The sequence below is a fragment of the Paenibacillus sp. FJAT-27812 genome (genome assembly GCF_001273905.1).
Classification (GTDB): Bacteria; Bacillota; Bacilli; order Paenibacillales; family Paenibacillaceae; genus Pristimantibacillus.
Genome location: NZ_LIGH01000001.1, coordinates 4,000,649 through 4,058,319, shown reverse-complemented (window position 1 = coordinate 4,058,319; position 57,671 = coordinate 4,000,649). Strand labels below are relative to the sequence as shown.

Annotated in this window: 55 protein-coding genes (2 of these 55 running past the window's edge); 6 read left to right on the top strand and 49 right to left on the bottom strand. The window is 49.6% G+C overall.

From position 1 onward, the window contains the following. On the bottom strand, positions 1 to 771 hold the 5' portion of the coding sequence (locus tag ADU23_RS17170; RefSeq protein ID WP_053374847.1) for a polysaccharide deacetylase family protein. 639 nt of this gene lie to the left of the window's left edge; only the first 771 of its 1,410 coding nucleotides appear in the window; it begins with the start codon at positions 769 to 771; the stop codon falls past the left edge of the window. Between the two features lie 167 nt (positions 772 to 938). On the opposite strand from ADU23_RS17170, the gene ytvI reads away from it, so the two are divergent. Continuing rightward, positions 939 to 2,090, top strand: coding sequence for a sporulation integral membrane protein YtvI (gene ytvI / locus ADU23_RS17165; RefSeq protein ID WP_053374846.1), 1,152 nt, complete (start codon positions 939 to 941; stop codon positions 2,088 to 2,090). Positions 2,091 to 2,136: 46 nt separating this feature from the next. Here ytvI and ADU23_RS33225 read toward each other — a convergent pair whose 3' ends face one another. The 16 genes from ADU23_RS33225 to cymR form a co-directional block, all read right to left on the bottom strand. After that, positions 2,137 to 2,292, bottom strand: coding sequence for a hypothetical protein (locus ADU23_RS33225; RefSeq protein ID WP_197286074.1), 156 nt, complete (start codon positions 2,290 to 2,292; stop codon positions 2,137 to 2,139). A 160-nt stretch (positions 2,293 to 2,452) separates the two neighbouring features. Continuing rightward, positions 2,453 to 4,531 (bottom strand): peptidoglycan D,D-transpeptidase FtsI family protein, encoded by a 2,079-nt coding sequence (locus tag ADU23_RS33620; protein ID WP_053374845.1) that lies wholly within the window; start codon positions 4,529 to 4,531, stop codon positions 2,453 to 2,455. 197 nt (positions 4,532 to 4,728) lie between these two features. Beyond that, positions 4,729 to 6,945, bottom strand: coding sequence for a methyl-accepting chemotaxis protein (locus ADU23_RS17155; protein WP_231637430.1), 2,217 nt, complete (start codon positions 6,943 to 6,945; stop codon positions 4,729 to 4,731). Positions 6,946 to 7,142: 197 nt separating this feature from the next. Beyond that, a complete protein-coding gene (locus ADU23_RS17150) occupies positions 7,143 to 8,405 on the bottom strand; it encodes a peptidase U32 family protein (protein WP_053374844.1) in 1,263 nt (420 codons plus the stop codon). Between the two features lie 135 nt (positions 8,406 to 8,540). Further along, entirely contained in the window at positions 8,541 to 9,473 is a 933-nt protein-coding gene (locus ADU23_RS17145) for a peptidase U32 family protein (RefSeq protein WP_053374843.1), read from the bottom strand. A 56-nt stretch (positions 9,474 to 9,529) separates the two neighbouring features. Further along, positions 9,530 to 10,645 carry an endolytic transglycosylase MltG gene (gene mltG, locus ADU23_RS17140; RefSeq protein ID WP_269433097.1) on the bottom strand — a complete coding sequence of 372 codons (1,116 nt, stop codon included), beginning with the start codon at positions 10,643 to 10,645 and terminating at the stop codon, positions 9,530 to 9,532. Positions 10,646 to 10,846: 201 nt separating this feature from the next. Further along, positions 10,847 to 11,158: a DUF1292 domain-containing protein gene (locus ADU23_RS17135; protein ID WP_053374842.1), complete on the bottom strand. Its 312-nt coding sequence runs from the start codon at positions 11,156 to 11,158 to the stop codon at positions 10,847 to 10,849. Then, on the bottom strand, positions 11,158 to 11,454 hold the full coding sequence (locus ADU23_RS17130) for a DUF1292 domain-containing protein (protein WP_053374841.1): 297 nt from the start codon (positions 11,452 to 11,454) through the stop codon (positions 11,158 to 11,160). Before ADU23_RS17130 ends, ADU23_RS17135 begins: the two co-directional genes overlap by 1 nt. An 8-nt stretch (positions 11,455 to 11,462) precedes the next feature. Next, entirely contained in the window at positions 11,463 to 11,879 is a 417-nt protein-coding gene (gene ruvX / locus ADU23_RS17125; protein WP_053374840.1) for a Holliday junction resolvase RuvX, read from the bottom strand. 26 nt (positions 11,880 to 11,905) lie between these two features. Then, positions 11,906 to 12,166: an IreB family regulatory phosphoprotein gene (locus tag ADU23_RS17120; RefSeq protein WP_053377682.1), complete on the bottom strand. Its 261-nt coding sequence runs from the start codon at positions 12,164 to 12,166 to the stop codon at positions 11,906 to 11,908. Positions 12,167 to 12,216: 50 nt separating this feature from the next. Continuing rightward, positions 12,217 to 14,850: an alanine--tRNA ligase gene (gene alaS, locus ADU23_RS17115; RefSeq protein ID WP_053374839.1), complete on the bottom strand. Its 2,634-nt coding sequence runs from the start codon at positions 14,848 to 14,850 to the stop codon at positions 12,217 to 12,219. A 355-nt stretch (positions 14,851 to 15,205) separates the two neighbouring features. Further along, positions 15,206 to 16,276, bottom strand: coding sequence for an AI-2E family transporter (locus ADU23_RS17110; RefSeq protein WP_053377681.1), 1,071 nt, complete (start codon positions 16,274 to 16,276; stop codon positions 15,206 to 15,208). 154 nt (positions 16,277 to 16,430) lie between these two features. Further along, positions 16,431 to 16,628, bottom strand: coding sequence for a hypothetical protein (locus ADU23_RS17105; RefSeq protein WP_053374838.1), 198 nt, complete (start codon positions 16,626 to 16,628; stop codon positions 16,431 to 16,433). 13 nt (positions 16,629 to 16,641) lie between these two features. After that, positions 16,642 to 17,178, bottom strand: a complete 537-nt coding sequence (locus ADU23_RS17100; RefSeq protein ID WP_053374837.1) for a PRC-barrel domain-containing protein — start codon at positions 17,176 to 17,178, stop codon at positions 16,642 to 16,644. Between the two features lie 17 nt (positions 17,179 to 17,195). After that, on the bottom strand, positions 17,196 to 18,350 hold the full coding sequence (locus ADU23_RS17095) for a cysteine desulfurase family protein (RefSeq protein WP_053374836.1): 1,155 nt from the start codon (positions 18,348 to 18,350) through the stop codon (positions 17,196 to 17,198). Positions 18,351 to 18,701: 351 nt separating this feature from the next. Beyond that, positions 18,702 to 19,121, bottom strand: a complete 420-nt coding sequence (gene cymR / locus ADU23_RS17090) for a cysteine metabolism transcriptional regulator CymR (protein WP_053374835.1) — start codon at positions 19,119 to 19,121, stop codon at positions 18,702 to 18,704. Positions 19,122 to 19,321: 200 nt separating this feature from the next. On the opposite strand from cymR, the gene mnmA reads away from it, so the two are divergent. Continuing rightward, positions 19,322 to 20,455, top strand: coding sequence for a tRNA 2-thiouridine(34) synthase MnmA (gene mnmA, locus ADU23_RS17085; protein WP_053374834.1), 1,134 nt, complete (start codon positions 19,322 to 19,324; stop codon positions 20,453 to 20,455). A gap of 69 nt (positions 20,456 to 20,524) precedes the next feature. Here mnmA and ADU23_RS17080 read toward each other — a convergent pair whose 3' ends face one another. Further along, positions 20,525 to 21,862: a hemolysin family protein gene (locus tag ADU23_RS17080; RefSeq protein ID WP_053374833.1), complete on the bottom strand. Its 1,338-nt coding sequence runs from the start codon at positions 21,860 to 21,862 to the stop codon at positions 20,525 to 20,527. 383 nt (positions 21,863 to 22,245) lie between these two features. Here ADU23_RS17080 and ADU23_RS17075 point away from each other — a divergent pair, with 383 nt between their 5' ends. After that, positions 22,246 to 22,821, top strand: a complete 576-nt coding sequence (locus ADU23_RS17075) for a copper resistance CopC family protein (protein ID WP_053374832.1) — start codon at positions 22,246 to 22,248, stop codon at positions 22,819 to 22,821. Continuing rightward, positions 22,821 to 23,906, top strand: coding sequence for a copper resistance D family protein (locus ADU23_RS17070; protein WP_053374831.1), 1,086 nt, complete (start codon positions 22,821 to 22,823; stop codon positions 23,904 to 23,906). Before ADU23_RS17075 ends, ADU23_RS17070 begins: the two co-directional genes overlap by 1 nt. A 140-nt stretch (positions 23,907 to 24,046) precedes the next feature. Here the strand turns inward: ADU23_RS17070 and ADU23_RS17065 are convergent, their stop codons facing one another. The 15 genes from ADU23_RS17065 to ADU23_RS17010 all read right to left on the bottom strand — a co-directional run bounded on the left by ADU23_RS17065 (position 24,047) and on the right by ADU23_RS17010 (position 40,011). After that, on the bottom strand, positions 24,047 to 25,357 hold the full coding sequence (locus ADU23_RS17065) for a replication-associated recombination protein A (protein ID WP_053374830.1): 1,311 nt from the start codon (positions 25,355 to 25,357) through the stop codon (positions 24,047 to 24,049). Positions 25,358 to 25,520: 163 nt separating this feature from the next. Then, on the bottom strand, positions 25,521 to 26,192 hold the full coding sequence (locus ADU23_RS17060; RefSeq protein ID WP_053374829.1) for a YdeI/OmpD-associated family protein: 672 nt from the start codon (positions 26,190 to 26,192) through the stop codon (positions 25,521 to 25,523). Continuing rightward, positions 26,189 to 26,944 (bottom strand): tRNA threonylcarbamoyladenosine dehydratase, encoded by a 756-nt coding sequence (locus ADU23_RS17055; RefSeq protein ID WP_053374828.1) that lies wholly within the window; start codon positions 26,942 to 26,944, stop codon positions 26,189 to 26,191. Before ADU23_RS17055 ends, ADU23_RS17060 begins: the two co-directional genes overlap by 4 nt. Positions 26,945 to 26,973: 29 nt before the next feature. After that, positions 26,974 to 28,797: an aspartate--tRNA ligase gene (gene aspS, locus ADU23_RS17050; RefSeq protein ID WP_053374827.1), complete on the bottom strand. Its 1,824-nt coding sequence runs from the start codon at positions 28,795 to 28,797 to the stop codon at positions 26,974 to 26,976. A gap of 45 nt (positions 28,798 to 28,842) precedes the next feature. Beyond that, the gene (hisS, locus tag ADU23_RS17045; RefSeq protein ID WP_053374826.1) at positions 28,843 to 30,090 is read right to left on the bottom strand and encodes a histidine--tRNA ligase; all 1,248 of its coding nucleotides are present in this window, start codon (positions 30,088 to 30,090) and stop codon (positions 28,843 to 28,845) included. A 142-nt stretch (positions 30,091 to 30,232) separates the two neighbouring features. After that, positions 30,233 to 30,427 (bottom strand): hypothetical protein, encoded by a 195-nt coding sequence (locus ADU23_RS32815; protein ID WP_141680357.1) that lies wholly within the window; start codon positions 30,425 to 30,427, stop codon positions 30,233 to 30,235. Positions 30,428 to 30,777: 350 nt separating this feature from the next. Continuing rightward, entirely contained in the window at positions 30,778 to 30,948 is a 171-nt protein-coding gene (locus tag ADU23_RS33220; RefSeq protein WP_176707764.1) for a hypothetical protein, read from the bottom strand. A 93-nt stretch (positions 30,949 to 31,041) separates the two neighbouring features. Next, positions 31,042 to 31,485 (bottom strand): D-aminoacyl-tRNA deacylase, encoded by a 444-nt coding sequence (gene dtd / locus ADU23_RS17040; RefSeq protein WP_053374825.1) that lies wholly within the window; start codon positions 31,483 to 31,485, stop codon positions 31,042 to 31,044. A 51-nt stretch (positions 31,486 to 31,536) separates the two neighbouring features. Beyond that, positions 31,537 to 33,717 carry a RelA/SpoT family protein gene (locus tag ADU23_RS17035; protein WP_053374824.1) on the bottom strand — a complete coding sequence of 727 codons (2,181 nt, stop codon included), beginning with the start codon at positions 33,715 to 33,717 and terminating at the stop codon, positions 31,537 to 31,539. Positions 33,718 to 33,907: 190 nt separating this feature from the next. Next, on the bottom strand, positions 33,908 to 34,435 hold the full coding sequence (locus ADU23_RS17030; protein ID WP_053374823.1) for an adenine phosphoribosyltransferase: 528 nt from the start codon (positions 34,433 to 34,435) through the stop codon (positions 33,908 to 33,910). Positions 34,436 to 34,484: 49 nt separating this feature from the next. Beyond that, the gene (gene recJ / locus ADU23_RS17025) at positions 34,485 to 36,497 is read right to left on the bottom strand and encodes a single-stranded-DNA-specific exonuclease RecJ (RefSeq protein ID WP_053374822.1); all 2,013 of its coding nucleotides are present in this window, start codon (positions 36,495 to 36,497) and stop codon (positions 34,485 to 34,487) included. Between the two features lie 32 nt (positions 36,498 to 36,529). Then, positions 36,530 to 37,447: a cation diffusion facilitator family transporter gene (locus tag ADU23_RS17020; RefSeq protein ID WP_053374821.1), complete on the bottom strand. Its 918-nt coding sequence runs from the start codon at positions 37,445 to 37,447 to the stop codon at positions 36,530 to 36,532. 104 nt (positions 37,448 to 37,551) lie between these two features. Then, the gene (gene secF / locus ADU23_RS32180; RefSeq protein WP_082311122.1) at positions 37,552 to 38,466 is read right to left on the bottom strand and encodes a protein translocase subunit SecF; all 915 of its coding nucleotides are present in this window, start codon (positions 38,464 to 38,466) and stop codon (positions 37,552 to 37,554) included. Next, a complete protein-coding gene (secD, locus tag ADU23_RS32175) occupies positions 38,456 to 39,688 on the bottom strand; it encodes a protein translocase subunit SecD (protein WP_082198301.1) in 1,233 nt (410 codons plus the stop codon). The genes secF and secD overlap by 11 nt, the downstream gene beginning before the upstream one ends. Before the next feature lie 83 nt (positions 39,689 to 39,771). After that, a complete protein-coding gene (locus ADU23_RS17010) occupies positions 39,772 to 40,011 on the bottom strand; it encodes a post-transcriptional regulator (protein ID WP_053374820.1) in 240 nt (79 codons plus the stop codon). A 206-nt stretch (positions 40,012 to 40,217) separates the two neighbouring features. Between ADU23_RS17010 and spoVB the strand changes: the two genes are divergently transcribed. Next, positions 40,218 to 41,786 (top strand): stage V sporulation protein B, encoded by a 1,569-nt coding sequence (gene spoVB, locus ADU23_RS17005; protein ID WP_053374819.1) that lies wholly within the window; start codon positions 40,218 to 40,220, stop codon positions 41,784 to 41,786. A 54-nt stretch (positions 41,787 to 41,840) separates the two neighbouring features. On the opposite strand, the gene ADU23_RS17000 is transcribed toward spoVB, so the two are convergent. Then, positions 41,841 to 42,620 carry a DUF421 domain-containing protein gene (locus ADU23_RS17000; RefSeq protein ID WP_053374818.1) on the bottom strand — a complete coding sequence of 260 codons (780 nt, stop codon included), beginning with the start codon at positions 42,618 to 42,620 and terminating at the stop codon, positions 41,841 to 41,843. A gap of 203 nt (positions 42,621 to 42,823) precedes the next feature. Here ADU23_RS17000 and ADU23_RS16995 point away from each other — a divergent pair, with 203 nt between their 5' ends. After that, positions 42,824 to 43,216, top strand: coding sequence for a TIGR04086 family membrane protein (locus tag ADU23_RS16995; RefSeq protein WP_053374817.1), 393 nt, complete (start codon positions 42,824 to 42,826; stop codon positions 43,214 to 43,216). 80 nt (positions 43,217 to 43,296) lie between these two features. Here ADU23_RS16995 and yajC read toward each other — a convergent pair whose 3' ends face one another. From yajC to obgE, 15 genes are all read right to left on the bottom strand, one after another. Then, on the bottom strand, positions 43,297 to 43,605 hold the full coding sequence (gene yajC, locus ADU23_RS16990) for a preprotein translocase subunit YajC (protein ID WP_053374816.1): 309 nt from the start codon (positions 43,603 to 43,605) through the stop codon (positions 43,297 to 43,299). A 14-nt stretch (positions 43,606 to 43,619) separates the two neighbouring features. After that, on the bottom strand, positions 43,620 to 44,753 hold the full coding sequence (gene tgt, locus ADU23_RS16985) for a tRNA guanosine(34) transglycosylase Tgt (protein ID WP_197286073.1): 1,134 nt from the start codon (positions 44,751 to 44,753) through the stop codon (positions 43,620 to 43,622). Positions 44,754 to 44,775: 22 nt separating this feature from the next. Continuing rightward, complete coding sequence (gene queA / locus ADU23_RS16980) at positions 44,776 to 45,822, bottom strand: tRNA preQ1(34) S-adenosylmethionine ribosyltransferase-isomerase QueA (protein ID WP_053374814.1); 1,047 nt, start codon at positions 45,820 to 45,822, stop codon at positions 44,776 to 44,778. A gap of 10 nt (positions 45,823 to 45,832) precedes the next feature. Then, entirely contained in the window at positions 45,833 to 47,953 is a 2,121-nt protein-coding gene (locus tag ADU23_RS16975) for a SpoIID/LytB domain-containing protein (RefSeq protein ID WP_053374813.1), read from the bottom strand. Further along, on the bottom strand, positions 47,931 to 48,410 hold the full coding sequence (locus ADU23_RS16970; protein WP_053374812.1) for a thiol-disulfide oxidoreductase DCC family protein: 480 nt from the start codon (positions 48,408 to 48,410) through the stop codon (positions 47,931 to 47,933). Before ADU23_RS16970 ends, ADU23_RS16975 begins: the two co-directional genes overlap by 23 nt. Before the next feature lie 6 nt (positions 48,411 to 48,416). Then, a complete protein-coding gene (ruvB, locus tag ADU23_RS16965; RefSeq protein WP_053374811.1) occupies positions 48,417 to 49,418 on the bottom strand; it encodes a Holliday junction branch migration DNA helicase RuvB in 1,002 nt (333 codons plus the stop codon). A gap of 19 nt (positions 49,419 to 49,437) precedes the next feature. Continuing rightward, complete coding sequence (gene ruvA, locus ADU23_RS16960) at positions 49,438 to 50,073, bottom strand: Holliday junction branch migration protein RuvA (protein ID WP_053374810.1); 636 nt, start codon at positions 50,071 to 50,073, stop codon at positions 49,438 to 49,440. After that, entirely contained in the window at positions 50,070 to 50,573 is a 504-nt protein-coding gene (gene ruvC, locus ADU23_RS16955) for a crossover junction endodeoxyribonuclease RuvC (RefSeq protein ID WP_053374809.1), read from the bottom strand. Before ruvC ends, ruvA begins: the two co-directional genes overlap by 4 nt. 235 nt (positions 50,574 to 50,808) lie before the next feature. Continuing rightward, a complete protein-coding gene (locus tag ADU23_RS16950) occupies positions 50,809 to 51,444 on the bottom strand; it encodes a BofC C-terminal domain-containing protein (protein WP_053374808.1) in 636 nt (211 codons plus the stop codon). Between the two features lie 157 nt (positions 51,445 to 51,601). After that, positions 51,602 to 53,593, bottom strand: a complete 1,992-nt coding sequence (locus ADU23_RS16945) for a LysM peptidoglycan-binding domain-containing protein (RefSeq protein ID WP_053374807.1) — start codon at positions 53,591 to 53,593, stop codon at positions 51,602 to 51,604. Positions 53,594 to 53,842: 249 nt separating this feature from the next. After that, positions 53,843 to 54,712: a prephenate dehydratase gene (pheA, locus tag ADU23_RS16940; protein WP_053374806.1), complete on the bottom strand. Its 870-nt coding sequence runs from the start codon at positions 54,710 to 54,712 to the stop codon at positions 53,843 to 53,845. A 2-nt stretch (positions 54,713 to 54,714) separates the two neighbouring features. Continuing rightward, positions 54,715 to 55,683, bottom strand: coding sequence for a homoserine kinase (gene thrB, locus ADU23_RS16935; RefSeq protein ID WP_053374805.1), 969 nt, complete (start codon positions 55,681 to 55,683; stop codon positions 54,715 to 54,717). Positions 55,684 to 55,688: 5 nt separating this feature from the next. Next, positions 55,689 to 56,975, bottom strand: a complete 1,287-nt coding sequence (locus tag ADU23_RS16930) for a homoserine dehydrogenase (protein WP_053374804.1) — start codon at positions 56,973 to 56,975, stop codon at positions 55,689 to 55,691. A gap of 24 nt (positions 56,976 to 56,999) precedes the next feature. Then, positions 57,000 to 57,437, bottom strand: a complete 438-nt coding sequence (locus tag ADU23_RS16925; protein WP_053374803.1) for an ACT domain-containing protein — start codon at positions 57,435 to 57,437, stop codon at positions 57,000 to 57,002. 125 nt (positions 57,438 to 57,562) lie between these two features. Next, positions 57,563 to 57,671, bottom strand: partial view of a GTPase ObgE gene (gene obgE, locus ADU23_RS16920; protein WP_053374802.1) — the final stretch only. Its footprint extends 1,217 nt past the window's final position; 109 of the gene's 1,326 nt are visible here — the last part of the coding sequence; its start codon lies off the right edge, out of view; the stop codon is at positions 57,563 to 57,565.

Genomic DNA, 57,671 nt, shown 5'->3' with positions numbered 1-57,671 from the left:
TTCCCACATCAGCCAAAGCGAGATGAGCGCTCTCTTCCAAATGGAGGGAGCACTTGTCGAACGCGAAACGTCGGACAGCTTCATCATTTCCTCAATGCCTACGAATCGGTAGCCGCGCTTCGTGCCTTCCTCTAAATAAGCTTCTAAGGCGATAAGCATATTTTTGGGCGCATCTTTATCTGCCCCAAACGTCATGCCGCAATCATGCAGAAGCATGACTTCACCCGGTCTAAGCTTCTTTAGCATCCGCTTCTTCAGCCGGTCAGGGCCAAGCCGAATGCGCCAGTCACCGAACATCGCCGACCATAAAATAATTTGTAAATAACCTAAGTTCGCATAATCAAATACGTTTACGATTCCCCAAGGCGGCCGATAATAAGCCGAACGCACACCCGTTGCATTCTCAATGATGTCAATCGTACGCTCGATTTGGCGTTTGACCGTTCTAGGACGCATCAACCAATTCGATTTATGAACATAATTATGAATGCCCAGTACATGGCCTTCATCACTCATCCGCCGCAGCAGCGCTTCTTGTCCCTCAGCATGCGAGCCAACGACAAAAAAGGTCGCTTTGGCATCGTAACGGGCGAGAAGATCGAGCAGCATCGGCGTATAAACCGGATCAGGCCCATCATCAAACGTCAGGGAAATTTCCTTTTCTACCCGGCCCTTCTTAAAAACACGAAAGCCAAATGTACGGCTAATAAGACCTGGAAGAAACGCATAGAAGGTTGCGACGTATAATCCCCATAACAGCAAATTTTCCATTTTGTTTTCCCCACCGTTATATGATTTAGTCGACGAATGGATAGCGGTACAAAACAACAACAGTAGCTTTAATTGTAGCATAACGCAATAAAAAATAGGCATCTTTTTAAAAACTATAGTACAATCTTTATGGAAATATGATTATGGAAAAAGAAGGAGTACCAACCATGCTGCCCTTTTACAAAAAGTACTGGCGAACCGCTTTCGACATCGCACTTATTGCTTTAACCGTGTATTTAATAATGTATTCCTTTAGCTACTTGTACCGCATCGCAACTCCTATATTTTTTTCATTTCTCATTTTTTTATGTATCGAGCCGCTGGCAAGGCGGTTGAACAAGCTGGGCATGAAAAAATCAATCGCATCAGGCATATCGATCTTGGTGTTTACCCTTGTCATATTGGGCGCTTTCTCAGGTGCCGCTTATTTGATAACGAAGCAAGGCCAGGAGCTGTATGCGAACTTTCCGAAATATCAAGAAATTCTCGCGGTCCAAATTGCGAACATAACGGAAGAGGCACAGAAACGTCTCGGCACGATGCCGGATGATCTAGATTTGGTGGAACGCTCCAAAGATTTAATCAATGGCGCTTCATCCACTTTTGCGAAATTCGGACAATCCATCTTTAAAAACCTAATCAACTACGTCTCCTCCATCTCCACCTTTGTTTTTAATTTTGTGGTCGGTATTATATTAGCTTATTTCTTAAGCATCGAAATTACGACATGGAAGCAGACTGCCGAGAACAAAACGCCTAACACGTTTAAGACCGCCTTTTTCTTCCTTCGCAACAACGTATTCAAGGGCATTGCGCTTTACATTAAAGCGCAGGCAAAAATGATCAGCATCACCTTTATCGTCATCTTGATCGCGCTTATTTGCCTCCGGGTAGAAAATGCGTTCGTCATAGCCGTCGTCTCTGCGATCTTCGACATTTTGCCGCTGCTTGGCGTTGGGACGATTTTTATACCATGGATTATTTATTTGATCATCGTAGGCAAAATTTCATTAGCGATCTGGTTATCCGCGCTATTTCTTGCAGTCGTGCTTACCCGTCAAATTCTTGAGCCAAAAATTACGGGCGACTCACTTGGCGTATCCGCCTTTACGATGCTTGCCTTCATGATCATTTCGTTATCGCTGTTCGGCGTTGCCGGCGTCATCCTGTCGCCAATTCTTATGATCCTAATCAAAGCGCTGTACGATCAAGGTTATTTCCACCGCTGGATTCACGCGCCGCTAGGCGAATTCGACACCCCCGTGACCGGGCCGTATGTGGATAGCTTGAAGCGTGATGAGGAGAAGGGGAAAGAGTAAGGCTGAGGAAAAGTAAGTGAAGGACAATGTGAGAAAAGCAGTAGGTTTAAAAGCCAAACCCCTTCAGCGCGAATGTTCGCTGAAGGGGCTTGGCTTTTTTTTGTTGCGATTGATTGCAGCGAACGACGGCGACTAACTGCTGGAGGTGCTGCATCAAAACTGCGCTGCGCTGTAGAAAATGCAGCAGAATCGGCTGATTCATCCCTTCTGAGATGGGATTGATTAATTTCTATTGCATAACTGCAATCGAATCAGCAAAAAGCGCTCCCGTGTCTGGTTCACGTTGTATAAACCGCAACCTAGCCGAAAAACCGATGTTAATGCGGCTCGACATAGCAAGGAAGCTAGGACGGCGTACCGAATTAGCTTCCTTCTTGGCTGGAAATACGGGCGGCGATATCCATGACGCCGCGAAAAAGCTTTGTCGCCTGGTGGGAGCTGCCAGGCGGTTTGTTCTCGACGAGCACGGCTATGGCGTAGCGAGGCTTTTTGACCGGGCCGTAGCCTGCAAACCACTGGTGGTTGCGGGCGATTCCGGCCCGCGTCGTTTCGGCGGTGCCTGATTTCCCGGCTACCGCCCACAGCCCTTGGCGGATCGACCGACCGGTTCCATGGTCGACGACCGCCTCCATGCCGCGCCGCAGCGCATGAGCAGTGGCCGGCTTGATCCGGCCGCTAATGGCTTGCGCACGCTGCGCGGGCAGCTTCACCATCCGCTGGCCGTTGGCATAGCGGATTTCACTGACCAGGCGCGGCTCCATCACGCGCCCATCATTAAGCAGCGTTACAATCAGATTTGCCGCCTGAAGCGGCGTCATCCGGACATCACGCTGCCCAATCCCGCTCTGCGCGAGCACGCCACCATCGACAGCTGCAAGCATCGCAGCTCGATCCAGCGCCTTCTGCGCCGCAGCCTGCTTCCCGCTTCGCTTCTCGCTCTTCTCTAAGTTACCGCTTTGCTCGCTTTTTACGTCATTTCCATCGTTGCCGTTTCCGCTTTGCTCGCTTTTCTTTCCGCTCCCCATGGCCACTCCATTCCCGCCACTACGTTCGTTCCCTTCACCCACACTCTTCAAACCCTCATGTAACTCCCCTGCACTTCCTACACCTCCCGCACTCCCCCCACTGCTCCCCACAGCCGCAAACAGCTGTCCGCCCTCTTCTTCCTCCAGCAGCCGCAGCGGGCCTCCGAACGGACCAAATGCATGGTCTCGATGCCAGCCTGCTTGCCTGCCCACTCCTAGGGCATCAGCCACTTGTTGGAGCTCAGACGCTTTAAGCCGCTCGGCAATGGTCGCGAAAGCGATATTGCATGATTGGGCTAAGCCTTCTTGGAGGGTCAGACGGCCGTGGCCGCCTTCCTTCCAGCAGGACAAGCCGTATTTGCCGTATTCGCCGCTGCAAGTAAACGTTTCATGCTGCGATGCCACGCCTGTCTCCAAAGCCGCTGCCTCCGTAATCAGTTTGAACACGGAGCCGGGAGCAACGGCCTTGAGCGCGTGATTAGACCACTCGGAGCCATCGGAGCTTTGGAACTGCCCTGGCTTTAGCTGCGGGCGCGACACCATGGCGACGATGTCCGCATTGTTCGCATCGAGCACCACGATTGCCCCTTCCTTCATCCCCTGTTTATCCACGTATTCCTCTATCTCATTTTGCAGCTTCAAATCGATAGTCGTCATCGCCTTCAGCGGATAATAAGGGTTGCCAGGCTGCGTAATCCGCATATCAAGCCCATGCATCGGAGCGTTTTGACCGTCTATGAAATAAGATACGGACGTCGCACCCACGCCATGCAGCAGCTTGTCCAGCGACTTCTCCAGCCCAGAGCCGCCAACCTGCTCCGCCAGCTTTCTTTTGCCGCTCGCGAGCTCATCCGCATGCTCAGCCTGCAGCCACTCTGGATGCTGGCTCGTAAAGCCAATCAGATGCTTGGCATCAAACTGCGGCAAATAGCGGTTGCGATAGGGAAGGACGCGGATTCCGTTCAGCTTAAGCTCTTTAATCCGTTTGGCTTGAGCTTCCGTTAGGCGCAGAGGATGCCGCTGCCCTTCAACCTCCCAAAATACAGGCTCTCGCACGGCATCCCATCTTTGCTGCAGCTGTTCCACATTTACGCCTAACAGCCCGCTAAGCTCCCTTACGTCCTTCATTTCCCCGCGTGTATCTTTCCTTACGGGAAATAAAGCGACAGCCGAATACGTTTCGCCTGTAATAGGCACGCCATGACGATCGTAAAAATCGCCTCGTCCCGTATCAAGCACCAAATTACGCTGACGCTGCAATACAGACAGCCTCTGCCAGCCTCCTCGACTAGCCTGCGGCGAAAGAACAGCCGCCGAAGAGCTTCCCGGCATGAGCTGCAGCCACGCAAGCCGCCCAATATAGATAAACATGATGAAGCTGATGATACATGCAGCTACCCCTATGCGTTTAAACATCTCGACTCACCACCACGATGCCAGATCTCCTTTTGCTTGCCGCCTCCGCTCAGCGGCTGCCGCTTGCCATATTCAATCATTATTTCCTTTATCCGCATCACTCCAAACATCCCTCTTTATTTCCGCATAAAAAAAAGAGCCGTTCAGCAATCAATGCCTGAACAGCTCTACTTCCATTCCATATTGCCGTAGCGCCTCTATTCAATCTTAAACTGGGCAAGCGAATCCTTCAGCTCGCGGGATACCGTATCCAGCTTCTCGGATAGGCGAACCATGCCGTCGCTGATGCTGAGCTGCTCCGTGCTGAGTGAAGCTACTTCCTCGGAAGTTGCGGACGACTCTTCCGCTACCGCGCTTACGTTCGTCATCGCTTCCGCGAGTACCGCTTGCGATTCATCCAACTGACCGATCGAATCGGTAACTAGCTCCAGCCTCTGCGTCAGCTGCCCCATTTGACCCGATACCGTCAAGAAAATTTGGTTAGCTTCTTTTACCGAGCCAATTTGCTCTTGGAACAACGGATAAGCGTCCGACAGAACATGTACAGTCTCGTCAATTTCGCCTCTGATTTTCTCGGTAATTTGTCCGACTACATCGATGGACTGACGGGATTGATCGGCAAGCTTGCGGATTTCATCGGCTACGACCATAAAGCCTTTGCCCGCAGCTCCTGCGCGAGCCGCCTCAATCGTTGCATTCAGCGACAAAATATTCGTTTGCTTCGTTAAGTTGTTGAGCACGTCCAAAATTTTAACGATTGAGCCCGTGCTTTCCTTCAACGCATCAACTTTCTCAACCATGGAACGCGTCATTTCTTCCGTCATGCCCGTTTTCTGGATAAGCACGCCCATATATGCCGTTCCTTGCTCGCTCGCCTTCTCTACCTCTTGTGCGGAGCGGACCATCTGCTCATTGGCATCTATTACCTTCTTCATTTGGACGTCAATGTGTCCGGTCAAATCCGTGCCTCTCTCGGCTTCCACCGCAAGGCTTGTAGCACCGCCCGCGATTTCCTCTGTAGCGACGGCAATTTCCTTAGCGGAAATAGCCGTTTTTCTGGAAGCGTCGCTAAGCTCGGTTGCTGTCAATAATACATCCTCAGCTGACCTTGTCGTTTGAACGGCCAATGCTGTAATTTGCGTCATCATTAGGTTGAAGCTCTTGCTCAGTTCACCGATTTCATCCTGGCGATTGTTCATCTCGGAGCGTACGGTCAGGTTGCCGCTTGCGCCCTCAGTCATCAAATTACGAAGCTTCACGAGTGGTTTCGCAATCGTCATAATGACGAGAATACCGATTGCTATTGCGATTAGCGCAGCGACGAATACAGTAATCCAAGTCATGTTTTGAATCGCTTTCGCATCCTTCACGAGCTCTTTAACCGGAACGGTACCTACTAGTTTCCAGTCCATCGCCTCAAAGGTTTTGTAAGCAGCGAGCACATCTTCTCCGTTGATTGTTTTCATTTTCACGGAGTCCTCTTGCGACTTGTCCCCTTCTTTCGGAAGAGTGATGCTGGCCATCTTGCCTATCATAGACTCATCAGGATTTGTAATATAGTTGCTGCCAGCATCTAAGATCGCAAGCTGGCTGTCTTTGCCAAGGCTAACATCTTTGAAACGATCCGCAATGGAGGAAACCGGTATTTCCATCAGCAATACATACGAGGCTTCGCTAGTCGTCGTATCTTTTATGAGACGGCTTAGTCCGATAGTCGGTACGCCGGATGCATTAGCCAGACCTTCCGGCTGTGGCGGAATCCAGCTCGCTTTTCCCGCATTTTTGAGAGTATCCATGTACCAAGCGGTTTTCATCAATCGCTCCGCGCTGTTGTTGGTTGCCGAACCAGCCGTTATAACATCCAGCTTCGGGTTTACCGGCAATAACATCATGGAAACGATCGTGCTGTTGCCCATTAAATAATTTTGCATTTTGTCGCCTAAATTGCGCGACGCCTCAAACTTTGCGTATTCTTCCTGACTCTCGGTCATTTTCCTAACAATGGCATGAAAGTCCTTATCGATCAAAATTTGCAGCGAAAGATCCTCGTATGTACGATAAATAACGTCCAGGTTATTAGCCACCTGCTTGATTGTTTCAAAGCTTGCATCCGAAACCTTGCTTTCAACTATCGACTTCGATTTGGAATATGCCATTAGACCTACAGTCATTACGCAAGCAATGATGCTGCAAAAAATAATTAAAAATAACTTTGTACCTACCGATTTAACCGGATTCGACAGTTTTGTACCCTTTATCGAGGTTGTTGCCGACTTCGCAGCTTGAGATATTGCCTTTATTCCTGATTGCGCTTTCAAATTTTTATCTGTTTTCGTGCCATTTGAATCGAGTGGTTCTGCTTTGTTCTTTTTCTTCATGAGCTTCTTCTCTTTCTGTTCTTCCGCATTTTTCATTAGGAAAGACACCGCCTTATAATTAAGAGTCTAAAATAGTAAAATAGTTCATTTGTTGCTAGCGAATCTTGCCGGAATATGTATTTACAATATATTATTTTATATCGACAGCATCTTGTCAATTTATAATAATAAACCAAAAAAAAGAATCTTATTTTTGTCGAAAAATAAGACTCTTCAAATGTTTGCTTTTTTTATTACTTTTTCCCAATCTTTTTTCTCATCATATCCATCGTCTTAACAGGCTTAAGGGTCCTTATTCGTATATGCTGCAACGGATGACGAGCCGCTTCAAGCGCGGTGCCATCGGCATCGGTAATTTCAGTTATCGTTTGTTTGAAGAAAGTACCCTGCGGACCAACGAACTCAATTTCCTGTCCCAGCTTAAAATGATTGCGCTGCTGTACAGTAGCAAATCCCGTCTTCGCGTCATAATCAAGCACTACGCCTGCAAAATCATAAGGAGCCGCTTTTTCCTCAGGCTCGTAAATATGATCCTCTGCTCCTGGTGTATCCAGGAAAAACCCTGTATTAAGCGGTCGATTCGCAGCTTTATTGATCTCTTCGACCCATTCCCGCTTCAGCTCAAAATGCTCCGGATCTGCAAAATAAGCATCAATCGCTTGCCGATACACGTTAACGACAGTTGCAACATAGTGAATGCTTTTCATTCTGCCTTCAATTTTGAAGCTGTCCACGCCAACCTCGATAAGCTCCGGCAAGTATTCGATCATGCATAGATCCTTTGAGCCCATCGTAAACTTATCTTCTTCTTCCGGATATAACGGCATATCGTCAACAAACAGATCATACTTCCAGCGGCATGACTGCGAGCAGCCGCCGCGGTTGGAGTCACGATCCGTAAAATGGTTCGACAGCACGCAGCGCCCAGAGAACGAGGAGCACATCGCCCCGTGGATGAACGCTTCGATTTCAATATCAACATGTTTTTTGATTTCGGCGATATCTTTAAAGCTTGTTTCACGCGCCAGCACGACGCGCGGCAAACCTTCATCCTTCCAAAATTGGACAGCCTGCCAATTCAGGGTCGATTGCTGCGTGCTTAGATGAACCTCCAGCTTCGGCGCTACGCGCTGCGCTGTCTCAATGATAGCAGGATCAGCAGCGATGATAGCCGATATGCCAGCTTCCTCTAACGCGCGCAAGTAGTCCTCAAGACCTTCTACGTCCTCATTATGCGCATAGATATTCGTAGCGACAAACACCTTTGCGCCATAGCGATTAGCGAACTCTACGCCTTCCTTCATTTCCTCAAAGCTAAAGTTATCCGCATTGGATCGCAAGCCGTATTTCTGACCGCCGATATAAACCGCGTCAGCCCCATAATGAATGGCGAATTTCAGCTTCTCCAAATTGCCTGCGGGAGCAAGCAGCTCCGGCTTATCCAGCCGATTCCGCTTGCCTTGATAGCGCGGAGTCGTCTTCTCGATTGTCGTCATTTATGTGCACCTCCCAAAGTTTTGCGAAGCAAAACTTACTTCGTAAGCATTATCTTAGTTTTGCGAAGCAAAACTTACTTCGTAAGCATTATCTTAGTTTTGCGGAGCAAAACTTACTTCGTAATCAACTCACTATCAATATACTTGCTCTTTGTAGAAGAATCCGTAGCTCAGCTCGCGGTTCGGGTTCTGTACTTCTTTAATCGCATCCAGCCACTCTTCTTGAAAAGAATAATCAGCCGGATTAGCCATATAAGCGTCAATCGTTTTCCGATAGGCGCGTACGACGATCTCATTGTATTCAATCGATTTCATAAAACCTTCGATCTTCAAGCTTTTTACGCCAGCCTCTAGCAGCTCGTGCAAGTTCTCTACCATGCAAATATCGTCTGAGCTCATAATATGAGTCCCATTCCTATCTTCATAGATTGGGTACCGTTCATCCTTGCGCTCTGCTTCCATCACGTACAGGCCACGATCCTTATCCTTCACAGGCAGCCGTTCTGCTTCCGTTTGGTGATCCATATAGCTGCCCACCAGCGAGCGTTTGGAGTGATAAATATTTGTCATGCCATGCACCTGAACCTGAATTTCCAGCTCTGAGCTAGAAGCTGTCTCGATAACCTGTTCCATGTTCAGCTCGCGTGCCAACACATATCTAGTAGCGCCTCTGCGCCCCCAATAATTAGCCGTAACAAAATTGGTTGAAGTCATCTCCGCATTCCAGTGCAAAGCCATGCCCGGGGCATGCACTCTGGCTGCCATCAACACGGCTGGATCGCCGAATACAATCGCATCGACGCCTGCTTCGGCAAGCGAGGCTACATACGAATCCAATGAATCCACTGCATCATTGTCCATCAGATTGTTAAGCGCCGCATAAATCTTTACTCCCTTTGGCTTTGCCGCCTTTACAGCTTCTGCAATCATCTCTATAGTAAACTCGCCTGCTAACCGCATACCGTAACGTGCTTCGCCGATGACAAAAGCATCCGCACCTGCTGCCATGAGCCTCTCAAGCTCCTCTAACGATGCGGCGGTAGCTAACAATTCCGGCTTGTACGTCATGCTCAAATCCTCCTCAAAAACTGCGACAGCTGTCACAGCTCCTCTATACATCTGATCTATCCAGCTGTTTGATTGCTTTTCTCGATGTTTCTCAAATGTTCTTTATAGGTTTTTGCAAACAAATGGGTCTGGGTGCCGTCTTTTTTCGTTACGTAAAAGAAATAATCCGTTTTCTCTGGGTGCAATGCCGCTTCAATCGAATCTAGGCTAGGGCTAGCGATCGGTCCAGGCGGCAAGCCTTCCACTTTGTACGTATTATAAGGACTGTCTACGAGCAAATCCTTCTCGTACAGTCTTTCCTTTGGCTTATCCAGCGAATATTGAACCGTCGCATCGATTTGGAGCTTCATCCCATCCGCGATGCGATTATAAATGACGCCCGCTACAAGCGCTCTTTCCTCATCCACAACAACCTCTCGCTCCACTAGCGAAGCGATGGTCAGTAGGTCATGGAGCGTCATTTTTTTCTCTTCAAGCACATCCATCCAGCCCTCAGGAAGCTCGCCCAGCTTGCGGTCAAGTTCTGACACCATCCGCTTAATAATGTCCTCTTCGGTGCTTTCCATTTTCATTTCATACGTCTCGGGGAATAGGTACCCTTCCAGCCGCTTATGAAGCTTATCCGTATCTGGGATTGAGCGAACAGCCTCCGCATCTCCCCACGTTTTTTGCGTGGCGACGAGCTCCATAAATTTATCCTTGTCGATCAGCTTCTCCGCCGCAAGCTTGTCAGCAATTTGCAGCACGGTAAAGCCTTCAGGTATCGTGAAGCGAATCGTTTCAGCCGCCACCGTGTCACCGGCGTTCAGCTTTGCGATGATCGCATCGTTATCCATTCCAGGGCTAAGCTCATATATACCCGCTTGGAAGCGAGATCCTTGGTCATTCAGCTTCAAGTAATATTTAAAAATAAATGAGTTCTTAATGATCCCCTGCTGCTCAAGCAAATCCGCAACCTCGTTCGCCGACGTTCCCGAAGGAATTTCCAGCTTTTGCACCTCGCCAGCCTTAGTAGGCTGCAAACTGTTCCAAACATAGAAAGCTACGCTGCCGGCACCAAGAATCATAATGCCAAGCAAGCTTAAAATAACCCATAATGTTATGCGGCTTCGCTTCGGACCGGATGATGATTGCTGGTCGCGATGCTCAGGCTGCTGTGATAACTTGTCCAACCTGGGACCCCCTCTTTATCTTCCATTATTTTCCCTAATCAGCAATGCGCAGGCGAAAACGGCTGAGACCATAGCGTTGGCGGCTCAGCTTAAGTTCCGAGTACAACAACAACCTTAATACAGGGCTTGAGCAAATGTCCCTCTACATGGAACAAAAGAGCGGTTATAAACCGCTCTCTTGCTTCATGCATATAGACTTTCTTAAGGCCGCTCGTCAGTCGCGAATAACAAATCGTCATAAGCTTCTGAAGCTGCCTCCCATTCTTCATCATTCTCGATGTTCTCCAGCTGCGGCTCACCGTCAACTTGGATCACGCGGAATAGCTCTACATCTTCCTCGCCGCGCATCGGATCTGATTGAAGGGCTGCATAAATACGATCGCCCAGCTGAAACTCAGCTTTGATATCGTACACTTCTACGCTGCCGTCATCTGCTTCCAATTCGATTTCATTGCCAAAAGCCGTTCTCAAGCTATTGAGCTTCTTTGGCGCTTCATGCTCTGTGCCTGACATTAGTCCTCTTCCTCCATCTCGCCTAGGAGAGTATTGAACGTTTCTTCAACCATGTTCCACTCTTCTTCGTCTTCAATGGTGTAAAGCTTCAAGTCGTCGCCTTCTTCTTCGTAACGGAAAGCGTATACTTCATCTTCCTCGTCATTTTCGCCTGCAAGCGGAACGACCATCATATATTTCTGATCGGAACCATCAACTTCAAATTTCATGATGACTTCGAATTCCTCTTCATTGCCTTCTTCATCCGGGATATAAATAATTTCCGGCTCTTCGAATTCCAGATCTTCTTTTGTCATGTTTACCCTCACCTTTTCGCTTTAGAATCGAGATAATTTTGCAAAATAAGCGTTGCCGCCATTTTGTCTATTACGAGCTTTCGCTTCTTCCGGCTGACGTCCGCTTCAATAAGCGTTCGTTCGGCAGCTACCGTTGTCAGCCTTTCATCCCAAAGGTGAACAGGTATGTTTAGTTTCTGCTTAATCTGTTCTGCGAATTCCATGCAAATTTCGCCACGTGGACCGATGGTACCGTTCATATTTTTTGGCAGACCGACAACGATCTCACTAACCTCATGCTCCTTTACCAAGTCGGCAATGCGGTCAAATTCGCTTCCATCGCGTCTGCGCTCTACGACTCCGGTCCCTTGTGCGGTCCAACGAAAGGCGTCGCTGACTGCAACTCCAATGTTGCGGTCACCGTAATCCAGTCCCATCAATCTCATGTCTTGTCCGGCTCCTGCCTAATTTGTTATTGTTTCTTATGGTTTAGATAAAACCGGACAAGCTCTTCAATTAATTCGTCTCGTTCCTTCTTGCGAATTAAACTCCTGGCGTTGTTATGCCGCGGAATATACGCGGGATCTCCGGACAGCAAATACCCAACGATCTGGTTAATCGGATTATACTCTTTCTCTAGAAGCGCTTCATGCACCGATAGCAGAATGTCTTGAGAAGATTCAACCCCCTCCGCCTTCACGTTAAATTTCATTGTATTGTCCATGGAACTCATCGCCAGCACCTCGCTTTCCAAACCGCTTTCTAATCGGATATACATTTATATCATATCACATTTGTTTGATTAAGAACTAGTTCTTCCGCAAGTTTCAATGCTTCATCCAGCTTGGATGTATCTTTTCCGCCCGCTTGCGCCATATCTGGGCGTCCGCCGCCGCTGCCGCCGCAGTGTACGGCAGCCTCTTTGACAATCTTCCCTGCATGGAAACCTTTTTTGATAAGGTCCGCAGAAACGGCTGCTGCCAGATTCACTTTGTCATCCGCGATTGCCCCTAGTACGATAACGCTGGATTCAAGCTTCAGCTTCAGCTCATCAACGATGCCGCGAAGCGCATCCATCGAAGGCGCATTTACTTTCGCGCACAGCACCGTAACGCCATCAACCGTTTTCGCGTTTTGCTCGAGCGAGCCCGCTTCGATCCGGCTCAGCTTCGCTTGCAGCGATTCGTTGTCACGCGATAGTTCTTTCACTTGCCCGAACAAAGCTTCGATCCGCTTAGGGACATCGTTCGTGTTCGATTTCAGAAGAGAAGCCGATTGCTTAAGCAGCTCAAGCTGGCCTTCCAAATAGTTATACGCATGTTTACCCGTAACAGCTTCAATTCTTCGTACGCCTGAACCAATTCCGCTCTCGCTAAGCAGCTTGAACAGTCCAATTTGCGAAGTATTGCCTACGTGGCAGCCGCCGCAAAGCTCTAAGCTGTAGCTTCCAACCTGAACGACGCGCACCACATCGCCGTATTTTTCGCCGAACAAGGCCATAGCGCCCATCGCCTTCGCTTCGTTCAACGATTTCAAGTCAATCGATACAGCCGTGCCAAGCCAAATTTGCTCGTTCACGCGGCGCTCGATCTCAACCAGCTCTTCAGCTGTAATGCTGCCAAAATGCGAGAAGTCGAAGCGGAGACGCTCTGCTTCTACCAGGGAGCCCGCTTGATTGACGTGATCGCCGAGCACTTCTTTAAGCGCTTTATGAAGCAAATGCGTTGCCGTATGGTTTTTGATAACGTCGTCACGCACATCCCTTGTAACGGTCGCTTTCACTGTCTCGCCTGTGCGAGCGGTTCCTGACGTTACGATGGCATGATGAACGTTTTGTCCGTGAGGCGCTTTTGTCACGTCTTCAACTTGCAGGGTGAAGCCGTTGCCTGCGATTGTACCTTTATCGCCGATTTGGCCGCCGCTTTCCGCATAGAAAGGCGTGCGATCTAGAATAACGACTACTTTGCTGCCTTCAGCCGCAGCATCAACTAGCAAATCGTCGTGAACGATGGCAAGGATTTGCGATTCAGTTACCAGTACATTATAGCCAACAAAATCGCTTTTAACCGTAAAATCGCCAAGCGGTCCGCCTTGAACCTTCATGCTGCCAGTGTCTTGGCGCGCAGCGCGAGCGCGGTCACGCTGCGCTTCCATTGCAGTATCAAAGCCGGCGCGGTCAACCGTCATGCCGTTCTCCGAAGCAAAGTCTTCCGTCAAATCAAACGGGAAGCCATACGTATCATATAGGCGGAACGCATCGTCGCCGTTAATTTCTTTGTTGCCTGCTTTTGTAGCGGCAGCTACGAGCTCAGACAGCATAGCCAAACCGTCGGACAACGTCTCATGGAAACGCTCTTCCTCCGTCCGGATTACACGCTCGATGAATTCGCGCTTCTCCACAACCTCTGGATAGTAAACGCCCATGACTTCGCCAACGACAGATGTTAGCTCATGCAGGAACGGACGGTCGATGCCGATTGTTTTCCCATAACGTACGGCACGGCGAAGCAAACGGCGAATAATGTAGCCGCGGCCTTCGTTGGACGGCATTACGCCGTCGCCTACTGCAAACGCAACGGTACGGATATGATCCGCGATAACCTTAAGCGCAACGTCCTGCTCTTCGCTCGCTTTATAGGTTACTTTTGCAATTTGGCAGGTACGATCGATGATTGGAAGGAACAAATCCGTATCAAAGTTTGAATCCACGTCCTGCAAAATCGAAGCAAAACGCTCAAGTCCGGCGCCTGTATCAATGTTTTTGATAGGAAGCGGCGTATAGCTGCCATCCTTGTTATGGTTGAATTGCGAGAACACGACGTTCCAAACCTCGAGGAAACGCTCATTCTCTCCGCCCGGCCAGCACTCTGGGTCGGACAGGTCGCCGTATTTTTCGCCGCGGTCATAAAAAATTTCCGTACAAGGTCCGCATGGGCCCTCGCCGATATCCCAGAAGTTTTCCTCCAGCTTATAAATGCGCTCTGCTGGAAGGCCGATTTTGGTGTTCCAGAAAGCAAAAGCTTCTTCGTCCTCAGGATACACCGTTACCGACAAGCGGTTCGGATCAAAGCCGATCCATTGCGGCTCGGTTAGAAACTCCCATGCCCAAGTAATCGCTTCTTCTTTAAAGTAATCTCCAATGGAGAAGTTGCCCAGCATTTCAAAAAAGGTGTGGTGACGGCGTGTTTTGCCCACGTTTTCAATATCATTCGTGCGGATACATTTTTGCGAGTTCGTAATACGCGGGTTTTCCGGTATGACGCGTCCGTCAAAATATGCTTTTAGCGGCGCCATACCGGCATTGATCCATAGCAAGGACGGATCATTATGCGGAACGAGCGATGCGCTTGGTTCGATTTTATGGCCTTTGCTTTCGAAAAAAGCAAGCCATTTGGCACGGATTTCACTAGCTTTCATTAGTAAGAGCCCCCTTTAAATGATAAAACACAAAAAACGCCCCTGTCATAGACAGGGACGAATAGATTCGCGGTACCACCCTGGTTATTGCTCAGCTGCAAGCAGCATAAACAATCGCCTTCATTAGACATTAACGGGTCCAACCGGTGAAGTTCATTCACACTCCGAAAAGAGCTTTCGGCCACTCTTCGTCATAAAAGCTCTCTCAACCATCGCTTAACGCTTCATCTTGAAGCACTAGCGAAGAAGCTTTCTCTCTGGCTAACGGGCATTGGCTTACTTCATTTCGTCAACGCTTTATTCCTATATGATTGACACGATTATTTTAAAATTATAGCCACACGCTTTCCGCCTGTCAAATAATCTTTCTGCGTACATAATAAGCAAACATATGCTGAATGATCACCTTGCAGGCCGCAAATATAGGAACGGCTAAAATCATGCCAACGATGCCCGCTATTTCGCCTCCGACGAGCAGCGCAAAAATAATCGACAAGGGGTGCATATGGAGAGTTCGGCCAACGACCTGCGGTGAGATGACATTCCCCTCGAGAATTTGGCATAACGTGTTGATAATCGCCACGAGAATAACCATTTTGAGCGAAACGGTTGAGGCCATCAGCAGTGCGGGAGCAGCTCCAAAAAACGGGCCTAAATAAGGAATGACATTCGTTATCGCAACGATGCTCGCCAGCAGCAAGGCATAGGGCATACCAATAACCATATAACCGAGGTACGCAAGCACCCCCACTATGACGCAAACCAGGAATTGACCCCGTATGTAGCTTCCAAGCGCGGTATCGATATCTTTTAGCAGCCGGACCGTGTTTTTGCGATGCGATTTCGGGACATACGTGATGACCGTTCGTTCAAATACGTCGAAGTCCTTCAATATATAGAAAGCGAGAAACGGGATGATGAACGCAATAAACAGCGCATTGACCATCGATCCGATATTGTTCACAAAATTAAACAGGGTCTCCGACAGCTTCTTCTCGATATGGACAAGCGACTTGTTAAGCCCTCCCCGAATGCTCTCCGGCAAAAAGGACGTATTGTTGATGTCCGTAACGATGTTTTGGGCACGCATCGACAATTCCGGCACATGGTGGTTCAGCTCCTGCACCTGTTCAATGAACATCGGTATCAAATTAACGAGCAGCACCGTAATGACCGCGCAAAAAACAGCGTAAATCAGCAGCACCGCTATCGTTCGGGGCACCTTCCGGTCATGCAGCATCGTAACGATCGGATTGAGCACATAGGAAATGATCATCGCGATAATAAACGGCGCAAGCACGGCTTTTAAAAAAATATACACGCTCACGATAAGCGGCTTAATAAGCAGCAATAAATAAATAGCGATTAAGCCTAATATCAAATAGATAAGCCATACAAACAGACGGCTCTTAGTAAAACGCTCCACCGTCCTCACCCCCGAACCTTCTTATTCCAGCCTGTATTAAGCAGGACAAGCGGAACTAATTCAGTATATGTACATGGGGTGAAAATCATCCTTGAACAGCAAAAAAAGACGGCCAATGACCGTCTTCTTGTATTCCTATTTATGGCCAAACACATCAGTTGACGTGAATTTGCGGTATCTCTTCTTCAAAGAACAAGTCGTCGAGCGAGCTTAACGTGCCATCCTCTTCCACTTGGTAAACCGACATTTTGTCGCCGTTAACCGTCAGTTCAATGAAGCACCCCCAGCAATAAAACTGGTGGGAACCTATTTTTCCGATATCTTTCGAATTACAATTCGGACATCTCATCATATTTCATTTCTCCCTATCCTCTGAAATTGGAAGCTGCGACAGGCTCCAATTCCGCTTCACTGACAGCAGGAACAATAATCGCGTCTTCCCCGAGCAATACGCTATCCGGATCACTCGGCACCTTCAGCCATTTGCGCCCTTCCATCAGATCCGAAACAAAACCGTCCGTAAGCTCGTAGCCTACTATTTGTGTACCCTGTTTTGGGTAAAAATAAACATCCGATACACGGCCAAGCTGTAATCCTTGCACAGTAACGACGGGCAAATCCTTTAATTTCACTAATCCTGTGTAAAAAGAACGCAGCAATTGCTTCGACTTCATCCGCGTGATCGCTGCTTCACTTGAAATAATAACGGTGTCATCTCCACAGGATAATACTTGAGACCACTCCACTACTTTTACAGATGAAGCAAACCACTTGGCACAATCGAGGATTAGCCCCTTCAACTCCCAATGCTCATCGAACCAAGCATCCTTGACGGTGCCGACCAGCTTGCCGGAATGGATTACGATGACGGGAAGCCCTATAAGCTGTTGAAGTTTAATCACGCTTAGTCGGAGTCCTCCTAGTAGTTATTACGAATACGCCTCACGATTGTTCCAACTTTTTGTGCGGCATCTTCTAATTCCTCCAAAGTATTCCCCAAACCGAAGCTAAATCTTACAGCGGAATGAATTTGATCCTCAGGCAGTTGCATAGCCCGCAGAACATGCGATCGCTCAAGCGCGCCGGAAGTACAAGCTGATCCGCTTGCTGCAGCGATTCCCTCCATATCCAAATTCATCAGCATCGTTTCCGTATCGACGCCGATAAAGCTGACATTGACGATATGCGGCAAATAGTGCTGCTCGCTGCCATTTATAACGATTGGCACTTCAACATGAGCTTGCAGCAGTTCTATCCATCTCTTACGAAGCTTGTCCATAAAAGGTTGCTTATTTTCCCTCTCGTTCACACAAATGTCAACAGCTGCCGCAAATCCGGCAATGCCGGCGATATTTTCCGTGCCTGCACGGCGTTTTCTCTCTTGGGATCCGCCATGCTGGATGGCTTCAAGAAGCGTTCCGTTTGCCACATACAGCGCGCCGACACCCTGCGGTCCATTGATTTTGTGTGCGGAGAAGCTCATCAAATCGACGGGCAGCTCATTTAACCGATAATTGATCGAGCTTAATGCTTGAACGGCATCAACATGAAAAATCGCGCCGCTCGCCTTCGCGATTTGCCCGATTTCTTCGATAGGCTGCAAGGTGCCCACCTCATTATTGCCGTGCATAATGCTGATGAGTCCCGTTTCCGGCGTAATCGCCGCTTGCACGAGCTCAGGCGAAGTACGGCCGCTGTTATCTAATGGAAGCACCGTCAAGGTGAAGCCTTCTTCCTTAGCCAGCCATTCGCATGTATACAGAACGGCGTGATGCTCGCCAGCTGAAGTTATAATATGCGATTTGCCCCGCTTGCGCTGCGCTCTTGCAGCGCCGATCAAAGCAGCGTTGTCGCTTTCGGTTCCGCCTGATGTGAACAATAGCTCTCCCGGCTTGCAGCCAAGGGCAGCAGCAATGGAGTCGCGCGCACGGTTAAGCTGCTGCTTCGCAGCTCGTCCAAGAGCGTGCATGCTCGATGAATTGCCTCCAGGTCCCTGCATGAGCTCAAGCATCGTGCTTGCAACGCTAGGATGCATAGGGGTAGTGGCGGCATGATCAAAATAATGTATTTTCATAGGTCATCTTCCTTTAAATACTGAACAAGTATGTGTTTTCATGTACAAGAGTATAGCACAACGACTTTTCACACGCATCAACGTTGGGTTAAGGTACATGCCGAAACTGAATAAAGGGCTTGATCAAAATAATGATCCCCTAAGCTCCAGCGCTTAACTATGCCTGACTATGAGACTGAAAAAGTAGCGTAAGGTAAGAAGCAAGTGCATCCGCAAGGGGATAGGTTTTGGATGAAGGGTCCATTTCAGTGGGCGATGTTGATATAAATCGGAGGACGACTATAGACAAATGGCTATTTGAGCAGTATGGAAAGGGCGAAAAAATCGCAGCCGCCCTTCCTCCGCTTCCTTCTAAATATAGAACATATAGCTGTCAGGCTTGCCTTCATCTTCAAAGTTGATCAGATCAGCAAGCGTTGTTGAATCGAGCACCTCTGCAATGCTGTCGCGAATGCGCAGCCACAATTGACGTTTTGCCGGATCATCCTCTTCGGTAAAATCAACAGGCGAGATTGGCCCCTCGAGTATGCGGATGATATCCCCTGAAGTAATCGTCTCTGGATCTTTGGATAAAATATAGCCGCCATAAGCGCCTCGTATGCTTTTCACAAGTCCTGCATTACGCAAAGGTGCTACTAGCTGCTCCAAATAGTGCTCGGAAAGCTGATTTCTCTCAGCAATGCTCTTGAGCGAAGTCGGGCCTTCACCAAATTTAGCCGCAAGCTCCATCATAATTGTTAAGCCATAACGGCCTTTCGTCGATATTTTCAAAGTGGCACCTCTTTTATTTGTTTTATGGTTGGTTATGAATGTGTCTGATCGACTTGCGCTTATATCTCTGTATTCCCAGTTCCCTTATATGTTAACATATCAAGCGAGCAACGTGTGAAAAAAGGTTGACATCTTCATGAAAAAGTTTTCAGCCTATGTTACAATAGTACATGTTTGATTAGAGCAAGGTGGTGTTCACGATGGAAAAACCAAAAGCTTCGACAAGAGTGGTCGTCGGCATGTCGGGCGGCGTCGATTCCTCCGTCACAGCGCTGCTGCTAAAGCAGCAAGGCTATGACGTTGTCGGCATCTTTATGAAAAACTGGGACGATACCGATGAATTCGGTCATTGCACGGCGGAAGAGGATTCAGAAGACGTTCGCCGCGTATGTGAACAAATCGGCATACCCTACTATACCGTTAATTTTGAACGGCAATATTTTGATAAGGTATTCACTTATTTTCTGGATGAATACAAGCGCGGACGCACGCCTAACCCAGACGTCATGTGCAATCGCGAAATCAAGTTTGGCGACTTCCTGCAGCGTGCCTTGGAGCTTGGTGCCGATTATTTGGCAACAGGACATTACGCGCAGGTGGAGCGTACGGAAGACGGCGTGACGAAGCTGCTGCGCGGAATGGACTCGAATAAGGACCAAACCTATTTCCTTAGCTCCCTTAACCAGAAGCAGCTGGCGAAAGCGATGTTCCCGATCGGTCACCTTCCGAAGCCGGAGGTGCGCCGCATCGCTGAGGAAGCAGGCCTTTATACGGCTAAGAAAAAAGACAGCACCGGCGTATGCTTTATCGGAGAACGCAATTTTAAGACGTTCCTCAGCGGTTATTTGCCGGCGCAAGCAGGCGATATGATCGATATTCAAACCGGCGAGAAAAAGGGCCGCCACGATGGCCTCATGTATTACACGCTTGGCCAGCGCCAAGGACTCGGCATCGGCGGATCTGGCTCCGGCGAGCCATGGTTCGTAGCCGACAAGGATCTGGAGAACAACATTTTGTACGTTGTACAGGGCGAGCAGCATCCTAGCCTCTACTCCGAGAGCCTTATGGCAAGCGGCATGAACTGGATCGTGCCGGTAACCGAAGCCGGCACAATCCGCTGCACGGCCAAATTCCGCTACCGTCAGCCAGATCAAGGCGTTACCGTGACGTACCGCGAGGATGGCACAGCACATATCGTGTTCGATAAGCCGCAAAAAGCGATTACGCCTGGACAAGCGGTCGTTCTGTATGACGGCAGCCAATGTCTTGCCGGCGGTACGATTGAAACCGTCCAAAAGATTGACTCCGCATCAGCGCTTGCTAAGCAAGCATAAGAGTGACAATAGGCAAGGCTGCCTTGACGCATAATTACATTGCGTTGGGGCAGCCTTGTTTTTTTGCTTTTAGCCAAAATATTGACCGTTTTTCCCCTCCGCTCGCTTGCCAATCTTACGGATAAGAAGCCGCGATATCCGCAGATGGTCCGTCTCCTCGATCATGAACTCGAACTCGCCGGCATACTCTACCCGTTGATTCTTGACCGGAGGGATATCAATTTTCGAGTAGATCCAGCCGCCGATCGTGTCGTAATCATCCGTATCGATATCAAGGCCGAAAAAGCTGTTCACCTCTTCAATAAGCATGAGGCCGCTGACCGAATAGGTACCGTCATCCCTTTTTTCAAGATGCTCGCGCTCCTCGTCAAATTCGTCTTGGATTTCGCCTACGATTTCCTCCATGATGTCCTCTAACGTGACTAAACCAGAGGTGCCGCCATACTCATCGATCAAAATAGCGATTTGGGACTTTCGCTTTTGCATCAGCTTCAGCAGCGTGCTAATTTGCATGGACTCGGGCACGGTCGTGATCGGCCTCGTAATTTGTTTTATGTCTTGCAGGCTATGAGCCGTATCCTTAAGCAAATCTTTAATATGGACGAAGCCGATAATGTTATCCTTATCATTCTCGCATACCGGATATCGCGTCAGCATTTGCTCGAGTGCAAGCTTTTTGTTATCCGTAAGGCTATGGCTCGTATTTAGGCAAATCATCTCCGTGCGGGGAATCATAATTTCACGTGCATTCGTTTCCGTAAAATCGAAAATATTATCTACGAGCGTAAGCTCCGTATTGTCAATGAGTCCGTTTTTGTGGCTTTCCTTCATCAGGATTCGAATCTCGTCCTCGGTATGCGCAGCGTCCTTCTCGGTTGCCGGTTCGATCCCGATTCTCCTTAGAAGCCGGTTGGCCATTCCGTTAAGCACCCAAATGAACGGGTACATGATTTTGTAAAAGTAGATAAGCGGGGCAGCCGTTAATAGCGTGATCTGTTCCGCTTTGCGGATTGCAACCGTCTTAGGCGCCAACTCCCCTAAAACGATATGAAGCACCGTGATGAAGGAGAAGGCGAGGATAAAGGAGAATGTATGAATAAATACCTCGTTGCGTATGCCGACATAGCCAAATAACGGCTCAATCACTCTAGCGATGGCAGGCTCCCCAATCCACCCGAGCCCCAGCGAAGCGAGCGTAATGCCAAGCTGGCAGGCGGACAGATAAGCATCGAGATTGCCTGTCAAATGAGAAGCATATTTCGCCCGTGCGCGTCCCTCGGAGGCAAGCGTATCGATCCGGCTCCCTCTCACCTTCACCATCGCAAACTCGGCCGCCACAAAAAAACCGTTCAAAAATACGAGAAGCAAAATAAGCGCCAGGGACAAACTAGTCGGTAATGGGTCCATTCAACGATATCCTGTCCTTCGCACGATGAGCTGCTGCGGTGCGATGACAGGTACACCTCCCTTTGGAACAAAGATACGGCGATCTTTGTGTGATGTAAGTGCTCTCCTAGATGCCAAGCCGCCGCGTCAAACGGTCAAACCGCAAGGGTAAGCCTCTCTCAAGGCTGTAATTAAGTGTATTCGCCTAAGGCTAGCCTTTATACGCGGATTTGCAGTCTTTGCTCGCGTTTTTTAAGCGCCCATTCGTTCGGTCTTCAACAAATGTTCATAAAGCCGTTACGAAATGCTCATTTAATGTGAAGCTAACGTTTCGCCGTATCTGTTATAATGCTAACAGCTTATGCAGCAGATTAGTCACTAAAAATATTTTAGGAGGATTACAAATGAAAAGGATTTTGCTTATATGTCTGGCAGCTCTATGGCTTGTTCCGGGTGTTGCGCTTGCCCATTCCAAACTAGAAACCGCTGTGCCCGGGAAGGATGCGACGGTAAACGTCTCTCCGGAGCGCGTGGAGCTGACTTTTAACACAAAGATCGAGAAGCTTAGTAATTTTAAAGTACTGAATGCCGCGGGCGAGGAAATGGAAAAAGACAAAGTCGAAGTCGGCGGCATGAAGATGAGCGGCGCTCTCCCGGCCGTGCTGCCAAATGGCATCTACACGGTAAAATGGACGATCATCGGCGCAGACGGCCACTCTGTCGAAGGCGATTATGCTTTTACGGTGGAAGCGCCTGCCGTAACGGAAGAGTCTACGGCTGAGCCGGAAGCGACGACCGAAGCTCCGGCTGAGACAGCTTCGCCGACCCCTTCGCCAGAAGCCACTGCGGATGCAAACAATCCATCTAATGCAGGCGATACAACAACGAGCAATGATGGCACCAACTACACGCCTGCTATCATCATCGGCGCGATTATAGTTGTAGCTGCGCTCGTATTGCTCATGCGGAGGCGCAAATAATGATTTATATCAGCGAAGGCCTTCTATATGTTTGCTTCGCTATCTTAACGGGAGGCTTGCTGCTTCGGCTTGTGCCGGAGGGCAAGAAGCCCTCCATACAGGTACCGAACGGCTTGCTGCTCGCATGTGTCATAGCCATCCCGATCTTGTCTTATGTGCCTATCCATAAGCTCGCGCTTGTTTTTGCCAAAGATTTTGACATGACATACAGCTCGATTCTCAAAAGCATTCTGCTTGATATCAATACCGGGAAGGCTTGGGTGTGGACGACGATCGGCTCAATCGGGCTTGCGTTTCTGCTGGGGCTCAAGGCGTTTCGGGGCGACAAGCATATGCCTAAGGTTGCGTTGTTCGTTACGTTTTTGCTGATCGTTTGGTTAGGTTATGCAAGCCATGCTTCATCGCTCTACGGGTTTAGGGGTTTAGTCACCCATTCTGCCCACTTCCTAGCCGTAAGCGTATGGATCGGCATATTATTCGTAACGAGCTGGTTTGCCAAGGATAATGCGAATTGGGATGCGTTTCTGCGTTGGTTTTCGCCGGTTGCGATCATTTGCGTGCTCGTTACGCTTCTAGCGGGCATTGTTCTCATGTCGTTCACGACTCCCGAGTATTTGAACGCTTGGATGCTGCCTTACGGGCAAATGCTTCTGATCAAGCACCTATTGATTGTGCCTTTGCTGCTATTTGCTTATACAAACGGCTTCGTTTACAAAAAATTAGCCAAAAACAATGCGAATTTCAATCCAAAGCGCTGGCTAAAAGCGGAAAGCATTATCGCGCTGCTCGTGCTTGCTGCAACGGGCGTGCTAGGCCAGCAAACGCCGCCGCATAAAGTGAAAGAGACGCTTCAAACCGTCTCTCCGTCACCGTTATTCACCTCGATATACAAGGGCAGCTTTAGCCCCGATATCGCTGTGAAATTTACGCTGCATTTCGAGAGCGTCCTCATGCTAGCCGCAGCTTTGATTATGGCAGGCGGACTCATTTGGATGTACCGCACGAATAAGCTTATCCCCGCTTTCTTGATGGGTATTTTGACAGCCGTATTCGGTTATTTCGGCCTTATGTTTTCAATTGCTTAAGTGGTAAAAGAAAAGAGATTTTCCTAGACGTTGGACGTCTAAGAAAGTCTCTTTTTTACATCTGCGTGTACGTTAGATCAACAAATAAAAAGGCGAAATTTAGAAAGGGAGTTTCCAGTTAAAGAAGAGTCTCCATCCCATTATTTGCCCTTGCGCTTTTGCTGGTTTTGCTTGATTTTATCTTCCATCCCTTGTTCCGTTGCCTTATAAAAGGTCATCCCGCCAAGCCTGTCAGGCAAATATTGCTGCGCTACAAAATGATTCGGATAATCATGCGGATATTTATAACCCTCATGCCCAAGCTGCTGCGCTCCCTTGTAATGCGTATCACGCAGATGAAGCGGCACCTCAGCACCGCCCGCCCGCTCAATCGCCGCCTCCGCATTGCCGATCGCGATTGCCGTTGCGTTTGATTTAGGGCTCTCCACCGCAAATAAAATCGCCTGCGAGATGTTGTACTTCGCCTCCGGCCAGCCAATCTTATGATAGGCGTCCATCGCGGTTACCGCTTGAATCATCGCTTGCGGATTCGCGAGCCCGATGTCTTCGCTGCAAGCGACGATCAGCCTGCGAATAAAGGTCATCGGATCCATCCCCAGCTTCTCGACCGCGTACAAAAACCAGAACAGCGCCGCGTCGCTTGATCCCCGCACGCTCTTGTGAAAGGCCGAAAGCACATCATATTGCGTCGACAGATCGGCGCGTATCGACGGCTTGCGAATCGACTCCTGCGCTACCTCAAGCGTCAAGTGTACGGAACCGTCCTGCTCCGATGGCGTCGTGACCGCAGCCAGCTCAAGCGCGTTGAGCGCGCGGCGAATATCGCCGCCTGCCATAGCGGCAATATGGTGCAGCGCATCCTCATCCGCACGCAAATCCATAAAGCCGAGCCCCCGCTCCCGGTCGGACAACGCTCTTTGCATAGCTTCATACGCATGCGCCTCGACCAGCGGCTCCAATTGAAATAACGTCGAGCGAGACAGCAAGGCGCCATTCACATGATGAAACGGATTTTCGGTTGTCGCCCCGATAAAGATAATAATGCCCTGCTCGACAGCCGGCAGCAAAGCGTCCTGCCTTGCTGTATTGAAGCGGTGTACCTCATCTAAAAAAAGAATCGTTTTTTTGCCGTACATCGCTTTATTCGTGCGAGCTTGATCAATAACCTCGCGGACATCCTTAACCGAAGCGTCAACGGCGTTCAGCTTCACGAACTCGCCTGCCGTCCGCAGCGAGATAATATGCGCTAGCGTTGTCTTCCCGCACCCTGGAGGGCCGTATAGCAAAATAGACGATACTTGGTCGCCTTCGATTGCTCTGCGCAGCAGCTTGCCCGTCCCTACGATATGCTCTTGTCCAATATATTCGTCAAGCGTCTGAGGCCGCATACGGTCTGCAAGCAACCTTGCGCGCGGCATTTCAGCTTCCTGCTGATAAGAGAATAAATCCATTTTCGCTTCCCAACCTTCTGCCATCTGTTACATCGATCATAGCATACAAGCACATTTGTTCGCCAGACATGGGCATATGCAGCTACGGTATAGACAGCGCAAAATAGCCGTATCACTGAAAAAGCATATAAGCTCTTTCTGTAATACGGCCGCATTTTGTTCTTTATTTATCGAATGGAGATTTTAAACCTCTCGCAAGCTTGTCAACCGTCGCGGCTACCCGGTTCGCACGCGTTTCCTCGCGCTTCGCATCGGTAATCCACTTTATGAAGTCACGCCTCTTCGCTGCAGTCAGACCGCCATTAAATAATTGCTCAGCCGCATCCGATGCTTGTAACGCAGCGGAAAGATCCTCCGGCATAGGAAGCTCTTCACCTTGGGAAGCGGTCGTACGCTGACCAGCCCCGGCAGCCAAGGCTGCTGAAGATGGACGGCGGCTGGTGCCGCTCTTTCCAGCACCAGCCGGTCGATAACGCATCGAAGACCATGTATCGTCCATCGCAATCATTGCGACACCTTCCACATGGAACGTCAGCATCAGCTTCCAGCCCGTATCGCGGTTTATATCCGTCTTTATTTTGGACGAGCCCTTCGGATACGTGATCCACAGCAATCCACCCGGCTTAACCGCACGGATCGCTTCAGGCGCATGCTCCGCCAGCTCGGCCAAACTGACGACGAATAACAAGACAAAATCATATTGTGCTTCCGGCTCCAAAACCGTATCTTCCGTCGTTAATCCAAGCTCGGCCAAGTAATGATCAGAAGGCGCTTTAAGCACAAGCGCCTTCATCTCGGGCGATAACCTCAGCTTTTTGGCGAGCGCTTCATTCACAGCTCGACTCCGCCTGCAACAAGCAAATCGTTTACGACGACGCTGACCATGATTAGACCGGCAACAGGCGGAACAAACGCGTTGCTTGCCGGCGGCTGCTTAGCCTTGCGAATCTCAGGCGCATTCGCGGGAACGATTTTTTTCGTGACATCCTCACGAGGCTTCATCGGAGTCTCGGTCGAGAATACGACCTTAACCCCGCGCTTGATGCCTTCCTTGCGAAGCTTCGTGCGAATAACACGAGCCAGCGGATCGGTGTGCGTCTTCGAAATGTCAACAACTTGGAACTTCGTCGGGTCCATCTTATTGGCTGCGCCCATGCTCGAGATGATCGGGATTTTGCGTTCCAAGCATTGCTTGATCAAATGAATCTTGTACGAAATCGTATCGGATGCATCTACGACATAGTCGAGCGGATATTCAAAAAACTGCTCAAACGTTTCCTCCGTATAGAACATCCGCAAGGCTACGACATCGCATTCGGGATTAATGAGCTTAATCCGGTCGCGCATAAGCTCTGCTTTTGGCTGGCCAACCGTTGTCGTGAGCGCATGAATCTGGCGATTGACGTTCGTAATATCTACTACGTCTTTATCCACGAGAATAATGCGGCCTACGCCGGTGCGCGCAAGCGCCTCAGCAGCTATGCCGCCAACGCCCCCAATGCCGAGCACGGCAACCGTGCTCCCCTTCATAAGCGCAAGCCCCTCTGGCCCAATCGCCAGCTCTGTACGTGAAAATTGATGAAGCATCAGGCTGCCGCCTCCTTAGCGCAAATCGCTTATTTTTCGTTGGTTTCCGTTGCAGGTGCTGCTCCAGCTGCTGCGGCAACCGGTTGCTTCGGTTTAAGCACGGTGCGGATATGAAGCTGCTCCAGCTGCGAGAGCTCGACCTCGGACGGCGCATCGCAAAGCAAATCGGTCGCGCTTGCCGTTTTCGGGAATGCAATCGTCTCACGCAGGTTCGTGCGGCCGGTAAGAAGCATAACCAGACGGTCGAAACCGAAAGCAATACCGCCATGTGGAGGCGTTCCGTATTCGAATGCATCAAGCAGGAAGCCGAATTTCTCTTGCGCTTCTTCGTTGTTGAAACCAAGCGCCTTGAACATTTGCTCCTGTACTTCACGTTTGTAGATACGCATGGAACCGCCGCCTACCTCGTAGCCGTTCAATACTAGATCGTACGCTTGCGCGCGGATTTGTCCTGGGTCCGTATCGAAGAAATGCAGATCGTCTTCATTCGGACGCGTGAACGGGTGATGTTCGGCTACATAACGTTTCGCGTCTTCATCCCAGCCGAGCAGCGGGAAATCAACAACCCAAGCAAATTTAAATTTCGATTCGTCGATTAGGCCAAGATCTTTGCCCAGCTTCGAGCGAAGGTTGCCAAGAACGTCTGCAACCACTTTTTTCTTATCCGCAGAGAAAGTCAGCAAATCGCCGTCTTCTACTTGCAGGCGCTCTGTAAGAGCGGCAATTTCTTCCGGTTTAAGGAATTTTACGATCGGACCGCGCCATTCGCCATCCTTAACCGTAATCCATGCAAGGCCTTTGCCGCCATAGCGTGCAGCGAATGGCTGCAGGTCGTCAAGCTCCTTGCGGCTCCAGCTCGCACAGCCTTTAGCGTTCAGCGCTTTAACTACGCCGCCGCCAGCCGCTACGCTTGCGAATACTTTCACGTCGCTGCTTGACACGATATCTGTAATATCTTCAATCTCTAGGCCAAAACGCAGATCCGGTTTGTCAGAGCCGTATTTGTTCATCGCATCTGCATAAGTGATGCGTTGGAACGGAAGCTCAAGCTCTACGCCAACGGTTTCTTTAAGAAGCTTAGCCGTCAGCTCCTCCATCATCGCAAGCAATTGATCTTGCGATAGGAAGGAAGTCTCGATGTCGACTTGCGTGAATTCCGGTTGACGGTCTGCACGAAGATCCTCATCGCGGAAGCAGCGTGCGATTTGGTAGTAACGCTCGATACCGCCAACCATCAAAAGCTGCTTGAAAATTTGCGGCGATTGCGGCAAGGCAAAAAATTCGCCTTCGTGTACGCGGCTCGGCACCAAGTAATCACGCGCGCCTTCCGGCGTGCTTTTGGTAAGAATCGGTGTTTCTACGTCTATGAAGCCTTCTCCGTCTAGGAAGTCGCGGAAAACCTTAGCCGCTTTCGAACGAAGGAACAATGTTTTTTGCATTTCCGGACGACGCAGGTCCAGGTAACGATATTTCAAACGAAGCGACTCATCCACCTCTACGCCGTCTTCAATTGGGAATGGAGGCGTTTTGGCCGCGTTCAGCACTTCGATTTTGGTAACGCGAACTTCGATTTCACCTGTAGCAAGGTTAGCGTTGCACGTTTCTGCATCGCGCTCTACGACTGTGCCTTGAATCGCAAGAACGAACTCGTTGCGGGCACGGTCAGCGATTGCCAGCGCATCGCCGGAGAAGTCCGGGTTGAATACCGTTTGAACGATACCCGAACGGTCGCGCAAATCGATAAATAGTACGCCGCCAAGGTCGCGGCGACGCTGTACCCAGCCGTTTAGAATGACAGTTTGACCAACGTCCGCTTTCGTTAAGCGGCCGCAGTGATGTGTTTTTAACAACATAATAATCATGCTCCTCATTTAGTTAGATTGTTATATAGGTAAAGATTAACCGCTAATTTCATCGGCAAGCTTATCTAATGCTACGACTCGCTGCTCGCCTTTGGCCATATCCTTGAGTGAAATCTCGCCGCGCTCCAGCTCATCGTCGCCGAGTATAGCTGTGTAACGCGCCTGAAGCCGATCTGCCGACTTCATCTGCGCTTTCATCTTACGGCCAAGATAATCGCGTTCTGCGCGAATGCCGCGCTGTCTGAGCTGGTAAACGAGCTTTGTCACCTCGCGCTCCGCCGCTTCGCCAAGCGCAACGACATAAACGTCGACTTGGTTGAAAATAGGCAGCTCCGTTTCTTGGTGCTGCAGCAGCAGGATCGTTCTCTCAAGTCCGAGGCCAAGGCCGACACCCGGTTGATCGGGTCCGCCGATTTCCGCGACTAGCCCGTTATAGCGGCCGCCGCCGCCGACCGTATCGATCGTACCGATACCCTCAGCCTTGTATTCAAAAGCCGTATGGGTATAGTAGTCGAGTCCGCGAACGAGCCTGTGGTTGAGTTCATAAGGAATGCCCATGTCGCTCAAATGCATTTTAACTTTGTCAAAATGAATCTGGCATTCCTCATCCAAGCTGTCCAAAATCGATGGCGCATCTGTAAAGTGCTCCTGGTCGACCTTGCAGTCGAGCACGCGCAGCGGATTGCGATCCATGCGCGATTGGCAATCCTTGCACAGAAGCTCGCGCTTCGGCTCAAGAAAAGCTAGCAACCGCTCGCGGAATACCGCGCGCACTGCCGGCGTGCCGACTGAATTGATCTCAACGCGCACGCCCTTTAGCCCTACCTCCGTATAGAAGGTATAACCAAGTGCGATAACCTCTGCATCAATAGCCGGATCAACAGAACCGAGTGCTTCTACGCCAAATTGATGCAATTGGCGGTAACGACCAGCCTGCGGCCGCTCATAACGGAACATCGGACCGATGTAATACAGCTTAGACACGTCTGGCTCGCCGTACAGCTTGTTTTCCACATAAGACCTTACAACGCCTGCGGTTCCTTCCGGGCGCAGCGTTAAGCTGCGGTTGCCGCGGTCTGTGAAGGTATACATCTCTTTCTCAACGATATCGGTTGTTTCACCTACACCGCGCTGGAACAGCTCCGTCGATTCAAAGATCGGCGTACGAATTTCGCGAAAGTTGTAACGCTGGCAAATCTCCCGCGCTTTCTGCTCCACAAACTGCCATCTCTCTACTGCGCCGGGCAAAATATCCTGCGTGCCCGGCATTTTCTGAAATGCCATTGAATAACCCCTCCTGCCCGCGTAATAAACCGTCTAAAGTTCGGAAAACGCAAAAAACTCCCGTTCCTCATAGCTTGCGCCAAAAGGGACGAGAGTGAATCTCCCGTGGTACCACCCACATTCCGAGCCTGCATCCTATGCATCAGCCCGCTCCAAGACGGGTAACGTCCGTCATCCGCAGTCCAGCTACTGTGCTTCTGTCACAGGCAATTGCCTGTTCCGCTCCGCCGTTCACCGTCTGTTCTCCGGGAAGTCTGTTCATTCTGCCGATATAAGGATGCTTGCAGCCAAGTGGCATCCCTCTCTGGGTATAGCGCGTAGAATTACTTTGTCCCATCCTTGAATCGTTATGTTCAACCGCTAAACGAGCACATCCTGTTCGGATGAATTCAACCGTTCATGCTAGTCATACTGAAGATTAATTTTACATTCGGCAGCGATTAAAGTCAAGGTCGATCTCATCTGGCCGCAGCCCAACTGCAAATGGACAGAAAAAAACCTACAAAACGTGTTTGTAGGTCCAAAAGTAAAATATATTTTTAAAAAGGGGGTCGAGTTCTAGTATAGGTTAATGATGTTAAAAAGAAGTTAGAGATTGATTACAGAAATATTACAATTTCGAAAGCGTTTTTACAGAACGTGCAGAAAGCCGCCCTTGCTGCACGCTCGGACGGCCGTCTGATCAAACTATAAAAGTCCCGAATTATCGCGGCGAGGCTGCTGCGGGAAACCCGCCCATTCTTCAGCCGCTTCAATGTCATCCTCTAGCTCTGCAAACACCTTAGCTTCTCTGCGGTCCGGATGAAGCAGCCTCCGAGAGATTCTCTCGATGCCTTGCTCCTTGCGTGATTGATGCATTCGTGGTTTTCCTCCAATACGGCAATCTGCTCGCCAGAAGTTCAAAAACTTCTTAGCAATGCTTCCTGTCTATTGTTTCCCACGAACGGATTCTTAAGCGCCGCTCTCCAAAATTAACGTCACCGGGCCCGAGTTAACAAGCTCCACATCCATCATCGCCCCGAAGCGGCCTGTCGCAACGACAAGGCCCATCGAACGAAGCGTATCGTTAAAGGTATCGTAAAGCTGCTCCGCTTGCTCCGGCCTCGCTGCCGCCATAAAGTTCGGCCGCCTGCCTTTACGGCAATCGCCATATAACGTAAATTGCGATACAGACAAAATCTGTCCACCGATGTCTGTAACGGAATGATTCATTTTGTCCGATTCATCCTCGAAAATGCGAAGATTAGCAACCTTGTCCGCCATCCATTTGACGTCCGCTTCCGAGTCCCCATGCGTCAGACCGACCAGCAGAACGAGTCCAAAATCGATTGCGCCCACAGTCTCGTCCTCAATGACGACCTTCGCCTGCTTGCTGCGCTGCACAACAACCTTCACCGCTTAAACCTCCGATATTTGCTTCGCCCGGTCCATGCAAGGTCCAAACGATTATTGCATAATACGCTGAACGGAATAGATCTCCTGAACGCGTTTTATTTTCTCCACGACGGCATTCAGATGCTCAATGTTGCGGATAAGCACCGTCATATGAATAAGCGCCATTTTATTTTTAACCGTACGTCCGGTAACGGCTGAAATGTTCGTTTTGCTCTCTGATACCGCCTGCAGCACTTCGTTCAGAACCCCTCTGCGATCGCTGCCCGTAATCTCGATATCCACGCTGTAATTAGCCTCGATGGATTCTTCCCACTCGACTTCTATGACGCGTTCGCCCTCTTCACCTTGATCGCCGATCGGAATGTTCTGGCAATCCATCCGGTGGACGGAGACGCCGCGGCCGCGCGTAATATAGCCGATTATCGAATCGCCCGGCACGGGGTTGCAGCAGCGCGCGAACCTGACAAGCAGGTTGTCGATTCCCCGAACCGTCACGCCTTGGTTAGGTCTCGTTTTGCGATTGCCCGGAGACTTGATCTCCTTCACTTCGCTCGTCAGCTCAAGCTGGCTTGCGAGCTCCGCTTCCCTGCGCATCTTCTCAGTCAGCTTCGTACAAATTTGCGCCGCCGTAATGCCGCCAAAGCCGATCGCGGACATCATATCCTCAATATCGTTAAAAGTGAACTTCGCCGCAGCTTCCTGCAGCTTATCGTCCTGCATCCAAGCAGACGGCTCAAGGCCAAGACGCTTCAGCTCGCGCTCAAGCAAGTCCTTGCCCTTCGCAACGTTCTCCTCGCGCCGCTCCTTCTTGAACCACTGCCTGATTTTACTGCGGGCATGCGAGGATTGTGCGATTTTCACCCAATCCTGGCTTGGTCCGTACGAATGCTTAGAGGTTAGAATTTCAACAATATCGCCAGTCTTTAGTTTATGGTCAAGCGGTACGATGCGCCCATTCAGCTTCGCGCCAATCGTCCGGTTGCCGACTTCCGTATGAATGCGGTACGCAAAATCAAGCGGCACGGAGCCGGCAGGCAGCTCAATGACTTCGCCGCTAGGCGTGAACACAAATACGAGATCGGCAAAAAAGTCCATCTTGAGCGATTCCATAAATTCAGATGCATCGCGCGCTTCATGCTGAAGCTCCAATATTTCGCGGAACCAGGACATTTTATCCTCAAAGTTGCCGCCTGGCACAAGAGACCCTTCTTTGTAGGCCCAATGCGCCGCGATTCCGTACTCCGATGTCCGGTGCATTTCCCATGTTCGAATCTGCACCTCTGTAGGCTCTCCATTAGGGCCAACAACCGTCGTATGCAGCGATTGATACATATTCGCCTTAGGCATAGCGATATAGTCCTTAAAGCGGCCTGGCATCGGTTTCCAGAGTGTATGGATAATTCCGAGGGTCGCATAACAATCTTTGATGTTATCGACGATGATGCGAATCGCAAGCAGATCGTAGATCTCGGTAAATTGTTTATTGCGGTCGGTCATTTTTTTGTAAATGCTGTACAAATGCTTAGGGCGTCCGGAAATATCACCCTCAATGCCCATTTCATCAAGCTTCTCCGTTATGCGGGAAATAACATCATCGATAAATTGCTCGCGTTCCGCACGCTTCTTCTTCATCAAATTGGCGATGCGATAGTATTGCTGCGGATTCAAATAACGAAGCGCAATATCTTCCATTTCCCACTTGATTGCCGAAATACCAAGCCGATGCGCGATCGGGCAAAATATTTCCAGCGTCTCGTAGGCGATACGCCGCTGCGCTTCCTCCGATTGAAACTTGAGCGTGCGCATATTGTGCAGGCGATCTGCCAATTTAATGAGAATGACGCGAATGTCCTGAGCCATTGCGACGAACATTTTACGGTAATTTTCGTTCTGCTGCTCTTCCTTGGAACGAAATTGAATTTTTTCGAGCTTCGTTAGACCGTCTACCAGCATCGCACAGGTTTCGCCAAATTTCGCGCGAACCGTCTGCAAATCTACTGTCGTATCCTCAACGACATCATGAAGCAATGCCGCAATAATCGACAGCACGTCCATTTGCATATCAACAAGTATATCCGCAACCGCTACGGGGTGCAGGATATACGGCTCTCCCGATTTCCTCACTTGACCGTGATGGGCTTGTTCCGCAAAGTCATAGGCTTCCTGGATGCGTATAAGGTCCTGCTCTTTCATATAGGCGGATGCCTTCTCGAGTAAATGCTCAATGCCCATGAAACGTCCCTTTCTGTTTACACTCCTGGCGGATCCCATTCATGCGTTTTCCGAGTTTTTATAATATTATGCCTGTTATAGCGGCACCGCGTCAACTACCGGAGAGCTTCTGTAATAAAATAAAACCGCCTGCCCTCGCGATTGAGGGAACAGGCGGCATATTTAGAGACGGTTTGCACCGCTTCATTTATTAGTAAGTCATTAGGGAGAAGACATCGATTCCGTCAAGCTTCTCGCGGCCCGTAAGATACGAAAGCTCGATTAGAAATGCCGCTCCAACCACTTCGCCGCCAAGCTGGCGGATCAAATTAATGGAAGTTGCAATCGTGCCGCCTGTTGCAAGCAAATCATCAGCAATCAAGACGCGTTGGCCTGGCGTGATAGCATCTTTGTGCATGGCAAGCACATCATTGCCATACTCCAAATCGTAAGAAGCCGTAATCGTCTCGCCTGGAAGCTTGCCGCTTTTGCGGATTGGAGCAAAACCTACGCCAAGCGCTAGCGCCAGCGGAGCGCCAACGACAAATCCGCGCGCTTCCGGCCCAGCGATGATGTCAATTTTCATGTCCTTAACAGCGACGCGCAATTCTTCGATGGCAGCGCGGTAAGCCCCGCCGTCTTTCAGAAGCGTTGTAATATCTTTGAAACGGATTCCTGGCTGCGGGAAATCTGGAATTACCCGAATATAATCTTTGAAGTTGTATTGCGTGTTAGACACAAGAGGTCAACCCTTTCCATTTCAACAAATTGGTTTAAAATCTCATACGTTATACTAATAATTGGGATGCTTCAAATTGCTGCTTAGCCTCTCTATAGCGAGCGGAAGCAGACAAATCTTGTTTTTGCGGCGACGGTGCCGCAATCATTTGGCCATTCCCTCGTTCAATGAACTGCAGCTCCTCGAACACATCCAGCATGAGCTCCACCGTCTCTAAGGATAAACCGCTTTGCTGCGATAAGCGAGCGTTTAATCCTTCCAGCGGCGCTTGCCCTAGCTGCTTTAGCCGCTGATAGACTTTCCCGAAATGCTCGCGGTCCGGAAAATCTGCCGCTGCCGGATCAAAGTGAACATCGTGCAGCTGCAATTGCGGCTTACGCTGCCCGTTCCATTCGTTAACGGATAACTCGCCGATCACATCGATTTTGCTGCCCGGCTTAAGCTTCTCCGCCAGCATCCCCATGCTAAAGCCAATTCCGTCTAACATTCGGCGTCCGCCGCCAAGCGACAGCTTCAAATGCTTCGACTCCTTGCCTATCGTGCGCCGATCCGCAAGCTCCGTCCGCTGGAACAGCAGCCTCGGCGATGGATTTCCCATCCCGAACGGCTCCAGCTGCGCAAGCTCGGTAATCGTCTCAAGCGTCGCCTCGTTGACTGAGCATACAAGGTCGACCGATGTTTTTGGAATCCAATCATCAGCGCTTAGCCACTCAGAAGCAAGTGTGCCTAGACGCCCTTCGAACTCAAGCAATCGATCGCGATGAAGGCTCATGCCCGCAGCAGCCTGATGGCCGCCGTAATGATCGAGCAGCTCATCACAGGCTGTAAGCGCCGCATGCAGGTCAAAGCCTTCTATGGAGCGCGCAGAGCCTTTACACATCCCTGTCTGCTCATCTATGCCAAGAATAATAACCGGCTTATAATTTCTCTCAAGCAGCTTTGAAGCGACAATCCCAATGACGCCTACATTCCAGCCTTCGCCGGCAAGCACGATGACAGGCGGCGAATCTATCCCAGCCTCCGCTGCTTCCGTAACCTTTGTCTGCCACTGCTGCTCCGCTTCCTTCACGATACTCTCAACAACGCGCTGCCGTTCCTTGTTTAAGCTGTCGAGCCCGATTGCCGCCAAAATCGCATTGTCGTAATCCTCGGTCGTCAGCAGCTCAACCGCACGCTTAGCATGATCCAGCCTGCCTGCTGCATTAACGCGGGGCGCCATGCCAAATGCTACGTTTGTTGCAGTGAGGCCTTCCAGCTCAATGCCGCCGGCTTCTGCCAATGCCCGAAAGCCAACGCTGGTATGGCTGCGCAGCCTCTCGAGGCCGTATCGCACCAAAATGCGATTCTCATCCTTCAGCGGCATTAAATCGGCAATCGTACCTAAGCATACGATGTCAGCCCATTCGAGCGGGGGCCGCTCCAGCAAGGCATGCGCCAATTTGAAGGCGACGCCAACGCCGGCAAGCCCTTTGAAAGGGTAGCCGCAGTCCGCCTGCTTCGGATTAACGACAGCGGCTGCCTGCGGGATTTGCTCCGGCGGCTCATGATGATCGGTTACGACGACATCGATGCCAAGCTGCTTCGCATATTCGATTTCTTGAACAGCGCTAATGCCAGTATCAACCGTTACGATTAAGCCGATTCCTTCCGCTGCCGCAAGCTCGATCGCTTTGTTGTTCAAGCCGTAGCCTTCCAAGGCACGATGTGGAATATAGTAGTCAAAATTGTATTGCAAGGAACGAAATAAATGGACCAATAAAGAGGTGCTTGAGACGCCGTCCGCGTCATAATCGCCATAAATCCTTATTTTCTCGTTGCGGGCGCCAGCTAATCGGATTCGATCAACAGCCGCCTTCATGCCAAGCAATAAATAAGGATCATGGAAATGCTCCTGTCCGCCTCGCAAAAAACGTTCCGCCGCCGCGACGTCATCATAGCCGCGCTGAACGAGCAGCCTTGCTACTAGCGGAGGCACGCTAAGCCCAGCAGCCAGATTTTTCGCTTTGTCCTCATCGGTTAAAGACCATGGCGCTACAGCCCACCTTGTCTTCCTTTGAATCATGTTGCTTTCCCCTCTCCTGCTGTTGGCAGATCTTATTGCAGCAGTGACGGCATCTGCTCCTGATTCGGATCATGATTGGACTTGTACGGATAACCAGGATCATAAGGCTCAACATAAATCGAAACATCCGTTACATGTATAAAACGTTTCATAACGAGCTGTTTTACCCGTTTTGCAATCTCATGACCCTCAAGAACAGAAATGCGCGGATTAACGCTTATTACCATTTCTGCTATGACATAATGCCCGTGCTCTTTCGCTCTCATCGACTGCACGGTGACGACTCCTTCAACGCGCTGAACGAGCTGCATCAGCTCATCGGGATTTTCCTCCGAGACGCTGCCGCTGCCGTCTTTGCGAATGAAGACCGTAGCCATTCTATAACCGTTGATGACGACGATAACCGCAATGACGATCGCTGCTGCCGGATCAAAATAGTAGAACACCGGAACGGACAGCATTTTGCCCATAATGGCTCCGCTTGCTCCTATCAAAGCAGCCGCCGAGCAATAAAGGCCGGTCAATCGATCCTTCGAAGGAAAAAACAATTGCTGAACGATTAAAGAAAATGCAATCGCCGCAACCGCACTCCAATGAGGAGCGCTTGTCACGCCATTGGAAATATCCCGGATTGCGGATATTCCGATCTCAAGGCCAATAATGAGAAGCACGACAGACAATAAAATCGTAGTCGCAGCTTCTCCTCTTGTGTCCTCCGCTTCCGAAGGCGCGTTTGGCTTTGCTGTTTTGCGCTGGCGGCTCGCCCGTAAACCTGAAATAGCCATAATGCCAGCGGCAACCTCGGCTGCCGTTCGAAATGCATCCGCAAGCAGTGCCTTGCTTCCTGACAACCAACCTATTATGCCTTTAAATAGTGCCAGCAGCATGTTTCCCCATAAGCCGGCCCAGCTTGCGGACTCTGCTTTTGCATATCGCTGTGTGGTTGACATTTGTACCTCCTAAAGATTTTGCGAATGCAAAATCTACTTCGTAAGCGTGTGCTTAGATTTTGCGAATGCAAAACCGCAAAACCTACTTCGTCAGCTTAATACAATTAAGCTGTCGGTTTAACAGCAACCTTCGGTTTTTGCTTCCCTTTAAGCAGGAGCCAAAGCGGGCTCGCGATACATATCGAGGAGTAAGCACCGCTTGTAAGACCGATGATTTTCGCAAGCGCGAACAGCTTGATTGACTCGCTTCCGAAAATAAACAAACAAACCGCTACGACCAGCACCGCTAATACCGTATAAATATTACGCGCCATCGTTTGCCAAATGCTTGCATTGACCATCTCCGCAAGCTGATCGCGGTTTTTGAACTGACCGAAACGGAGATTCTCGCGAATCCGGTCAAAAATGACGATTTTATCATTGATGGAGTAACCGATCGTCGTCAGCACCGCCGCGATGAACGGGAGATCCACTTCCAATCGGAAAATCGAGAATAGCGCTACAACGACAAACGCATCATACAAAATCGCAATGTTCGCCGCTAACGCAAAGCGCCATTCGAAACGAATCATCACATAGATCATAATCGCAACGCTCGCGATAAGAATCGCCCAGATCGTTTTGATTCCTAGCTCTTGTGCCATATCAGGCGATACGACGTTTACCTCGGCCGATACTTGATCGCCGAATTTCGCTTTGAATGCGTCTTGAATTTCTACGATTTTGGCCTGTGTAAGCACCTCGTCAAAACGAGCGGAAACACGTTCGTTTCCAGTACCGCCCACCGTAGGCGTAATGCCCTCGATTCCTGCTTTCACAAGAATTTCTTTGGCATCCTGCTGCGTAACCGCTTTGCCTACTAAAATATCCATATTCGTACCAGCCTTAAAATCCACCCCGAAGTTGAGGTTGAAAATAAGCAAGGACAAAATACCTACTACGGTCAATGTGATTGAGAACAGAAAGAACTTGTTGCGGTTCCCAATAAAGTCATAACGAATTTTTGTATTAAAGTTCACGGATTTCTGCCTCCTTCACGCCGTAATAGCTTGGTTTTGTAAACAGATTGCTCTTAATAAGCAGCATAATCAAAAATCTAGACAAGAAAATATTCGTAAGCATACTCACTAGAATACTGAAGATCATCGTCAGCGCAAAGCCGCGAATCGCGCCATTGCCGATATAGTACAATACTGCACTCGCGATAATATTCGTAATGTTAGCATCCATGATCGTACGGAACGAGTTTTTCGAGCCTGACTTCAAGGAAGACAGCAAGCTTTTGCCGCTGCGAATCTCCTCTTTAATCCGCTCGTACATGATGATATTCGCATCGACCGCCATACCGATACCGAGTACGAAGGCCGCTATACCAGGCAAGGTTAAGGTCGCATTCATTAAATTGAACACAACGATCAAGAGCCACGTATAAGTAATGACCGTAATGCCGGCAACAACGCCTGGAATACGGAACAAGATGATTAGGAATACCAAAATAATTACCGTACCGATAATGCCCGCCTCAACGGTGTCCTTCAATGATGCAAGGCCAAGCTTAGCGCCTACGGATTGGGTATATTTTTCAGTCAGCTTAAGCGGCAAAGCGCCAAGGTTGATCATATCAGCCAGCTCATTTGCTTCGTCTACCGTGTATTCACCAGAGATTTGAGCGGATCCGCCGGAAATCGGAAAGTTAACTTTCGGTCTGGACAGCTCTTTGTCATCGAGGTAAATAGCTAAGTATTGGCCCGTCAAACGAGTCGTAATTTCCTCGAATTTCTTCGCGTCTTTCAGTTCGATGGTAACGAACGGTTTGCTTAAGCTATCGTAACCGATGCCAGCGCCGTTTGGTTTGAAATCACTGCCATCAAGCTCAATCTTGTTGTCAGGACCGCGGAAAGTCAGATTGATAGGCTTGGCAAGAATATCTCTTACCTCATTCTCATTCGCAACTCCGGCTAGTCTCAAACGAATACGGTTAGCGCCTTCGGTCGTAATCTCAGGCTCAACAATACCAAGCTCGTCAATCCTTTTCTCCAAGCTTCTTGCTGTTTCTTTCAGTGACTCAGGCGTAACAGCCTGTCCGCCCTCAAGTGGCGAAGCTTCGTACAAAACCTCAAATCCGCCTTTTAAATCAAGGCCTAGCCTTACGTCTTTTACCAGCGATGGGCTTGTCCAAGCGATAACGCCAAACATAATGACTACGATCGCAAGGAAGGCAATAATTCTCTTCCCGAACATACGTCTAAATCCCCCTTATGATCTCAATATTCCTATTATACAGACGCGGCAAAATCGAGTCAAAAAAAAAAGAAACCCTCACCTTAAAATTGGGTTCCCTTATATGCGCTTATCGTCATGAAATTCATGAATTTCATCACCTTTAGAGATAAAATATCGTTCACTAATTCGTGAAGCTCGGGCTGACCGGTTTTATTATATTTCTCGCTAACGCACTCCCAAACCTCTTGGCCTGTGACGTGCTCATAGCCAATTAATTGAAATTCCTCCGCTTTGCTGTTGCATAGCTCCTCGATCATTCGGATTAACTCTTCGTCTGCCATGCTGCGCCTCCTAAATACTTCTCTAAACCAACTATTCGCTATGGCTTTGCCATATTCCTGCCCGTATAAACCCTAATCCGCAAAATGAATGACATCGAATCGGACATGCCGAGCATAAAGATGATAGTACCGGCCTGTCTCATAGCTTCGTCTTATACCGAGGCTGAAGCTAACCAGCTATTCCACGATAGAGAAGAGGGTATTATATGATGACGAAGCAGACCAAACAAACCTTTATTAAGGGAGCCATGATTTTACTTGCCGCTGGCATTATTAACCGGTTGCTTGGCTTCGTTCCGCGTATCGCTCTGCCACGCATTATTGGCGCAGAAGGCGTCGGCTTATATCAGCTCAGCTATCCGTTTTTAACCGTCATGCTCACCATAATTACAGGCGGCATACCGCTGGCCGTTGCGAAATGGATTGCGGAAGCCGAATCACAAGGCGACTCAGCGCGCGTGAAATATATTTTTCGAACCGCGATGGCATTAGTTACCTCGCTTGGCATTTTGATGACAGCCATAATGCTGCTTTGTGCCCCGTGGATCATGAAGCATGTACTGCCGGATGCCCGCGTATACCGCACATTTATGGTGATGACGCCGCTTTTGCTTATTATCGGCATTTCCTCGGTTTACCGCGGATACTTTCAAGGCAAACAAAATATGATACCGACCGCGGTATCTCAAACCGTCGAAACGATTCTGCGCATCATTGCATCGCTCTCCTTTGCTTATATGCTCCTTCCTCTTGGGGTGGAATGGGCGGCGGCAGGCGCTATGCTCGGCGCTGTCGTTGGCGAGATCGGCGGATTAGCTGTACTTCTCTGGAAATATTACCGAGACAAGTCCCGGATTAAAGAAGCGATAGGCAGCCCCAACCAATCCGCTTCCAAAAACGTCCCCGTCCTGCGCAGGCTGCTTGGACTGTCGATTCCGGTAACGGGAAGCCGGATGGTTGGCTCTTTATCTTATTTGCTTGAATCGATTCTTACTGCGCGAAGCTTAGCGGCTGCTGGAATTGCAACAGGCATCGCCACCGCACAGTATGGCGCTCTGCAAGGAATGATTGTTCCGCTTTTGCTTTTGCCGACCGCACTAACTTACTCCCTTGCCGTTTCGTTAGTCCCTTCTCTGTCAGAGGCTGCCGCAAAGGGCGAAAACGCCTTAATCCATAAAAGGCTTCATCAATCGCTCAGGCTGGCTCTAGTATCAGGCGCTCCCTTTGTCGTAATTATGACGCTGTTCGCAGAACCGATTTGCCGCATTTTATATAATCACACCGAAATCGCCCCGATGCTGCAGCTCATCGCGCCAGTCGGTATTTTCATTTATTTGCAAGCGCCGCTTCAAGCCGCGCTTCAAGCGCTCAACAAGCCTGGAACCGCATTAATCAACACGCTAATCGGTGCGATCGTCAAGCTATTTATTATTGTGCAGCTCGCATCCGATCCTGAATTCGGCATATACGGAGCCTTAATCGCCATCAATGTCAACATTGTGCTTGTCACCGTTTTGCATGGCATTAGCGTCCTCCGCTTCATCGGCTTTCACATGAAAATTGTTGATTTTGTAAAAGTTGGCGCAGCTATGCTTATCATGGGCGCAGCAGCGCAGTTTACGATGAATCGTCAGCCGCTACCGGCAGAATGGATTAACCTGATGCTCGCGTGCGCCGCAAGCGTAATCGTCTATTTGCTGCTTATGGTAGCGATGAAAATCATTGATCGCCATGACATAAAACGAATTCCTATATTGGGCAACTGGCTTAAATGAGGCAGCATGTCGTGAATAAAGCGAAAAAGCGTTAAAGAAAGGGCAGCCCTCTCTTTAACGCTTTTTTTTGTCATGCATATCAACAAACAGCTTGCCCTTATGGTCAATCGTGCAAAAGAATACGTCCTTGAAATCTAATACGCCTCTCTCCTGAAGAACGTTTTTAAGCCAAAATCTCGTTTTCTCCAGCTTTTCCAAGTTTTTATCCTGCACTTTGCCATCCATAATGAGCGGCACGGGCAAAATTTCGAAACGATATTTCGGCGGGATGATATTGTCCATATTGAAATTTTTAAATTTTTGGTCTGAGTGATCTGTTGGCTGATCATCGTTATCATTGTTTTCAGAAGCATCAGAGTTATCCTTCGGAATGACGGATAGCTTCCCGCTTGTTTCCAATATGGCAAATTCGACATCCGATACGGCGCTGATCTTATTTTCCCTTAGCTGAAGCATCAAATCATCTAAATTATAGCGTTGCTTTCGCATAACATCGCTATTTAACTTGCCCTTGTCAATAATGACGCTTGGCTTGCCATCAAACAACAGCCTTAGCTTTCTGCTTTTCATCGTCATAAATGCACTGCCAATCTGTATAAGCAGCAGCAGCACCATTGGTAAAATGCCGCTCCACATGGAGCGTTCCATGTCTTCGATTACGATGACGGCAATTTCCGCGATCATGACTGAAATAACGAGATCGAACACCGAAAGCTTTCCGATTTCTCGTTTTCCCATAAACCGCATGATCAAAAATACGACGAAATAAATGATCACCGTCCGAATCAACAGGCTCCAAAATTCCACCGGAAACCGCCTCCTCGACTTTGTCATACGAGCTGATGTCAGCTGTGTTTGTCCGTACAGCTATTCTGACCTACGCTTATAGACATCATACTGAGGCAACTTACACGAATATATGGCAATGGCCCAATTTTTCCCGATAAATACTTGCTAACGCGAGGATAAGTTGTACTATTCCTTAATGCTTGACCATATGGTTTAGTAATACGTACCTTTTGTTGGGGGGAAATTTGATGAGTTCGGTTAAACAAGCTCCTAAACCGCCATTAATTGCTTCACCTTTGCTTGCCGGAGTGCTCTTCTCCATTATTTGGTTGGCAGTTGGCGCCTTGCTGCTCTCGCTGCTTTTGCATTTTACCAGCATGAAAGAGAGCAGCTTGCCTGCCAATGCATTATTGGTGCATGGATTCGCTTCACTTGCGGGCGGCTTTACCTCTGGAAAACGATCGGAGAACAAAGGCTGGTACAATGGCGCATTGCTCGGCTTATTGTATGGCGTCATTGTCATCATTATCAGTTTTCTTGCTTCAAACGCTTCGATATCGATGCACAGCCTCCTCCTGCTAGGGGCATCTCTGCTGGCTGGCGCCTTTGGCGGCATGATCGGGGTTAATATGAAGAAATAAGCTTCTTAACTTGTTTACAAAAATAAAAAAAAGAGCGGCTGACATCGTTACATGTCAGCCGCTCTTTGCGCTTAAGTATATTACTCCGTTACTGCTGGTGCTGAGTTAATGATCGTGTTGATTGCGCTGCGCTCGAACGTCATTTTTGTTGTATCGTTTACACGAAGAACAACCGTATCGTCGCTGAGTTCCACAACCGTACCGTGCAAACCACCAATTGTTGAAATTTTATCGCCTTTTTTCAATTGGTTAAGCATGGAAGTACGTTGCTTTTGTTTCTTCTGCTGCGGACGGATAAGTAAGAAATAAAACACCGCAAACATAAGCACAAACGGCCAAATCATACCTAAAATATTACCTGAACCACCTGCATCTGCTGCTAGCCACATCGAAATCCCCCCTTTCAAAACCCTTTCTCATTATCGAACAGGCCGTAGCTCGTGAAGAAGGAATCCCGGAAATCAAGCAGCCGGTCTTCCATAATCGCTTGCCGAACGTCCCGCATGAGTTGTAGCAAGAAATGCAAATTGTGATACGTGGTCAATCTCATACCGAAAGTCTCATCGGCTTTAATTAAATGCCGAATATAAGCCCGCGAGTAGTTCGTGCATGTATAGCAGGAGCACTCTGGATCTAATGGACCAAAATCTTCGGCGTATTTCGCATTTCGAATGACAAGTCTGCCTTGGCTAGTCATCGTTGTCCCATTCCGGGCAATTCGGGTCGGCAGTACGCAGTCGAACATATCGATGCCGCGGATAGCGCCTTCAATCAGCGCGTCCGGCGATCCGACTCCCATTAGGTAACGCGGTTTATTAGCCGGCAAAATGGGAACCGTATAATCGAGAACATCGTACATAAGATGCTTAGGCTCGCCTACACTCAGTCCACCAATAGCATACCCCGGGAAATCCATGGAAGTCAAATCGTTTGCGCTTTGAATACGCAAATCTTTGTACATGCCGCCCTGCACAATCGCGAACAATCCTTGATCATGAGGCCTTGCATGCGCTTTGAGGCAGCGCTCTGCCCATCTAGTCGTCCGCTCCAGCGATTTCTTCACATAATCATGCTCAGCCGGGAAAGGCGGGCATTCATCAAATGCCATCATAATATCCGAGCCTAGCGCGTTTTGAATTTCCATCGCTACTTCGGGTGAAAGAAATTTTTTGTCGCCATTGAGGTGGGAACGGAAATGAACGCCCTCTTCCGTAATTTTGCGCATTTCGCTTAAGCTGAACACCTGAAAACCGCCGCTATCCGTTAGAATCGGGCGATCCCAGTTCATGAACTTATGCAGGCCGCCTGCATTCCGAACGATGTCATGGCCTGGTCTAAGGAACAAATGATACGTATTGCTCAAAATAATTTGAGCATCCATCGTTTTAAGCTCTTCCGGACTCATGGTTTTGACGGTAGCCTGCGTGCCTACCGGCATAAAGGTTGGCGTCTCGATAATGCCATGGGGAGTATGCACCCGCCCAAGCCGAGCACCCGATTGTTTGCATTGTTTGATTAATTCATATTTTACAGCCACAATTCACGCTTCCTATTCCTAATTAGTAAATAAACATAGCATCGCCAAAGCTGAAAAAACGATAATCATGCGCGACCGCTTCCGCGTAGGCTTTCATGACAGCATCACGTCCAGCCAGTGCGCTTACGAGCATAACCAGCGTAGATTTTGGCAAATGAAAATTGGTGAGAAGAGCATCGACGAGCTTAAACGAATAGCCCGGAAAAATAAAAATGGACGTCCAGCCGCTGCAAGCTTCAATAGGTTTGCCCTCGAAGCGTGCCGCAACCGTCTCTAATGTCCTTGATGAAGTTGTCCCCACAGCAATTATACGTGCTCCGCGCTGTTTGGCTTCATTTATTATCGCGGCATTTTGTTCATTCAACTCATAATACTCCGCATGCATCTCATGATCCTCAACAAGCTCTACAGACATCGGACGGAATGTGCCTAGTCCTACGTGCAGCGTAACATATGCTAGCTGAACGCCCTTAGCTTGAAGCTTCTCCAGAAACTCATCCGTAAAGTGCAGACCCGCGGTCGGCGCGGCAGCCGAGCCGGCATGCTTCGAATAGACCGTTTGATATCGCTCTCTTTCCTCAAGCCGCTCCTTGATATAAGGCGGCAATGGCATTTCGCCAAGACGGTCCAGCAGCTCTTGGAAGATGCCCTCGTACTCGAACTTTATCGTTCTTCCGCCCATCTCGCCTTCCTGCTCGATGACTGCGCGCAGCAGCGGATTGCCTTCTCCGTCGTCTCCGAAGGATAGTGCCGTACCGACCTTAAGCCGCTTAGCAGGCTTGCCAAGAGCTTCCCAGCGGTCGCCTTCAAGCTGCTTAAGCAGCAGCAGCTCGATCTTGGCTCCCGTGTCACTCTTCATTCCTGTCAAGCGGGCAGGTATCACTCTAGTATCATTTAATACGAGCACATCGCCGGCTTGGACATAGTTCACCAAGTCGGTAAATTTGTTGTGTGTAATTTCACCTGTCTGCTTATTAAGAGCAAGCAGCCTTGATGCTGTTCTATCCAATAGAGGTGTCTGAGCGATTAAGCGCTCCGGCAATTCAAAATCAAACCATTCTACGTTCATATCGATTCAATCATTCCTTAGCGATGGTTACATCTTTGTAGTAGTATTTCAAAATATATTGATAGTCATACCCTTGCTGCGCAAGGCTTAATGCGCCGTACTGCGATAATCCGACTCCGTGGCCGTTGCCAGAGCCTATAATGCGATAAGAAGGCTCCTTCGTTGCTGCCCTCATCTGGCCGCTTCCATCTAAAACAAACAAGTTAGCGTCAACAACCTGAGCGGTTTTGCCTCCTGCGCCAATCGCATACACCGGCGCCGTATCCGCCGGCTTATTGCGTGTCGCCGAGCTTGCGCCAAGCAAAGCGACCTTGGCTGTCTCCTCGATTTGGAACAAGGTGCTCGGCAGCGAGCCTTGTACGCCTAATGCAGCCCTGTAATCAACCGGATAGGAAACCGCGACCTTTTGACCATTTGCCGTCACTTCCGTTGCACGCCCGGAAACGCCGCGCTGGCTCACTTCTAACGTTTTTAGCGGACCTGATATTGCGGTCTTCGATTTTGAATTAATAACGGCAAGCATTTCTTGCGCAGTATAAGGGCCGCGTACCCATGACATCGAATTGGATTCTACGCTTTTCTCAAGTACAACAACCTGTGTTCCGCTCTCCGCCTGCGCAATGACAGGAATCGTATCTTGAATGAGCGGATGCTTGCGCACCTTAGTAGCATTCGTATTTACTTGCATGATTTTGCTGCCTGCTGCCGTCGTTTGTCCGGTCTCATCTAGCAAATCCTCGCGAATGTAACCAATTGCTCCGCTTGGAAGCACCACTCTGTACCAGTTGTATAAACCTGCCTCTGACGAGGTATCCGGGCTTTTCACCGCTTGCAGGTATGGCACCGCGTTGTTCCAAATCTCTTTGGCATCAGCGGTAATGCCTCCGCCATTGGCAGAGAACAGCGCTTCTATGACCTTGCCATTGTACAAAGCGACCTCGCCTGCCGTATCATTTACTGCGGCTATTGTGGATGGACGCTCTGAGCCTACGCCATAATAAGCCTGGCTTAATGTCGTATCCACAACATGCGCGATTTGGAAGCCGAAGCCTTTGTTCAAAGCAAACGAGCGTGCTGCTACAGCTTGCGCTTTTAATGCCTCTGCCGGCCATGTAGGATACATTTCGACGCCTACCACCGAATATAGGTATTGCTCGAAAGGAAGCTCGTTTATGACGGCCATGCGCCCATTAAGCACGCTTAGCTCAAACACGCCGCGATAGCTGCGATTGCTTCTCTCAGCCAGCTTGATCGGATCCGAGCCAGCCGGGGATACCGCTATTTTCGTATCGCTTCCTGCAAACATATAAAGCTCGGAGCTATTCTCTGCTTGAGCGCTGACGGAATGATCATTTCTTACTAACAAGTAAGCAGCCTTTGCATCAGCTTCCTTCAACGCCCCACCGCCTGCAGCCTTTGCAGCCGCCGCCTTCACGATTTGAAGCTCCGCATCCGTCACGGCTGCTCCTACCATGACCGAATAGCTTGCTGCGCCAGCTTGCGCTGAACGGACAGCTACGAAAGCATCGAGACCTACGGCGCCAAAGCCGCTTGCGGCCGCCTGAGCAGCGTCCTTGCTGGCGACAGGAGCGCTTTCTAGATGAAGCGGACCTTGGAGCAGCGACTTAAAGCCGCCGGATAGCTTGGATAGCTCGCCATCGCCATTCCATTTTGTTTGTGCCGTTGTCGCTTCAGCTGCAGTCTTATATGTACCTTCTATAACTTGATAGACGATTGCGCCGTTTTTGGATAGCGATGTCAGGGAAGCTGCTCCCTTCAACGCTTGTACCCTTTTGAATACAGCCTGCGCTGCGCCGAAATTAGAAGACTCAAACACTTTTACTTTAAAGCTGTCTAGCGTAAACCGTGCCGAAGCAGCTCCATTCACGCTAAATAGATCGCTTGTGCCATTTGGCTGCCTTACGCCAATATTCATGCCGCCCGCTGACGAGAAAGTCGCAACAGCAGTCGTATCATCATATTTCCCAGGCAATTGCATGAATAAGGCAACCCGGATGTTATCCAGCTTCGGAACCGCCGCCTGTGACGGGGAACCTGTCCAAGCCGAAGCGAGCAAAAGAATCGCCGCAGCCATAATGATGTATCGCTTAAAGGATTGTTTCGTTTTCATGCTTGTTATTCTCCCCTCCGCTTTGCGGTAACTCGCACCCATTAATCGAACAGCTTTGTTCGGTCTTGCCAAACCATTCATATCTTCTGCTTGCGATAAACCGATAAATATAATTAGCCGCTCTTTTCATTCCCGGTATTCGGTAAAAAGCAGAAAGCCAGCGCAGGCCCTTTACCGTTCTCAATATCCGAACGACTCCGTCCGCTCCAGCAAATAGCTCGCCTCTCTCATCGGCAACATGCATTTTCTCGTACAGCTCTTCAAATTTCAATGACCGAATATGCGGGACAAGCTTCTGCGCTTGTCCTTCTGCTTCCAATTGCTGTATCTGCACATAATGCAAATCCGCCTTAGAATGGAGCTCCTTCAGCTTGGCTACGGAAGCAAGGCATAGATTGCATTGTCCATCGTAAATGACATAAAGCTTCTCCTTGTTGCCGCTTGCTATCGGGCTCATGAATGGCTACCTCCCGGGTATTGGAAGACCTAAATGCCGATAGGCGTTATCGGTAGCAATTCGGCCCCGCGGCGTCCGCTGCAAGAAGCCGATTTGCATGAGATAAGGCTCATACACATCTTCAATCGTTTGGCTTTCTTCACCAATCGTCGCTGCTATCGTATCAAGACCGACAGGTCTGCCGGCAAAAGTGGTCATCATCGCCTGAAGCATTTTGAAATCGATATTGTCGAGACCCATTGGATCAACCTGGAGCAGTTCAAGCGCGGATTGGGCGATGTCATGTGTAATGACGCCATCACCGCGTACCTGTGCAAAATCCCGCACACGCTTGAGCAATCGGTTTGCAATACGCGGAGTCCCGCGTGAACGCATCGCAATCTCCGAGGCCGCTTCCCCTACGATGCTGACATTCAAAATCTCTGCCGTTCTAGCAACGATAAAAGCCAGCTCATCCACCGTATAAAATTCTAATCGGCTGACCACCCCAAAACGATCGCGAAGCGGCGCTGACAGCAAGCCTGCCCGCGTAGTAGCGCCAATTAAGGTGAATGGCGGCAAATCAAGCCGCACCGAACGTGCGCTTGGTCCTTTGCCGATCATAATATCAAGCGCAAAGTCTTCCATCGCCGGGTAAAGCACTTCCTCCACCGTACGATGCAGTCGATGAATCTCATCGATAAAGAGCACGTCGCCCTCCTGCAGATTCGTCAGCAGTGCCGCCAAATCGCCTGGCCTCTCTATCGCCGGACCGGAAGTGGTGCGAAGATTGACGCCTAGCTCATTTGCGATAATGTTCGACAGCGTCGTCTTGCCAAGTCCAGGCGGACCGTATAGCAGCACGTGATCAAGCGCTTCTTTGCGCAATTTTGCCGCTTCAATATAAATTTTCAAGTTTTCCTTGGCCTTTGATTGTCCAATATATTCAGCCAAATAGCGGGGACGCAAACTAAGCTCCACCGCTTGGTCTTCCATCATTAGGTTAGCGGAAATGATTCTATCATCCATCTGCGTTCATCTCCTTCCGTTAGCCTTTAAACAGCTGCTGCAGCGCCCGCTTCATCAGAGAGTCGACCGTTTCCTCCGCCGTTACGCTATGCTGAAGCCCGTTCCATGCTTTGTCCAGCTCCGCAGCCGTGTAGCCGAGTGCCGCGAGACCTTCCCGCGCTTCCTGCCAAGCGGTGCCTGCGCCCTGTCCCGAATGTCTGCTCGATGTAAGATCAAGCGCAACGCCTGCTGCCGTTAATAAACCGCCGTCAAGCCCAGCGCCGATCAGCTTGTCCTTCAGGTCGAGAACCATCCGCTGCGCGGTTTTCTTCCCTATGCCGGGAAGCTTGACAAGGAACGCTATATTTTCCTGCTGAATCGCCGCAATGACTGCATCGGGCCTGCCGCCCGATAATATGCCTAAAGCGACGCGCGGTCCAATACCTGATACCTCAAGCAGCTTGCGGAACAAGGTCTGCTCCTCCCTCGTCTCAAAGCCGAACAACAAAATAGCGTCCTCGCGGACGTTATGGTGAATATAAACGGTAACTGGCTCTTCCTTTTTGGCAAATGCGTAAGGATTAGGTGTGAATACGCGGTAGCCTGTATCTCTTACGTCCAGAACGATATACTCGGAGTCCAAATGGACGACAATGCCTCTTAAAAAATCGATCACGAACGATTCACCTCATTAATTTTCTGGGTCAGAACGACGGAATGGGCATGGCAAATGGCTACTGCCAGCGCATCGGCGACATCATCCGGCTTAGGCACCGCCGAGAGCTTCAGAAACATTTTGACCATTTCCTGCACTTGCTTCTTCTCCGCTTTCCCATAGCCGACAACAGCCTGCTTCACCTGCAGCGGCGTATACTCGCCGATAGGCAAGCCGCGCTGCGCTGCCGCCAAAATAATGGCGCCTCTCGCCTGCGCCACGTCAAAGGCCGTCGTTACGTTGCGGTTAAAAAACAGCTTCTCAATCCCAACGGTATCCGGCTTATATTTATCCATCAAAGCGCCCGCAGACTCATAAACCTGCAGCAACCGCTGCTCGGGTGCCGTATGCGCTTCCGTTTGAATGGCGCCGTATTGCACGGGCGTAAGCTTATGTCCGATCTTATCTATGAAGCCAAATCCAACGATTGCATAACCAGGGTCAATTCCAAGAACGCGCAAACGGCCATCTCCTTAAAAGTTTTACAAGGTAAAACTTGCTTCGAAAGCATATGCTTAAAGTTTTACAAGGTAAAACTTGCTTCGAAAGCATACTCTCTGAAAGTTGCTTCATCCATTATAGCAAAAGATGGCGTGAATGAGAACGCGCGTTTGATATTTCAGCTTATTGGCCTAAACAAAAAGAAGGAGATCGCGCGATAGCATGCGATCTCCTTCTTTTTCTCTTGCTTGCCTGCTAATAGGCAGGCTTCATCACTTTTTGATTTTGCTCAATAGCATAGTCGCTATAGGTGGACAAAACGCTGTTGTATTCGTCCATGTCGTTGATACGAATCCCTTTCGTAAGCAGATCCAGCTTGTCCTGCGGCAGGCTGCTTTCCATATAGCGCACGTCGAGCTGAAAGAAGGTGCGAACGACCTTTTCCTTTTTGGGCACGCCGTCAAAGAGCGTTAGGTTTCCCTTCTTGTCCACGCCCATATAGGCGTTTGCCTTGCAATGCTCGGACATATCCTCGATCGTTTGCTCAAAATGCACCATGCTTTGCTCTGGATCAATCACTGCCTTCCACTCCGGATGAGCTTGCAACAGTTCTACGATCTGCTTGCTCATCATTCGTCCGAGCGGCTTCGACTCCTCGCCGCAAACATAAACCCGGTGCAGATTAACCGAAAGCGGCCCATCATGCTTCTCTAGCGTTTTAACGATGCTGCTTTGATGGCCTGCTAAATCTGGTGCGGCTAGCGCGTTCTCAGCAGATAAGGCTAGTGTGGCTGCCATTAAGCTGAACACGATAGCGCCTAGCGTCCACATTGGACGTCGTTTATTGCGAAGTCGTTTCTTCAAGTTTTTCCAAAGTCTGAATTCTATCATGGGGAAGACCCCTTCATTATATTTTTTGATAGTATGCGCCAATGTTACATAAATATTCAAAGCCTCCCTACTCAGCCCACTTCCTGCGATCAAAACGTAAAAAGAGCGCTCCAGAAGTTATTTAAGCTTCTGGGGCGCTCCTGTTCCAAACTTATGCTTAACGATTGATCCATGGCTGATTGCCACGTTTATTTTTGTTTGGGCGAGACGCCACTGTCCGGATAACCGCTTTTTTGTTGTTTTTCCGCGGTACAGTCGCTTTTGCCGCTTTTGGTATTTCTGCTTCGTCAATCTTTGCCGTATTTTGATCAGAACGGTTTCCCTTGCAGCCGCAGTCGCCTTGATTCACATTGCCAACCCCCGCTGTTTGCGGCCAATTTGGATACTGCGGGTATGGCATTGGATGTCCATAGCCATATCCGAAGTCAGGTTGCATATTCGCTGGCGAGACAGCACCGCCATGGCCATAACCATAATCAGGCTGCATGCTCGCAGGAGAAACGGCACTATTTCCGTAGCCATAACCATGCTCTGGCTGCATGCTTGCAGGAGATACCCAGCCTTGGTTCGGGCCGGTTGCTGCTGGCGATACCCAGCCTTGGTTCGGACCTGTCGCTGACGGCGATACCCAGCCTTGGTTCGGACCTGTCGCTGCTGGCGATACCCAACCTTGGTTCGGGCCGGTTGCTGCTGGCGATACCCAACCTTGGTTCGGACCTGTTGCTGCTGGCGATACCCAACCTTGGTTCGGACCTGTTGCTGACGGCGATACCCAGCCTTGGTTAGGCTCTACTGCCGACGGCGATACCCAGCCTTGGTTAGGCTGCGTCGAAAGCGGCATAATGCCTTGATTCGGCTGTGCCGATAAAGGAGATATCGCTTGGTTCGACAAAGACGCGAGTGGCGAGATGCCTTGGTTCGGCTGTGCCGATAAAGGCGAAATGCCCTGGTTCGGCTGCGTCGCTAGCGGCGAAATGCCTTGGTTTGGCTGCGTCGCCATTGGCGATACAAAACCTTGATTTGGAAATGCCGATGTTCCAGCAAGCATCTGGCTGTTTTCACCAGCATTTTCTTGAACGGGACTTACCATCGGTTGACCGTAACCCCAGCCTGGACCTGCGCTCATCGGCAGCGTTGAATGCGACGGGTAGCTGCCAACAAACACAGTTCCTGGAGGACAGTCAAATGGCGCTTCGCTGCCTTCACTAAGCGGACTTACCATGTTGCCAAAAGGCATCGGTTGCTGCCAGCCGCCATAGCCGTAGCCATGTCCTGTGTGTTCACCCATTACCATGGGCTGACCATAGCCGTATCCGCCAAAATTAGGCTGCTGGGCAGCCGGGGACACCATTTCGGGAGCTTTCGGCAAATCATACAACGACAATGCCTCTGTTGCCGGAATGCCATATTGCTTGAACAAATCAACATTCGGCTTATATTCGGAATGGATCGGTTTTAGCTTTTTCTCCACTGGCTTCTCAATCGGCAGCGCTTTTTTCGCCGGTTCCACTGCTGCGGCTTTAGGAGCAGGAAGCGGAGCAGGCGCGACCGGCTTCACGATAGGAGCTGTCGGTTTTTTCTCTTGAACCGGCGCGACCGGCGCCGGCGCGACTGGCGCGATAGGAGCAGTCGGCGTCTTGCCCGTAATAGGGCCAGTAGGCGTTTTCCCTTGGATTGGAGCGGTTGAAAGCTTCCCTACCAAGCCCTGCACGCCGTTCATAAGCGACGTCGGATGAAGCATGCTGGTACCGCCGCTGCCTTGGCCTGTTCCATGGCCTGCGCCATGTCCTGGCACTTCATGCGCGGAATCGTTTGATTTAGGTATGTTGACAATTTCTCCTGTTAGCAGAACATTCGGATTTTTGAGCTGTGGATTTGCTTTAATCATGTCTGCAAGCGGCACGCCCCAAGCTTTTGATAGCTTCCAAAGCGTATCCCCTTGTTTCACGACGTGTTGGTGCATGATGTCCATTCCGCCTCCTGATCCGCCGCCGGTCTGGCTTGACGGAATTTTTAGCTTCATCCCTACATCAATTGCATCCGGGTTCGTAATGCCCGGATTCAACTTCAAAATCTCTTCCAGCGACACGTTATACTTTTGGCCGATAAAGTACAAGGATTCGCCTTTTTTCACAATATGGATTTTCACTCGCTGTTAACCTCCTGTCACGTTCTGAATAACATGGCACGCTAATGCCTATTATCAATCCTTACATCCTATGCAGAACATGGGCAGGTGTCTCCACTTTCACAAAAAAAATAGTAAAAAAGCCGAGTTCACTCCTAAGAGCGAACTCGGCTTGCATGCACGCCATCTCTCCATCCAGCATTTTCAAGCTAAATACGGAGACGACTTTTCTATAGCGCTGATATTTCCATTACGCTTATGAAACGCAATTTATTTCTTAAACTCCGCAAAGCTTGGGTAGCTCCCCAGCACGCGTACCTGACAGCCGATTGCTTCGATTTCTTGAATGGCAGAAGGCAGCAGCACGGTATCAAGCGCCATTTCGATGTCGATGAAGAAATAGTAATTGCCGAGCTTTTTTTTCGTTGGACGCGATTCGATTCGGGATAAGTTGATTTTGCGCCAAGCAAAAGCAGATAGAACCTGGTGGAGAGCACCAGGATAATCCTCTGGCAGCGTAATTAATATGCTCGTCTTGATCTGATCGGATTGGCGAGCCGTGTATGGCTCTTTTCCGACCAGCAAGAACCGGGTATAGTTGTTGTCGTGATCGGTAATCTCGCTCGCAAGAACATCCAGCTTTTCGTTAGCGGCAGCAGTCTTGGTTCCGATAGCTGCCCATCCGGCGTCAGGGTTGTTTTGCACAATTCTTACACCTTCAGCCGTACTGCTGACATGCTCCGTTACCGCATGCGGCAAATGCGTTCGCAAAAACTGCAAGCACTGCGCAATTGCCACCGGGTGGCTGATCACTTTCGTAATCCGCGAGTAATCGATTTGCCCGTTGACATCTAACAGCTTCGATTGATGACCAATCAAGTTCTGAATAGACGGGTATACCCACTCCGCTTGAATCGGAAGATCTACCTCATGCACGAGCCAGTCCATATGTAAGCTCACGGAACCCTCAATCGTATTCTCGATCGGAATGATGCTGTAATCACTAATGCCATTAACCGTGGATAAAAACACATCGGAGATGAGCCGGTGATGCTTCCAGCTAATTTCTTCCCCTTGAAAAAAATGTCGAGCTGCCTCATCCGATACGGAGCCGGCAGGTAATACGGCTATCGTCTTCATAGCTACATTTCTCCTTTAATTCTATCCGGAAGAGGGATGGCAGGCTGCTTGGAAATATCCTCAACCGTAACTTGCGGACCTTGCACGCATGGCGACAGCCATAGCGTATTCGCTTCAATCCCCTCTTGCTTAAGCGTATCGATCAAAAATGGCTCCAGCTGCTCCGCGTATGCTTTAGCGTCAACAAACGCGATCAGCGTCGGCCCTGCTCCGCTTAACGCAACGCCAAGCGCGCCATGCTCAACCGCGCGCTCCAATATCGTCGACATGCCGGGAATAAGCGCTGCACGGTAAGGCTGGTGCAGCCGATCCTTCATGGCATATCGGATCATGCCAAGCTCTCCGCTGGCAAGCGCCGCGACGAGCAATGAACTGCGGCCGACGTTAAATACGGCGTCTGCCATGCTGACCTGCGACGGCAGCGCATGGCGCGCTTTCTCCGTCGACAGCTGAAAGGCTGGAATTGCAACTAACGTTGCAAGCCTCTCATTAGGCTCAATTCTCATATAATCGGCCCGCTCGCCATCCCAAGCAGCTACGATGATGCCTCCGAATAACGATGCGCCCACATTATCAGGATGCCCCTCTAATGCCGTTGCCATTTGGAACAGCTTATCGTCTGTAAGCGGACTGCCGATCAGTGCATTCGCCGCGACCAATGCGCCTACAATCGCCGAGGCGCTGCTGCCGAGTCCGCGCGTAAGCGGAATGTCGCTGTGCATCGAGATCGAAAGCTCCGGTACTTGTACGCCGGCTTCCTTGAACACGAGCTGCGCAACCTTATAGATAAGGTTAGATTTATCCTTCGGCAAACCCTTCATTTGGTCGCCATAAAATTGAAACTCGGTTTGCTCCGAGACCGTCATCTCAATCCATGCATACAAGGAGAGAGCCATTCCCAGCGTATCGAAGCCTGGACCTAAATTAGCCGTGCTTGCCGGTATTTTGACTATAACTCTGCGATTAATCATTCGGCTTACCCTTCTACGCGGTAGACGCTCTTCACTTCGTGAACGACATCCAGCGATTCGAACATGGCAAGCACCTTTTGCATAGCAGCTTTGTTCGCATCATGAGTAATTACGATAATTTCAACTTCCGGATTCGAAGGTGTCGGCTGCTGCAGCACAGATTCAAGGCTCACTTCAAAATCAGCGAACACTTGCGTGATGCGTGCAAGAACGCCGGCGCGATCCGCTACTTTAAGCAGCAAGAAATATTTCGAAGAGATTTGCTCGTCGGTCTTCAGCTTCTTCTCTTTGTATGCAAGGCTTGCTTGCTTGCCGTTTACGCCAAGCTTCAGGTTTTTCACGACTGCAACTAAATCGGATACGATCGAAGTCGCTGTAGGAAGCTCGCCCGCGCCTGCGCCGTAGAACATCGTTTCGCCAACAGCTTCGCCGTATACATAAACCGCGTTAAATACGCCGTTAACCGATGCAATCGGATGTGTTTGCTTCACCATCGTCGGCTGTACGCTAACGCTGATCAGATCATCTTGACGCTCGGCGATGCCAAGCAGCTTCACTTCATAGCCAAGACGCTTCGCGTACAAAATATCCTCTTTGCTTACCGAAGAGATGCCTTGAACCGAAACATCCTCAAGCGCTACGTTCGCGCGGAAGCCGATCGTAGCAAGAATCGTCATTTTGCGAGCTGCGTCAAGTCCTTCGACATCCGATGTCGGGTCAGACTCCGCATAACCAAGCTCCTGGGCTTCCTTAAGCACATCCAGATAAGAAGCGCCTTCTTGGCTCATTTTTGTCAAAATAAAGTTTGTCGTTCCGTTCACGATACCCATAATTTTGTTGATGCGATCGGAAGAGAAGCCTTCAACTAACGTACGGATAATCGGAATACCGCCCGCAACGCTTGCTTCATAAAGCACATCACAGCGGTTCTCCTGCGCTTTTGCCAATATTTCGGGACCGTGCAGCGCCATCAAATCCTTATTGGCTGTTACGACATGTTTGCCAAGGGAGAGTGCTTCCAAAATATATTCCTTCGTAAGTCCGATTCCTCCCATAACCTCAACGATAACGTCGATGTCGGGATGACGGATAATATCCCATGCATCCTCTGTAAGCTTATCTGGATCGATGGAAATATTGCGCGCTTTGCTCTTGTCCTGAACGAGCACTTTCTCGATTACGATCGGCGAGCCGACTTGACTTGCCAAGTCCTCCTGATGACCTTCAACGATGCGAACGACTCCTGTACCTACTGTTCCAAGACCTAATAGTCCAACTTTAACTGGCTTCATATATACCCTCCATAATCCATTCTGTTATCCTTGTCCGATGACCGAGGCTTTACGCACGCCAGGCAGGCTGCGAAGCATATCGACCAGCGATGACAGTTCCCCGGAAAGCTGCGAAACATCGACGGAGATGACGACGTTAGCTAAGCCTTGCAGCGGAATGGTCTGATTCATCGTCAGCACATTGCCTTCCAAGCTTGCCACCGTGCTGAGCACGTTCGAGAGCACGCCCGAACGATGCTCCAAATCCATGGAAATCGTCGCGATACGTTCACGTTCCAGCTCATTTAGCGCATAGACGCCATCTTTATACTTATAAAAAGCGCTTCGACTAAGCCCAGCGCGCTCAACCGCTTCATGTACGGTTGCCGCTTCTCCTCGGCTAAGCATCTCTTTCACTTGTATCGTCTTCATAATCGCTTCCGGTAAAATGTCCTCCCGAACGACATAATAGCGTTTATTCACTATACGTCCTCCTCAAAAAGACAATTGTTCACCTATAGTGGACATTATATCGAAATATGCCGTTTGGAGCAATAGGCAAAATAAGAAAAGACGGCTTCCGCCGTCTTCGTTTCTTAATCTATGCGCTAACCGTTTGGATTGTAGTCGCTGCCCTCGAAAAATTCGAATGCGAAGTCGCCGATTTGTACCATATCGCCGTCTTTTGCGCCCATTTTGCGAAGCTCGGCATCGACG

What these genes read in the sequence shown, in the direction of transcription:
- ruvX (WP_053374840.1), bottom strand. Translation starts at nt 11,879, where the DNA reads ATGAGATTGATGGGACTGGATTACGGTGACCGCAACATTGGAGTTGCA.
- ADU23_RS17150 (WP_053374844.1), bottom strand. Translation starts at nt 8,405, where the DNA reads ATGACGACAATCGAGAAGACGACTCCGCGCTATCAAGGCAAGCGGAAT.
- ADU23_RS17010 (WP_053374820.1), bottom strand. Translation starts at nt 40,011, where the DNA reads ATGGCAGACGAAGAGTTAATCCGAATGATCGAGGAGCTATGCAACAGC.
- ADU23_RS17080 (WP_053374833.1), bottom strand. Translation starts at nt 21,862, where the DNA reads ATGGACCCATTACCGACTAGTTTGTCCCTGGCGCTTATTTTGCTTCTC.
- ADU23_RS16930 (WP_053374804.1), bottom strand. Translation starts at nt 56,975, where the DNA reads ATGAAGCCAGTTAAAGTTGGACTATTAGGTCTTGGAACAGTAGGTACA.
- ADU23_RS17120 (WP_053377682.1), bottom strand. Translation starts at nt 12,166, where the DNA reads ATGAGTTCCATGGACAATACAATGAAATTTAACGTGAAGGCGGAGGGG.
- ADU23_RS17065 (WP_053374830.1), bottom strand. Translation starts at nt 25,357, where the DNA reads ATGGATTTATTCTCTTATCAGCAGGAAGCTGAAATGCCGCGCGCAAGG.
- ADU23_RS33225 (WP_197286074.1), bottom strand. Translation starts at nt 2,292, where the DNA reads ATGAATCAGCCGATTCTGCTGCATTTTCTACAGCGCAGCGCAGTTTTG.
- aspS (WP_053374827.1), bottom strand. Translation starts at nt 28,797, where the DNA reads ATGTTGTTAAAAACACATCACTGCGGCCGCTTAACGAAAGCGGACGTT.
- mnmA (WP_053374834.1), top strand. Translation starts at nt 19,322, where the DNA reads ATGGAAAAACCAAAAGCTTCGACAAGAGTGGTCGTCGGCATGTCGGGC.
- ytvI (WP_053374846.1), top strand. Translation starts at nt 939, where the DNA reads ATGCTGCCCTTTTACAAAAAGTACTGGCGAACCGCTTTCGACATCGCA.
- ADU23_RS17135 (WP_053374842.1), bottom strand. Translation starts at nt 11,158, where the DNA reads ATGTCAGGCACAGAGCATGAAGCGCCAAAGAAGCTCAATAGCTTGAGA.
- ADU23_RS17035 (WP_053374824.1), bottom strand. Translation starts at nt 33,717, where the DNA reads ATGGGCATTGAGCATTTACTCGAGAAGGCATCCGCCTATATGAAAGAG.
- thrB (WP_053374805.1), bottom strand. Translation starts at nt 55,683, where the DNA reads ATGATTAATCGCAGAGTTATAGTCAAAATACCGGCAAGCACGGCTAAT.
- ADU23_RS17155 (WP_231637430.1), bottom strand. Translation starts at nt 6,945, where the DNA reads ATGAAAAATGCGGAAGAACAGAAAGAGAAGAAGCTCATGAAGAAAAAG.
- ADU23_RS17070 (WP_053374831.1), top strand. Translation starts at nt 22,821, where the DNA reads ATGATTTATATCAGCGAAGGCCTTCTATATGTTTGCTTCGCTATCTTA.
- ADU23_RS17075 (WP_053374832.1), top strand. Translation starts at nt 22,246, where the DNA reads ATGAAAAGGATTTTGCTTATATGTCTGGCAGCTCTATGGCTTGTTCCG.
- pheA (WP_053374806.1), bottom strand. Translation starts at nt 54,712, where the DNA reads ATGAAGACGATAGCCGTATTACCTGCCGGCTCCGTATCGGATGAGGCA.
- queA (WP_053374814.1), bottom strand. Translation starts at nt 45,822, where the DNA reads ATGAACGTAGAATGGTTTGATTTTGAATTGCCGGAGCGCTTAATCGCT.
- alaS (WP_053374839.1), bottom strand. Translation starts at nt 14,850, where the DNA reads ATGAAAGCTAGTGAAATCCGTGCCAAATGGCTTGCTTTTTTCGAAAGC.
- ADU23_RS17130 (WP_053374841.1), bottom strand. Translation starts at nt 11,454, where the DNA reads ATGACAAAAGAAGATCTGGAATTCGAAGAGCCGGAAATTATTTATATC.
- hisS (WP_053374826.1), bottom strand. Translation starts at nt 30,090, where the DNA reads ATGGCATTTCAGAAAATGCCGGGCACGCAGGATATTTTGCCCGGCGCA.
- ruvB (WP_053374811.1), bottom strand. Translation starts at nt 49,418, where the DNA reads ATGGATGATAGAATCATTTCCGCTAACCTAATGATGGAAGACCAAGCG.
- ADU23_RS17020 (WP_053374821.1), bottom strand. Translation starts at nt 37,447, where the DNA reads ATGTCAACCACACAGCGATATGCAAAAGCAGAGTCCGCAAGCTGGGCC.
- spoVB (WP_053374819.1), top strand. Translation starts at nt 40,218, where the DNA reads ATGATGACGAAGCAGACCAAACAAACCTTTATTAAGGGAGCCATGATT.
- ADU23_RS16970 (WP_053374812.1), bottom strand. Translation starts at nt 48,410, where the DNA reads ATGAGCCCGATAGCAAGCGGCAACAAGGAGAAGCTTTATGTCATTTAC.
- ADU23_RS17000 (WP_053374818.1), bottom strand. Translation starts at nt 42,620, where the DNA reads ATGACAAAGTCGAGGAGGCGGTTTCCGGTGGAATTTTGGAGCCTGTTG.
- ADU23_RS17145 (WP_053374843.1), bottom strand. Translation starts at nt 9,473, where the DNA reads ATGACGTACAAGCCGGAATTGTTAGCTACCGCCGCATCGTTAGAGGAG.
- yajC (WP_053374816.1), bottom strand. Translation starts at nt 43,605, where the DNA reads ATGTGGCTAGCAGCAGATGCAGGTGGTTCAGGTAATATTTTAGGTATG.
- ADU23_RS17105 (WP_053374838.1), bottom strand. Translation starts at nt 16,628, where the DNA reads ATGATGAGATGTCCGAATTGTAATTCGAAAGATATCGGAAAAATAGGT.
- ADU23_RS16995 (WP_053374817.1), top strand. Translation starts at nt 42,824, where the DNA reads ATGAGTTCGGTTAAACAAGCTCCTAAACCGCCATTAATTGCTTCACCT.
- recJ (WP_053374822.1), bottom strand. Translation starts at nt 36,497, where the DNA reads ATGATTCAAAGGAAGACAAGGTGGGCTGTAGCGCCATGGTCTTTAACC.
- ADU23_RS32815 (WP_141680357.1), bottom strand. Translation starts at nt 30,427, where the DNA reads ATGGGACAAAGTAATTCTACGCGCTATACCCAGAGAGGGATGCCACTT.
- ADU23_RS33220 (WP_176707764.1), bottom strand. Translation starts at nt 30,948, where the DNA reads ATGCATCAATCACGCAAGGAGCAAGGCATCGAGAGAATCTCTCGGAGG.
- ADU23_RS16950 (WP_053374808.1), bottom strand. Translation starts at nt 51,444, where the DNA reads ATGATAGAATTCAGACTTTGGAAAAACTTGAAGAAACGACTTCGCAAT.
- secD (WP_082198301.1), bottom strand. Translation starts at nt 39,688, where the DNA reads ATGTTCGGGAAGAGAATTATTGCCTTCCTTGCGATCGTAGTCATTATG.
- ADU23_RS17055 (WP_053374828.1), bottom strand. Translation starts at nt 26,944, where the DNA reads ATGCTTCATCAATTTTCACGTACAGAGCTGGCGATTGGGCCAGAGGGG.
- ADU23_RS16975 (WP_053374813.1), bottom strand. Translation starts at nt 47,953, where the DNA reads ATGAAAACGAAACAATCCTTTAAGCGATACATCATTATGGCTGCGGCG.
- ADU23_RS33620 (WP_053374845.1), bottom strand. Translation starts at nt 4,531, where the DNA reads ATGTTTAAACGCATAGGGGTAGCTGCATGTATCATCAGCTTCATCATG.
- ADU23_RS17095 (WP_053374836.1), bottom strand. Translation starts at nt 18,350, where the DNA reads ATGAAAATACATTATTTTGATCATGCCGCCACTACCCCTATGCATCCT.